Origin of the sequence: Amycolatopsis sp. lyj-346, assembly GCF_046548975.1 — a bacterium.
GTDB lineage: Bacteria > Actinomycetota > Actinomycetes > Mycobacteriales > Pseudonocardiaceae > Amycolatopsis.
Window position 1 is genome coordinate 1 of the sequence record NZ_JAJPWT010000015.1, and the last position, 57,671, is coordinate 57,671.

The following is a 57,671-nucleotide window of genomic DNA, read 5'->3' on the forward strand; positions in this document are numbered from 1 at the left end:
CTGCGCTTGCTGCGACCGCCACGGCCGGAACCCTTCCACTGATCGGTCCCAGCACGCTGACGCCGCTGGTCACTGCCCGGAGCCCCGTACGTTGATCGGCTCCGGCCACCTGACCGGTCCTGCAACTTCACTTCACGAACAACTACAACTGCTGATCTTCACGGGCGCGCCTGCTCCGCCTGTGTCCTGCACTTCCGCTCCGGGGCCGGTACTACCTGTTGGACCTCTTCACAACCTCGGTCCCGGAGTACTGCTTCCGGTCACCAGCCGGAACCTTGTTCCCTGGATTGGCTCCGTACTGCCTGACCCTTGTCTCACCTCGCGGGTAGTTACGTCCTCTCCCGCGCTTGTTTGACGTTGTCTCTCTCGGTATGAGGAGAACACTACACACACCCGCTGTTGAATGTCTACCCCGGCCGACATAGATTTCCTCGAACGGGTGAGGTCGACGGGGAGAGAAGGGCGCACGACGATGAGTGACGAGGCCGCGGTTGATCCGCTCGGCGAGCGGTACGGCCTGGCCGGGGTGCGCGACATGGCCGAGTACGCCGAAGCTCTGAGGCGGCTGCTGGAGCGCGGACGGCGGGAACAGTGCGTGGCGGTGCTCTCAGCCGAGGAGGCCTACGCGGCGGCGGAGCTGCTGGGGCAGTTCGCGCAGCTCGATCCGCTGGCCACGGTGAACCAGCTGGTGGCGTCGCTGGCCAGCCGCCTCTACAGCCGCCTCGGCGCCTGAACACCCGACGGGTTGCCTCTGACCGCACGCGAGATCCAGTATTGACGACCAGGAGGGCGCTGCCCGCTAGGCGCCGGTCGCCGGGCAAGGTCGCGCCTCCGCGCGATCGAGGTTCCGGGGCGCGGTGACTCGGTTGCGGTCCGGGTCGGCCCTTGATCACCGACCGAAGCGGTGATGCTCGGCCGGCGCCCGCGACTCTTGGTCCGGCGCGTTCACGAACGTAATTCATGTGCAGTTCGTTTTCCACGCGAATTTGAGGACATTTGTCACGATTCGACATTTGCGCGCCGATATTGATAACAGGGAACGTTGCGCAGTCGACTTGCAGGGGTAAGACGAAAACAGTTCAAGTGCTTGGCTGCGGCTGAGACGATGAGCGCATCGACCAGTTCCGACAAAACTGATATGAGCCCTGAAGGGCATGCACATGCGTACCTTCCGCCGAACCGGTGTCATTGCCTTGATGGCCGTTGCGTTTTCCGCCACCGGCGTGGCGGTGGCCACGGGGTTCGACCTGGTCGTGGTGACCGCGACGGTCGACGGCAAGGCCGGCAACTGGCAAGCCGTCCGATCCGCCACGCCGGCACCGGCGCCGGCGATCGAAGCAACGACGCCGTCTGCCACACCGTCGGCGGAGCCGGTCATCCCTGCCACGACAGTCACACCGACGAGCAGCACGGCCACCGAGGTGACATCCAGTCCCAGCGAACCGGCACCCACGACCCAACCCTGAGAACCGAGCCAGTCAATCCGAGGAGAAGTTCCATGCGTATCAACAACAAGGCCAAGTCCGTCTTCGTCGTCGCCACTGTCGGCGCATTGGTGGGAGTCGGTGGTTTCGCGGTCGCCTCGTTCGTCCAGGACAGCACCACAGGCGGGGTGTCCGGTTCCGCCGAAGCGATGACCCCCGCCACCGTGACCGGTGCGCAGACCGGCACGCTGCTGCCCGGCGAGAAGGCTTACGTCACCTTGACCCTGTCCAACCCGAACGCCAACGTGAAGATCAAGCTGGTGTCCGTGACCCCCGGTGACGTCGTGATCGACACCGTCGGGAACGTCGCTGACAAGCCCTACTGCCAAGGTCAGCTCGAACTGTCCGTGGCCGGCGCGGACCCGCTGCTGCCGACGCTGGCCGTCAGCGAGGCCAACTTCCCGTACAAGCTGACCGACGCCGTGAAAATGAAGGACGACACGGACATCCGTTGCCAGGCCATGACCTTCCACACGACCTGGACCGCCCAGTTCCAGGCCGTCCGCTAGACACGACCGGTGACAACCACGGGGCCGGCGACCACGTGGTTGTCACGCAACCGGGCACCAGGAGAACCAGGCGAGCCGTGGGCGGTACTTCGGTGACTTTCGGCGGGCCCCGAGGGGAAATTGGCCCCTAAGCCGGGGGCCGCGGCCCGCGCGAGGGTGGAAGCATGAAAATCCTCGTGACGGTGGCCAGCCGGCATGGCGCCACCAGGGAAATCGCCGAGAACATCGCCACCGCGGCCGGCGCGGCGCTGACCGACGCCGGCGTGCCGTCACAGATAGAGACCCGCGACGCGAGCCTGGTGACGTCTGTCGACGGCTTCGACGCCGTGATCCTCGGTTCCGCTGTCTACATGGGACACTGGCTCGAGGCGGCCGCGAAGCTCGCCGAGACCTTCGTGGACGAGCTCCGCGGGCTGCCGGTCGGCAGCCACGGCCGCGGCGGCTTCACCGGCATGCTCCTCGGCTCGACCAGCCAGGCGCTGGTCCAGCACGCCGGCTGTCCGGTGCTCGTCGTTCGCCCGGAGCGGACGAAGTGACCGCCCTCGACGCCCGGCCCGCAGTGCTGGGCAGCACTGAGCTGGCCCAGGTGGATGCCCTTTGGCGGGCCGCGAACTACCTCGCGGCCGGCCAGATCTACCTGATGGCCAACCCGCTGCTGCGCGAACCGCTGCGTCCCGAGCAGGTCAAGCCGAGACTGCTCGGGCACTGGGGGACCTCGCCCGGCCTCAACTTCGTCTACGCCCACCTCAACCGGGCCATCCTGACCCATGATCTGACCGCCATGTTCGTCACCGGTCCGGGCCACGGCGGCCCGGCGTTGCTGGCCAACACCTGGCTGGAAGGCAGCTACACCGAGGCGTGGCCCGAGGTCACGCGCGACGCCGAGGGCATGCGGGAGCTGTTCAAGCAGTTCTCCTTCCCCGGCGGCGTGCCCAGCCACGTCGCCCCGCAGGTCCCCGGCTCGATCCACGAAGGCGGGGAACTGGGCTATTCGCTCGCGCACGCCTTCGGGGCGGCGTTCGACAATCCGGGGCTCGTGGTCGCGTGCGTGGTCGGTGACGGCGAGGCCGAGACCGGTCCACTGGCGACGTCCTGGCACGCCAACAAGTTCCTCGACCCGGTTCGCGACGGCGCGGTGCTGCCGATCCTGCACCTCAACGGGTACAAGATCGCCAACCCGACCGTGCTGTCCCGCATCGCCCCAGCCGAACTCGACGCTCTGCTGCGCGGGTACGGCTACGCGCCGATCTACGTCGAAGGCAGTGACCCCGAGACGATGCACCAGGCGATGGCCGCGGCGCTCGACTCGGCGGTCGCCACCCTCGCCGAGCGACGTGGTGTCTGGCCGATGATCGTGCTGCGCAGCCCCAAGGGCTGGGCCGGTCCGTCCGTTGTGGACGGATTGCCGGTCGAGGGTACTTGGCGCGCCCACCAGGTCCCGCTGTCGCAGGTCCGGCAGAACCCGGACCATCTCCGCCAGCTGGACGAGTGGCTGCGCTCCTACCGCCCGGAGGAGCTGTTCGACTCGTGCGGCCGCCCGGTCGCCGACGTCATGGCGATGATCCCGGTGGGGGAGCGGCGGATGGGCGCCAGCCCGAACGCCAACGGCGGTGTGCTGCTGCGCCCGCTGAGGTTGCCGGACACCGCGGCCCATGCCGTCGCGGTCCCGAGCCCGGGGGCGACGGTGGCCGAGCCGACGCGGGTGCTGGGCCGGTTCCTGCGGGACGTGTTCACGCTCAACGCCGACCGGGCGAACTTTCGTTTGTTCGGCCCGGACGAGACGACGTCCAACCGGCTGGATGCGGTCTACGAGGTCACCGGCAAGCAGTGGCAGGCCGGGGTGGAGCCGGTCGACGAGCACCTCTCCCGCGACGGCCGCGTGCTCGAAGTGCTCTCCGAACACCTGTGCCAGGGCTGGCTCGAGGGCTACCTGCTGACCGGCCGGCACGGGCTGTTCAACTGCTACGAGGCGTTCGTGCACATCGTCGATTCGATGGTCAACCAGCACATCAAGTGGCTGCGGGTGCACCGCCAGATCCCGTGGCGGCGGCCGGTGGCGTCGTTGAACTACCTGCTGACCTCGCATGTCTGGCGGCAGGACCACAACGGCTTCTCCCACCAGGACCCGGGGTTCGTCGACCACGTCGCGAACAAGAGCAGCGAGGTCGTGCGGGTGTACTTCCCGCCGGACACCAACACGTTGCTGGAGGTCGCGGCGCACTGCCTGCGCAGCCGGGACTACGTGAACGTGGTCGTGGCGGGCAAGAACGACAGCGCGAACTGGCTCGACGCCGAGCAGGCCGCGCTGCACTGCGCCCGGGGCGTGAGCATCTGGGAGTGGGCCGGCACGTACACCGACCGGGAACCGGACGTCGTCCTCGCTTGTGCGGGTGACGCCCCGACGGTGGAGGTGCTGGCGGCAGCCCAGATCCTGCGCGCGGAACTGCCGGATCTGGCGGTGCGCGTGGTGAACGTCGTCGACCTGATGCGCCTGCAGCCGGCGGCCGAGCATCCGCACGGCCTCGGCGATCGGGAGTTCGACGCGTTGTTCACCCCGGACCGGCCGGTGATCTTCGCCTACCACGGTTACCCGTGGCTGATCCACCGCTTGGCCTACCGCCGTACGAACCACGCCGGGATGCACGTGCGCGGGTATACCGAGCACGGCACGACGACGACGCCGTTCGACATGCTGGTGCTCAACCGGATGGACCGGTTCCAGCTGGTGATCGACGTGATCGACCGCGTGCCGGGCCTGGTCGCGACGGCGGGCGTGCTGCGGCAGCGGATGACCGAGGCGCAGGGGAAGCACCGCCGATGGATCCTGGCGCACGGCGAGGACCTGCCGGAGATCCGGAACTGGAGCTGGGAGGGCTGAGGCGTTGCCGATTCGGGGCAGCCGGCTCCGTAGCAGGGCCGGCTGCGCTTCGAACATGACCTTCGGCACCGGCAAAAGGACTTTCGTCACCGCTGACCGGCGCTCTCCGGTCGTACGCTGAGTTCCGTCGGGTGGACATCCGGTCCGTTCGGCGTCCGGGAGGTCGGAGATGCTTCGGGTCTTTCTCGTCGACGACCACGAGGTCGTCCGCCGCGGCGTCGCCGATCTGCTGGACGAGGACGAGGAGCTGACCGTGATCGGCCAGGCCGGCAGTGTCTCGCAGGCACTGGCGCGCATTCCCGCGCTCAACCCCGACGTCGCCGTGCTGGACGTGCGGCTGCCCGACGGCAACGGCGTCGAACTGGCCCGTGAGCTGCGCTCCAAGCTGCCGGAGCTGAAATGCCTGATGCTCACCTCCTACACCGACGAGCAGGCGATGCTCGACGCGGTGATGGCCGGCGCCAGCGGGTTCGTCATCAAGGACATCAAGGGCATGGACCTGGTCTCGGCCGTCCGGGACGTCGGCGCGGGCAAGTCCCTGCTCGACGCGCACGCGACGGCCGCGCTGATGGCCAAGCTGCGCGAGGGCCAGACGAAGAAAGGCCCGTTGTCCGACCTCTCCGACCAGGAACGCAAGTTGCTGGAACTGATCGGGGAGGGCCTGACCAACCGGCAGATCTCCGAGCGGATGTTCCTGGCCGAGAAGACGGTCAAGAACTACGTGTCGAGGCTGCTGACCAAGCTGGGCATGGAGCGCCGCACCCAGGCCGCTGTCCTCGCCACCGAGCTGCGCCGGCACGGGAGCTAGGTGCTGAGCCGGTCCGGCTCCAGCAGGACCTCGTCCAGGGACCGGCGCGGCGTCCACGGCACCGGTGTCCCGCGGCCGAAGCGCAGCACGACCTGCGGCCACAGCCCGCCGCCCAGCAGGGTGCGCAGCTCCGCCCGTACCGCGGGAACCTCGACCGGCGGCGAGACGAACGACGCGTCGAACCCGGCGGCGGTGGCCGTCAGCAGGACCCGCTGCATCGCCTGTCCGGCCCGGATCCGGTCGGTCTGCTTGTCGTCGAAGGAGCCGACGACCACGACCAGCGGATCGGAGTCGTCGACCGGACCCCGCCGTGGCGAGCCGAAGTCCCTCAGGGGCCAGTCTCCGCCTTCCGGCACCATCCAGCCGGCGGCGTACTCGGGGACGCCGTCGCAGCTGTCCTGGGGACGAGCGGTCCAGTGCCGCCGCTCGGCCAGGAACGCGGGATCGGTCACCTGAGCGTGGTGGCTCTTGTGCACCAGGTTGCGCAGCCGGTCCAGCTGGTTCGGGTCCAGCCGGGGCAGCCAGGCCTGCTCGGCCTCGGCGGCGTGGCGCAACTCGGCAACGACCGTGTCCGGGATCACGGCCGCCTCGAACGGGATGCGGTTCGTGCGGCGCCGCGGGATCGCGTCGGCCAGCCGGACGAGCCGCCGGTCGGGCTTGCGGGCCGCGAACGGCCGGACCACCGCGAGCAGCGTCGGGTTGTCGCGCCGGGGCAGCGGCGTGGTGGCCGGGTGCGCGCCCAGCGCGTGGATCGCGGTGCGCAGGTTGAACAACGCCGCCCCGCAGGAGATCAGCAGTTCCTGCCGGTCGGCGTCGGCCACCGGCAAAGCGCGGTCCGGATCGGCGTGCAACTCGATCCCCGAGGCCGTGCAGCGGAACCGCCAGGGCTGCGTGTTGCGCGTCGACGGTGCGAGCACCGCCGCGCCGAGCACGGACTTCACCTGATCGGGATCCAGCAGGCCGATCGAGGTGATGGGTGGTGTCATGGTTCCCTCTCGGTGCCGTCGGGCGGCACTGTGGTTCCGGACAGCTTCCAGTGACGGTCTCTCGTGCCACCGGACGGTGGAAAGGGGAGAAAGTCACCAGCGGCGAGGCTGGCGTGGACAAGGTGAAGGTCGTGGGCACGGTGTCGGTGAACGAATCCGGACAGCAGCCGGACTACGGGTCCCGGCGGACGGCCGGGACGCTGTCCGGGCTGCGGCTGCGCGAGGTCCTGCGCGACCTGCAGGACCGGATCGAGCTGCTGATCGGCACCCGCGACAAGATGGACGGCCTGCTGGACGCGGTGCTGGCCGTCGCGTCCGGGCTGGAGCTGGACGCCACGCTGCGGCGCATCGTGCAGGCCGCGATCGAGCTCGGCGAGGCGAAGTACGGTGCGCTGGGCGTGCTCGCCGAGGACGGCTCCCTGTCCGAGTTCATCCACCTGGGGATCGACGACGAGACCCGCCGGCTGATCGGACACCTGCCCGAGGGGCACGGTGTGCTCGGTGTGGTCATCGAGGAAGCGAAACCGTTGCGGCTCGAGGAGATCGCGGCCCACCCGGCGTCGGCCGGCTTCCCGGCACACCACCCGCCGATGCATTCCTTCCTGGGGGTGCCGGTGCGGGTGCGTGACGAGGTGTTCGGCCGGTTGTACCTGACGGAGAAGAGGAACGGGGAGCCGTTCACCGACGACGACGAGGTGGTCGTGCAGGCACTGGCCGCTGCGGCCGGGATCGCGATCGAGAACGCACACCTCTACAAACAGGCGCAGGTGCGGCAGCAGTGGCTGGCCGCCACCAGCGAGGTGACGACCGAACTGCTGGGCGGTACCGACCCGGCCGAAGCGCTCAACACCATCGCGAGCCGGGCCCTGGAGCTGACCGGCTCCGACATCACGATGCTCGCCTTGCCGAACTTCGGCCGGCTCGACGTCGACGAAGACTGGGGCGACGAGGTCGACGACCTCACCGTCACCGTCTGCGCCGGGGCTCGGGCGGCCGAGCTGGCGGGCCTGCACATCGACCTCGAAGGCAGCCTGCCGGGCGCGGTGTACCGGGATCGGACGCCGCGCAGCGTTCCTGAACTCGCAGTCGGCGACTACCGCTTCGGACCCGCACTGGTTGTTCCGCTGCGGGCCGGTGATCGCACGAGCGGCGTGCTCATCACGGTCCGGGAGTCGGGTGCGCCGTCGTTCGGTGTCACTCCGCTGTCGGTCGTCGCCTCCTTCGCCGACCAGGCGGCGCTGGCACTGCAGCTGGCGGCGCAGCAGCGGGCCGCGCGCGAGCTGGACGTGCTCGGCGACCGCGACCGGATCGCCCGCGACCTGCACGACCACGTGATCCAGCGGCTGTTCGCGGTGGGGCTGTCGATGCAGAGCACGCAGCGGCGGACGAAGTCGCCGGAGCTGCAGAAGCGGCTCGGGGACAGCATCGAGCAGATGCACGAGATCGTGCAGGAGATCCGCACGGCCATTTTCGATCTGCACGGCGGCGCGGCGGGGGAGACCGGGCTGCGGCTGCGGCACCGGCTGCACGACGCGATCGCCGAACTCACCGACGACGCGCCGGTGCACCCGACGGTCAGCATGTCCGGAACGCTCGACACGGTGCCCGCGCAGCTGGCCGAGCACGTCGAAGCGGTGGTGCGCGAGGCGGTCAGCAACGCCGTCCGGCACGCGGAGGCCTCGACGTTGTCGGTGTCGGTCGCGGTCAGGGACGACGTGCTGCGCATCGTGGTGATCGACGACGGCAAGGGGATCCCCGCCGACGTCTCGCCGAGCGGGCTTGGCAACCTGCGCGACCGCGCGGAAGCCGCGGGCGGGCAGTTCACCCGCGAACCTGGGCCCGAGGGTGGCGTGAAGCTGGAGTGGTCGGCGCCGCTCGGCTGATCGCACAGGTGCCTCCCCGACGGGGGTAAGCGGGGCACGTCGGTGACGAAGGTCCTCGGAGTTCGGGTAGTCCGGCCGCGTCGCGGCGCCGCCTTTCCGAGGTCTCCTTGACAGGCGACGCCAGACGCGCCCGCGCCCGGTGCCCGAGGAGTGACAGCATGAGTGTGGACGTGGGTTCCAGGGCCCTGCTCGCGGACGGCGACGTGGTGCTCGTGCGCCCGTTGCACCCGGCCGACACCGCCGAGGTGCTCGGCTTGCACACCCGGCTCACCAAGCAGGACACGTACTTCCGGTTCTTCGGAGCCAGGCCGTCCGCCTTGGACAAGCTGGCGGCGGAGATCGCCGCCGATCCCCGCCCAGGGCACTACGCCGTGGGCTGCTACCTGCGCGGGGACCTCGTAGGCGTGGCGAACTACGAAGTTCTCAGCGACTCCAGCGACGCGGAAGTCGCTCTCGTCGTCGACGCGGCCGTACGCGCTCAGGGCGTTGCGACCCTGCTGATGGAACACCTCGTCTCCTACGCCCGGAAGGCGGGCCTGAAGCGCTTCGTCGCCGAGGTCCTCGCCGAGAACGCCAAGATCATCCACGTCTTCGCCGACCTCGGGCTGCGGTTCGAGGCGAGCGTCGGCGGCCCCGAGCGGGACGTCGTGATGATCCTCGAGGAGGACGCCACCTACCTGGACGCCGTGCTGAAGCGCGACTCCGTCGCCGACGCGGCCAGCCTGACCCACGTCCTCAAGCCCGCCTCGATCGCCGTGATCGGCGCGGGACGGCGGCCCGGTTCCGTCGGGCACGCCGTGCTCGCCAACCTGCTCGCTGCCGGCTACCCGGGACACGTCGAGGTGGTGAACCCGCACGCCGGTGAGATCCTCGGTGTGCCGTCCGCGGCGAGCGTCGCCGAGCTGGCCCGGACCCCCGAACTCGCCGTGATCTGCCTGCCTGCAGCGGCCGCCGCCGACGCCGTCGAGGCCTGTGGCGCGCGGGGCGTGCGCGCGGCGCTCGTGATCTCCGCCGGCCTGACCGGAACCCCGGCGGGGACGCGGGTCCGCGAAGCCGTCAGCCGCTACGGCATGCGGCTGGTCGGCCCGAACTGCCTCGGCGTCGTCTCCACCGACCCCGTCTGCCCGCTGAACCTGACTTTCCTGGCCGGTGCGGTGCAGCCCGGCAACGTCGGCGTGGTCACCCAGTCCGGCGGTGTGGGGATCGCGCTCGCGGAGTCGCTGAACGACCTCGGCCTCGGCCTGTCGAGCCTGGTCTCGACCGGCGACAAGTACGACGTCAGCGGCAACGACCTGCTCATGTGGTGGACCGCCGACCGCCGCACGGAACTGGCCGTGCTCTACCTCGAATCGTTCGGCAACCCCCGCAAGTTCAGCCGGCTGGCCCGGCAGCTGGCCCGCACCCGCCCGGTGCTCGCCGTCCGCTCGGGCAGCGGCGGGACCGCGCAGCGCGCCGCCGCGTCGCACACCGCCGCCGCCGCGACCCCGGCCGTCACCCGGGACGCGCTGTTCGAACAGGCCGGGATCATCGCCGTCGACACCGTCGTCGAGCTGGTCGACGTCATCGCCGGGCTGTCGTGGCAGCTGCTGCCGGGCGGCCCGCGCGTGGCCGTGGTCAGCAACGCCGGTGGCGCCGGGGTGCTGGCCGCGGATGCCTGCGAGCGCGAAGGCCTGGTGATGGCGGAGCTGTCCGCCGACACCCGGGAACGGCTCGCGAAGCTCCTGCCGCACGAAGCCGCGGTGCAAAACCCGGTCGACACGACCGCCGCCGTCCCCGCCGAGGTGTTCGCCGACGCGCTGCGCGCGGTGCTCGCCGACGACGGCGTCGACGCGGTGATCGCCGCGACCGTCCCCACCGCCGTCGGCGATCCCGGGACCTCGCTCGTCGCCGTGGTCCCACCCGAGTACAAGACCGTCTTCGCGGTGCGGCCCGGGCAGCGCGCCCGCGTCGCCCCCTTGGTGCCCGGCACCGGGGTGACGGCGTGCTACGACGACCCGGCCGCGGCCGCCGCCGTCCTGGCCCGGCTCGTCCGCTACGAGCGGTGGCTGAACCAGCCCGACACCGGCGGATCCCTGATCCCGTTGGAAAATCCCGACGCGCTGCGCGCGTTCGCCGCCGGACGCGAAGGCTGGCTGCCACCCGCGGCCGCCGTCGAACTGCTGCGCCTGGCCGGCATCCCGATGGTGGAGACCACCTACGTCGAGGCCGGCGACTCGATGGACGCCGCGGCCGCCGACCTGGGCTCGCCGGTCGTGCTCAAAGCCGACGCCGAGGGACTGCTGCACAAGTCCGCGGGTGGGGGCGTGGTGCTGGACGTGCGCGGCGCCGACCGCATCCGCGACGCGTTCCGCACCCTGCGGTCCCGCTTCGGCTCCGCCCTGCGCGGGGTCACCGTCCAGCCGATGGCCGAACCCGGCCGGGAGGTGCTGGTCGGCGTGCGCTCGGACCCGGTGTTCGGGCCGCTGGTGGTGTTCGGCCTCGGCGGTGTCGACGCCGACCTGATCGCCGACCACGCCGCCAGGCTGGTCCCGCTCACCGAGGCCGACGCCGACCTGCTGCTCGACAGCCTCCGTTCGGCGAAAGCGCTCTGGTCGGGCCGGCTCGACCGCGCGGCCGTGCGGGAGCTGCTGCTGAAGGTCAGCCGGCTCGCCGAACTCGTCCCCGAGCTCGCCGAGCTCGACCTCAACCCCGTGCGGGTCCGATCCGAGAGCTGCGTGGCGCTCGACGTCCGTGCCCGGTTCGAACGGCCCACGCTCACCGACCCGTTCCTGCGCCGGTTGCGGGACTGAGACACCGGAGGAATGCCGTGCGAGTGCTGACCCTGAACCCGGGCTCGTCGAGCATGAAGGTCTCGCTGGTCGCCGACGGCACCGCGGTCGGCTGGACCGCGTGGGACCTCGGCGACCACAGCGCGGTCGCCCCGACGATCCGCCGCTGGTCCGACGTGGACGCGATCGCCGTCCGCTTCGTCCACGGAGGTGCTCAGACCGCGCCCGCGCCGGTCGACGACGCGCTGCTCGCGAGCCTCGAACAACTCACCCCGCTGGCGCCGAACCACCAGCCGCAGTCGCTCGAGGTGACGCGGGTGGTCCGGCGCCTGCTGCCGGACGTCCCGGTGGTGGCCTGCTTCGACACCGCATTCTACGCCGGGATGCCTGAATCCGCCGCGCGGTACCCGCTGCCTCGGGCGTGGACCACCCAGAACCGCTTGCGCCGCTGCGGTTTCCACGGCCTCTCGTGCCAGCACGCACTGCGCCGCACCGCCGACCTGCTCGGTCGAGCGCCGGACCAACTGCAGCTGATCTGCGCTCACGTCGGCGCCGGGGTGTCGGTGACCGCGATCCGCGACGGCCACGGCGTCGACACCAGCATGGGCTTCACGCCGCTGGAAGGCGCGATGATGGCCACCCGGTCCGGCTCGGTCGATCCGGGCCTGCTGCTGCACGTCATGCAGACGGTGCCGATGAGCCCGGCCGAGATGGCTGATGCCCTGTTCCACCGCTCCGGGCTGGCCGGGATGAGCGGCACCAACGGTGACCTGCGTCAGGTGCTGACGGCCGCGGCCCGCAGGGAGCCGGACGCGGAGGTCGCCCTCGACGTCTACCGGCACCGGCTTCGTCGCGAGATCGGCGCGGCCGCGGCCAGCCTGTCGCGGCTGGATGCCGTCGTGTTCACCGGCGGCGTCGCCGAGCACCAGCCGGAGGTGATCACGGCGGTCCTCGACGGGCTGGGCGTACTCGGCCTGCGCGCCGGTGACGTGCCGCGCACGGACGTCGACCGGATCGTCACCGCGGCTGATTCGCCCGTGCCCGCCCTGATCGTCCTGCCCCGGGAGGACCTCGAACTCGCGCGCGGCGCCGAAGATGCGCTCGCTCGCCTGGCCGTGACGTGAAGCGCTCGCCAGACCGTGGCGTGCGGGCCGCCTCGAGACACCTCGGCGCGGGCTGATGACCTCGCTGGAGTTCCGCTGGGACCGGTCGTCACGGACGGTGCTCGCCGACGCGCTGGTGCGACTCGGCCCGAATCGCTGCGTCACGGAGGTCCGGACGGACGAGCTCCTGCTGACCGACCCGCCTCGCCGCGGCGAGCCGCGGCTTCTCCTCGCGGGTCCTGCCGATGCGGTCGCCCGCCGAGCGACCCCGGTACGTCGAGAAGTCGGCGCTGCCCGGCATCCCGCAGGCCGTGCTCCTGGTCGGCTTCGCCGCCCGGTGTCACCGGCCTGACCGCCCGCGAAGCCGCCCGCCAGGCACCAGGGTGTCCCGGGCCGGACGAGGATAGCCCGGACGACGTCTCCGGCGTGCGCGCGGACTTCGAGTGCCCACCTCAAGGCCGCTTCGCCGCGGGGCGACCCGTCCGTCCCGACGACGATGACCCGGCCCGTGTGCGGACGTGGCGAATTCATGGCGGCTCCTGCTTTTCTCCTCGATGTCACCGCGGTCGTGCGCCATCCACCGGAACGCCGGTAGAGGCCGAATTCCGCCGCAGCCGGGGACTTTGTGCTCCGTTGCCGGCACCCGGCGAGGGCTCACGATGACTCAGGCGGAGCGCCCGGTTCCGCGTACGGGAGGGACCGCGATGACCGCCGTGGCACCGGCACCACTGACCTACCAGCAGATCGGCACGCTCGCCCGCGCGGTGAGCCGGGCGCCCTCGGTGCACAACAGCCAGCCGTGGCAGTTGCTCGTCCGCGGCACCGAGGTGGATCTGCTGGAACGGCGCAGCGTTTCGCTGCGACGGCAGGACCCGTTCGGCCGAGACCGGATGATGTCCTGCGGCGCCGCGCTCACCAACCTCGAACTCGCCGTGCGCGTGCTCGGGCGGGACTGCCACGTCGAGTTCCGGGACGACGAAGACGCCGTGGCCACGGTGACCATCGGCCGTCCGCGTGCGGTCTCCGACCGGGACTTCGCGCTCTACCATGCCATCGGCCGCCGCCGCAGTCACCGGCACGAGTTCTCCCACAGCCGGGTGGCGGCAGCAGTGCACACGGCGCTGGCCGCCGCCGGGGAGATGACCGGTGTGCATCTGGTGGTGCCCGCGCATCTGGACAAGTTCGCCCAGCTGCTCGGCTTCGCCACCCGGGTGCTCCGCGAAGACCGTGGCTACCAGCGTGAGCTCGCGATGTGGACCGCCCACACCACAGGCCCGTCGGCGGCCGGGTACGGCATCCCCGAGGACGCGCTGAGCGCTGAAGCCCTGCCGGTCGCCGGGCTGGTGCGCACCGACACCCCGGTGCCCGACGACGCCGTGCTCACCGACCGGCTGGCCGCGGAGAACCTACTGGTCGTCTGCACCGCCGGCGACACCCGGGCCGAACACCTGGCCGCCGGGACAGCGCTGCAGCGTGTCTGGCTGACCGCGACGGCGAAAGCCCTCGTAGCGTCGGTGATCACCCAGCCCCTGCACCTGACCGGATTCCGCGCCCGGCTGGTGTCGGAGCTGGTCCTGCCGGGGGTGCCGCAGGCGATCTTCCGCTTCGGCTATCCCGAGGTCCCTGCGGCTCCCTCGCCGAGGCTGCCCCTCGGCGAGCTGTTCCCCGACGGACACCGGGGAGGAGCCCGATGACCGCTGCGCTCGAGATCAAGGGCTCCGGAAAGCCCTTCGGACGTACTCGGGCCCGCCGAAGCAGGCTGGTACGCGGTCGTGCCCCCGGCGGGGGAGCGCGTGCTGCTCTGATCGTGGGCCTTTTGTCACCTCGGTTCGTGACACGCGACCGTCGTCCCGGTCCCGGCCACGCGGTGATGCTGAAGGGGATCGTCATCCCCGAGCCCGGAGCCACCGATGAGCCGACCGCATCCGACCGTGTTCGACCAGGCCTTCGCCGCGGCCGTGCGCGCGCCGTCGCCGCACAACACCCAGCCCTGGCGGTTCGTCGTGGACGGGGACGTGATCGAGATCTGGCTGGACCGGGAGCGCGTCCTGTCCGTGGCCGACCCCCACCGGCGCGAAGCCCACCTGGCTTGTGGCGCGGCCGCGTTCAACCTGGCCATCAGCTTGCGGTCCCATGACCTCGCTGTGGTGGTGCGAATACTGCCTGACCAGGCCCAGCCTGACCTGGTGGCGGTGATCCGCCTCGACGGGAACCGGAAAGCCGCCCAGATCGAGCGCCGGCTCGCGGAGGCCGTGTTCCGGCGGCACACCAACCGCCGTCCGTTCCTGGACAAGGAAGTGCGACCGGGAGTGCGCGCCGCGCTGAAGTCCGCGGCTTTGGCGGAGGGCGGACAGGTCGAGTACCTCGACGCGTCGGGCCGGTACTCGACGGTGGCGTCCCTGGTCCGGCAGGCCGAGGTGATGCAAGAGGACGACCTGGCGTTCCAGACGGAAACCGCCTTCTGGACCCATCGCCCGCCGGAGAGCCCCGACGGGGTGCCGAAGACGGCGGCCGGACCGCCCCCGGACCACCACGGCGTGGTCACGTTGCGCGCGTCGCACGAAGACGCCGCTCTGCCGACCCGCGAGTACGAGCAGCAGCCGCTCCTCGCGGCGGTGCTCACCCGGGACCGGGGTCCGCACGCGGAAGTCCGGGCCGGCATGGCGATGCAGCGGGTGCTGCTGACCGCGACAGCCGAGGGCCTCGCGACGTCATTCCTGTCACAGCCGTTCGAGACGCCTCGGACCCGGGAATCGCTGGACCGAATCTTCACCGGGCTGGGCCAGCCACACACGCTGCTGCGCATCGGCTACGGCTACCCGACGCGGCTGACGGCCCGGCGCGCGGTCGCCGACGTGCTGACCCACCGCGCCAGGCCGGACGTGCCGGCCGGCTGAGCGACATCTCGCGCCGAGGGCGCGGCCTGCGCGCATCGCCGCCACCGCGGAGCCGGAGGGCTCGTACCACCCGGGACCGCGGCTGTGAACGAGGTCGAGATGACGGGCCGTCGCCGACTGGGTTCGGTCATGACGGCCGTCACGGCCGGCCGCGCTCGAGCCGTTCGCCCATGAGCAGCGCGACGGGCCCTCCGACGCTGGCCGATCTCGACACCGCTCGGTCCCTAATGGCTCTGGTAGCGGAAGTGGTTCTTCGGCGGCGCTTCCAGCGGTTGCAGGACGTCGGCGAGGTCGCGCCGCGGAGTCGTGAGGAGCGGGTCGGCGTTGGCCGGCGCCCAGCCGATGCGAAGCACCATCTGCGGGTGCGAACCGCCGGTCACGTTCTCGGTGACGGACTCGCGGACGTCGGCGATCTCCAGCGGCTCGGTGAACGGGCAGGAGGACAGGCCGAAAGCGGTGGCGGTCAGCAGGACCGCGCTGGTCGCCTCGCCCGGGCGCAGCCGCGACATCCGGTCGTCGGAGGCGGTGCTCAGCACCAGCAGGACGGTCTCGTCGTCCTCGGCCTTGGCGCCGGCCGGCTGGGTCAGGAGCGGGTCGGCGAACGCCCGGGCCCGCAGCGCGCCCGGAGTGTCGTCCGGCGTCGGGGAGTTGTGAGCCGGGACGCCGTCGGGGGCGAAGTGGCGCCCGCTCCATGCCTCGAGTTCGGTGCGGTAAGCGGGGTCTTCGGCGTGGCGTCGGGACGCTTCGTCGATCGCGGTCGCCAGGTGGTGGCGGGCCTTGTTCTCGGCCACCTGCAGCACGGTGCCCTCCGAAGACGCGGCCTTGGCCATCGCCTCGATGTGTCCGCCGGGCACTGTCCACGAGCTGAGACGACGCCGGTCGGTGCGCCGCCGCGGGATCGCCGCGGCCATCGCGACCTGGTCCTGCGACGGTTCGTGCTGGTGCAGGGTGATGGCCGCGAGGTGGTCGGGTTCGTCCGGGTTCGGGAACCGGTGCACGTCGGCGGCCCAGCCGAGCGCGGCCAGGCTCATCCGGAGGTGGTGCAGCGCGGCGCCGCAGCTGAGCAGCAGATCCCGGCCGTCCGGGTCGGTCTCCGCCAGCTGCCGGTCGTGGTCGGCGTACAGGTGCAGGGAGCTGTGGCCGATCCGCCAGCACCAGGGCTGGGAGTTGTGCACGGACGGGGCGCGGATCGCCATGGCCACCGCGGTCTTGACGGTGTAGTCGTCCGAGAGTCCTCGGTCCATCATCAGCCTGCTTCGCGATCGGTGTGGAGTTCTCCTGACGGCTCGACCTTCGCACTGGGGGCGCTCTCGCCGGGAGGGCCGGAATGCCTCTGGGCCGGGGACTTTCGGTGTCCGGGTACCAAGCACGCCACCGCCAGCGCGATCGACTCCCGCGGAGTCCCGCCGGTGCCCAGTGGGTGCGCTTCGGGCCACGGGTCGGCGTCTTCGGTCATCCGGTGCGCGATCTCCGGCGTGGCATCCGACAGGGTGGCCGTTCGAGCCGCGATGCGTTCCTTCGCCGCGGCTTCCGACACCTCACAGCGCACGGCCAGCACCGGGCTGCTCGCCACCTCGGCCACCTCAGCGGCGAGCCGGCGGTGCCGGGCCGCGGACCAGGACGCGTCCAAGACGGCCGTTTCGCCGAATGCCAGCAGTTTCCCGGCGCGACGGGAGAGTTCGGTGTAGGTCGAGTCCGTGTGGGCACTGTCGTAGAGGCCCTGCCGGTAGCCCTCGGCGGGCAGTCGCACCGGCGCCGGCCCGGCCAGTTCCTTGCGCAGCCGATCCGACTGCAAGAGAGTGGCGCCGAGCCAGTCGGCCAGGCCGCCGGCGATCGTGGACTTGCCCGTGCCGGGCGCGCCGCCGACGAGGATCAGCCGGACGCGGCCGAGCCGCAGGTGCCGCAGCGCGACGCCGGCGTAGGCACTGGCGAGTTCGGCGGCCTCCGCGTCACCCTGCGCGGCGCGCAGGCAGGCGACCTTGACCGGGACGAACGCCCGGTACGCGAGGTAGTGGTGCAGCAGCGCCGGGGGAGCGGGATCGCCGGCGAACTCGCGGTAGTCGGCGACGAGTTCTTCGGCCAGTTCCGGGGAACCGAGCCGTTCGAGGTCCATCGCGAGGAAGGCGACGTCGTCGAGGACGTCGACGTGCCGGAGGTGGTCGTCGAACTCCAGGCAGTCGAGCACGCGCGGGCCGTCGTCGAGGCAGAAGATGTCGTCGGCGAGCAGGTCACCGTGCCCGTCGACGACGCGCCCTTCGGCGATCCGCCGGTCGAACAGCGCCTCACGGCCGGCGAGGAAGCTGCCGGATCGTCACGGCCAGGGGCGCGCTCTGGCGGACCAGGGTGGAGAGGCGGCGGTCCTCGGGCATGCGTCGCATGACGACGAGGTGGTCGCACACCGAGCCGTCGGGCCCGGTGACGTCGGAGACGCCGAGGTAGACGTCCGGTGCCGGCCGCCGGTTGAGTTCCACCTCGCGGCGGCAGGCTCGTTCGCGGGTCTCGCGGGCGGAGAAGTCGAGGAAGCCCAGGTCGACCGGCTTCTTGAGCTTGTAGGCGAGGTCTCCGACGAGGAAGACCACGCCGATGTGGGTTTCGTGCACACCGGCCCAAGCGGGCGAGGAATCGGCCATGTACCGATCGCCGAGGACTGGCTCGCTCACCGGCGGAGGTTCCTGAAGTGCAGGACGAACACCGTGCATTCGGTGATGACCGCGGCTCCGGCGATCGCGGCGCGCCGGTCGCTCCGCTTCGCGAACCCCGCGTACAGCAGATAGGCCATGCACGATTCGACGGACAACCAGACGAGGGTGTGAAGGAGCCTGATGGTGGTGAGTGCTCCGCCGGCGCGTTTGGCGCGTGCGCGGGTTTCCGGTCGGCGGCGGCGGATCGCTTCGGGCGAGAGGTGGCCGGAGTCGGCGATCACCTCGGCTGCGACGTCGTCGCCGTACTGTGCGCACCTTGGCCGGTCCAAACGAAGTCCATCCGGTTGCGGACGTCCACCACGCCGGCAACGGCACGGGTCATACGTTCCGCCGTGGCCACGTCGGCTTCGTACTCGAGCCGGCCGGTCAGCAGGACCACGCCGTGCTCGACGCTCGCGCGGACGTTGTTGCGGTTGGCGTGCAGGGCTTCGTCGAACACGGTGTGGTCGACGTCGGACTGCACGTCGTCGTCGGTGCGCAGGAACGTCCGGAGCACGTCACGTCGCGCGAAGTCGTCGTTGGCCAGGACCATGTCGGCAGCTTCTTTGGCGACTTCGGTTCCGCTGCGGCCCATCGCGACCCCGATGTCGGCCTTGCGCAGCGCGGGGGCGTCGTTCACCCCGTCACCGGTCATCGCGACCACGTTGCCGCGCTCCTGCAGGAGGGTGACCAGCCGCAGTTTCTGCTCCGGGGAAACGCGGGCGAACACGTCCACGCCGGCGAGGGCGTCGTCCGCGGTGACGGCGATCCCGGCTCCTCGGCACGCGGCGACGGCGGCCACCGCGGCCGGGCGGGGTGGGTCGTGCATGGCCTGGAAGCCGACGAGGGTCAGCCCGTCCGGAGGGGTGCCCGCCGGAAAGGCGGCTTCGCGCGCCGGGGTGAACGTCGCGAAGGCCAGTACCCGCAGTCCGCGGCGGGCGAGGGCTTCCGCGGTCTCCCGTTGGCCCGCCGCGAGCGGTTCGGCGGTCCCGTCCTCGCGCAGCTGGTCGTGGCACAGGGCGAGAACCTTTTCGGGAGCTCCCTTGAGGTATCCGGCCAGCCGGCCGTCGGCGGTCCGGTGCACGGTGGCCATCAGGTTCCGCCCGGACTCGAAGGGCAGCACGTCGACGCGCGGCCGGGCCGACCGTTCCGCGCCGACGTCCAGCCCGGCTTCCCCCGCGGCGGTGAGGAGGGCGGTTTCGGTCGGATCGCCGGTCGCCGCGGTCGTGCCGCCGGCGGGTTGTGCCTCGTTGCAGAGGACCCCGATGAGCAGGCACTCCCGTAGCGCAGGCGGGAGCGGGTCGCCGCCGGTCCACTCGTGGGTGCGGCCGCCGGCGACCACGGTGGTGACCGTCATCCGGTTGGTGGTGAGGGTGCCGGTCTTGTCGGTGCAGACGACCGTGGTGCTGCCGAGGGTTTCCACCGACGGCAGCCGCCGGACGATCGCGCCGCGCCGGGCCATCCGGACGACGCCGATGGCCAGGACGATCGACACCGCGGCCGGCAGGCCTTCCGGGATCGCCCCGACCGCCATCGTCACCGCCGCGGTGAACATCTCCCCGGCGCGGTAGCCCCGCAGCAGGCCGATCCCGAACAGGACGCCCGCCAGCGCGACGATGCCGACGGAGAGCCGGCGGCTGAACCCGGCCAGTTTGCGGGTCAGCGGCGTGACCGGCACGCCGGTGGCGGTCATGAGCTGGTTGATCAGGCCCAGTTCGGTGGCGGCGCCGATCGCCACGACGACGGCCGTGCCCTCGCCCCGCGTCACCACGGTGCCGGCGTGCGCGGTGTTCCGCCGATCGGCGAGCGCGGTGGCCCGGGGGAGCGCGCCGGGCACCTTCGTGACGGGCGCGGCCTCACCGGTCAGCGCGGATTCGTCGATCTGCAGCTCTTGCGCCGAAAGCAGCAGGGAGTCCGCCGCGACCTTGTCCCCGGCGCGGAGGAGAACGAGATCCCCGACGGCCAGCTCTTCCGCTCGCAGCCGGACCGGAACACCGTCGCGCACCACCCGGACTTCGGTGGCCACCATGCCGGCCAGCGCGGCGAGCGCGTGCTCGGCCCGCGATTCCTGGAGCAGCCCGACGACCGCGTTGAGCAGCACCACGGCGAAGATGACGCTCGAGTCGACCAGCTGGCCGAGGCTCAAGGTCACGGCGGCGGAGGCGAGCAGGACGTAGACGAGCGGATCCTTGAACTGGCGGAAGAACCGGCCGAGCGCACTGGTGGGACGGCCGGTCGGCAGCACGTTAAGTCCGTTGTGGACGTTCCGAGCGGTGGCCTCGGCTCTGGTCAGGCCGGCTTTCCCGTCGGTCCCGAGCAGGGTGACCGCCTCGGCCGTCCCGAGCGCGTACGCCGGTGTCCGGACGACGGTGTCGATCACGAGGCACCCGGCCGGACAGGTGTCGGCACTCGCATGATCTTGTCCCATCGATGGCCGTGGCGAACGTTTCATCCCCGATTGTCCGGTGATCACGTTGCCCGGCACAGGGCCGAACTGCTCCGCGGCCGCGGACCGAAGACCTCGCACACCTCGGGCGGTGGTGGCGTCGGCGAGTCGCCCGGCCGGGATACCCGGACCGGCGTCCCCGCGGAGCACGCCCGCCCTACCCGCCGAAAACGTCCACCAGTGTTCGTCAGCGGGGACCAACCGTTGTGTCGCAGCAGCCCGGCCGGGACTCGAACTCGTCGATTCTCGTCTCGAGGGTGCGTAGCGCGACACCGAACCGTCGTCCCAGCAGTGCCGGTTCGGCGTATCCGGTCGCGAAGGCCATGAGGTCGTTCACCGCGAGCCCTGCCATCGCGGACAGGGAGGGCGCGTTTTGCGCGTTCTCGGTGCGCCGCAAAGGTGACACGCTCATCTGTGCTTTGCGCAGCTCCGAGGTGGTCGTGCTCGCCCCCCACCACAGGGTCTGGAGCTGTGGCCGCACACATCGGAAGCACGGCCCGGTACCGTCGTTCGGATACAGCGGTCCGACGGTGACGTCGAACGGATCCGCCGCGATCTCCAGCACCGGGATGTGCAACTGCACCGCCACGTCGTGAACGATCTCCCCAGCCGTACCGGGGACGAAATGCGCGCCATCGCTCCAGCAGAGGCAGACCAGCGTCGCGTCGGCCAGCACTCGTTCGACCTGCACCCGGTCAGGGCGGACGAACTCCGGCACTTCCTCGATGTCGACATGGGGGTTGATCCGCCGCAGGGCGTCGCGCGCCGCCGTCACCTTGAGCCGGCCCACGGAGGAGGCGTCGTAGAGCACCTGCCGGCCGAGATTGGACAGTTCGACCCGGTCGCCGTCGACGAGACGCAACGTGCCGAAACCGGTCAGCGCGAGGTTCAGCGCCAGCCACGATCCCCAGCCGCCCATGCCGAGCAGGCACACGCGTTGGGCGCGCAGGCGTTCCTGGTAGGCGAACCCGGGCAGCGAATCCCGTTCGTACGCGGAGAACTGGAGCAACTGACGGTCGTACCGCTCCAGTTCGACCCCGCTCAACGTGGACGCGCCGACACCGTCATCCAGCAGCCCCGCCTCGGCCAGCCGCTCGACGAGCCGACGCACCTGGTCCTCGTCTGCCCGCAGCGCCTCGGCGAGCTGCGCTGTCGTGCGCGAACCGTCAAGGAGCTGCAGCAGGTCCACGAAGGCCTGCGGCGCATCACGCACCACATAGGAGTTGCGCGCGAGCTTGCCGATGACGATGTCACCGGCAGCGGTGCGGATCACCGGGTGCGAGGGCTTGAGCCTGGGCTTCGCCAAGCCCACTGATCAGGTTCCAGTCGCGTTCGGTCAGGCGTCCTGGTGTTCCTCGGCGACCAGCGGCCAGTCGAATATGCCTTGGTCGGCGGCCACAGCGATGCGGTCGGTGAGTGGTTCCAGCACGATTTCGTCGGTCACGACGTCCTCCCCAAATGACGACTCAGGATGAACGGTACACGCATCGGCGGTCGAACTCCACGATGAGCAGCTCGGGGCCGACACCGTCGCAGCGGACGATGTTCCTCCGCCGAGATGCTGTCGAGGAGTCGCTGCACCACGTCTCGGGGACTGCCCAGAGCAGCCGCGGCCATACGTCCGGTACTCCGCGACGACCAGAGTGACACCTGCCGACCTGGCTCACCGCGCTAGTTGTATTGACCTGTGAGATTGGGGACGCGGCTGGCGGGTGGTTTGCCGTTGAGTGCGGTGTGGCCGCGGTGGTGATTGTAGGTGTTCAGCCAGCCGGGGAGGGCTTGGCGGCGTTCGGTTTCGGTGCGGTAGGGCTGGGCGTAAGCCCATTCGTCGAGCAGGGTGCGGTTGCAGGCCAGCCGCAGTCTCCCGGTCGGGGTCAGGGGTGCGTTAGCGTGACAGCAAGATCATCCGATCACGTGTCCCCACGATCGCAACCTCCAAGACAGAACAACTAGCCTCCGAAGACGTGCATGCGCTGCTACTCATCCCGGTATCTGGCACGCGCGGCGGTTCCTCGTTCATCGGAGACCGCAACGAGTTCAGGGGAAGCTGATGTTGCGCGACGCAACCGGTCACCTATTCGACGCCGGACAGGATCTCGCTGAGAAGTACCCGACGAGATCCTGTTGTCCTGACCGGACTCCTGCCTCCTGATGCCGGCCGTCAAGCGTGGGGGAGTGCTGTGATCGCCCCGTAATTGGGTCTGTACTGCCATCGTGGCTGGGGGAGTGAGGCGAGCGCGGACCGCCAGTCCGAACGGGGGAGTATACGTCCGTTGTCTGGCGGCAATGGCGGCCGTGGAGCCGATCGCCAGCCTTGGTAATGATCACACTTTAACTGTATAACGCCCTATACGGCGGGGATTTTTGGAACCGCATCCGCTAGGTCCGTTACATACCAGAAAAACCGCAGAAGAGGCTGAGGGCGACGAGCCCGAAGATCACGGTGCGGGTCAGGTCCGGCGCCTCACGTTGTCCACCCTGGACAACGTCGTCCAGGTCTTCGTGCCCGACCTCGATCATCCGGGAGCGGGCCGGCTCATGCAGCTCGGTGATGTCGTCGCGGTGCGTGCGCAGAAGCCCGCGGCGTGAGGTCGGTTTCTCCTGTTCGTGGCGGTACACGAAGATCCTCCGTCCACTTGGGACGACAACGACGTCCGCAAAGTGCTCAAGAAGCTGGGTGGCGGGTGCGGTCAGTTCGCAGCACGAGCCGTTCCCGGTACGCAGAGTGATCATCGCCGGCGAGCGGGGCTTCGGTCGCCCGGGTGGCGGACGTCACTCTCGTCGCCCAGCTGCTTTTGCCGGCTTGTAGCCGCCTTTTGGTATCTCCTGCACAGGCCCGTGCTGTCCAAGGTCGGGGTGGTGGAAGGGGGCCAGTGTGGAAGAGCGGCAAGTGCTCCGGCCCGGGAAGCCGCGCAGGCTTCGGCCGGGTTCTCGGGGCTTGCTCCAAGGGGGGCCCGACAGTAATCTCCCGTTTGCTGACCGTGATCAACTTTGGTCGGCGGACTTGAGCAAGCTCGAACTTGGGGGTTTCAATGCAGTTCCTGATGCTGGGATCTGTTGAGGTGCACGGCGAGGGTGGGGTGATCAGCCTGGGGGGTACTCGACAGAGTGCCCTGGTCGCGGCGTTGCTGCTGACGCCCCGGCGCGGTCTTTCCACCGCCGAACTGGCCACTGCCGTCTGGGGGGAAGAGGCGCTTTCGGGGCCTGCGGACGCTGTGCGCGCTTCCGTGTTGAGACTGCGCAGGTCGCTTGAATCCATCGAATTCGGCGGTGGGCGGCGGCTGCTGAAGAACGGGGGCGGGTATTCGTTGACCGTGCAGGCTGGTGAATGCGACGTCACGTCGTTCACCGAGCACGTCGACAGCGCGCGAGCGGCTGCGGGCAACGGCGATTTCGAGCGTGCGGTCGCCGAATTCCAACGGGCGATCCGGCTGTGGCGCGGTCCTGCGCTGGCGAGCGCGCGGGGTCCGTTCGCGCGGATGCACGCCGCCCGGCTCAACGAGAGCAGGCTCGAAGTGTTCAGCGAGAAAATCGAACTGGAACTCGCGCTCGGAAAGCCCGGCGCCTTGGCCGAGCTCCGGGCGCTGACCTCCGAGCACCGAACGCACGAGGGCCTGCACGCCCAGCTGATGGCGGCGCTTTACCGGTCGGGGCAGCCCGCCGCCGCGCTCGCGGTTTTCCACTCCCTGCGTTGCGAACTGGTGGAGCAGGTCGGTGTGGAGCCCGGCCCCGTGACGAGGGAACTCCAGCAGCGCATCCTGACGCACGACCCGGGGCTGCTGCACACGTCGGCACCGGTTGCCGCGCGTGGTGGCGACGCGGTCGTGAGGCCGGCGTTCTGCGCGTGCGGCCGTACCCTCTCGTGGCCTGAAGCGGCGACACGCGTGTCCTGAACCGTACAGCTGCGGCAAAGCCGGCCCGTGGGCCTGGACGACGGTGGTCTTCCAGGCCCACGGCTCAGGTTTCGGTGCCGTCGGGTGCGATGATCCGCTGGCTGTAGCCGTGTTCGGCGTTTTCCGCGGGGTGACGTTGCCGTGGCGACCGCACCAGGATGCGTTTCAGCCAGCGGTCCGTTCCGTCGTACCGGGCGGAGAACGCCACCCGGCCGTGCACCATCACGTCGTTGTCCACGATGACGACGTCTCCGGGACTGAGGGGTACCTCGAACCCGCACCGCTCGAACCCGGCCGCGAGCTCGCCGTACGCCGCGGCGAACTCCCGGTCGTCGCCGATCGGATTGGAGTACGACGGGTCGTAGCGCACGCACAGGCCGTCCGCGCGGTGCCAGACCGTCGGCATGCCGATCACGGCGGCCGGATTCTGCCACTCGCCGTAGGAGTCGTCGGGGGTGATGGCCAGCGCGGGGCGCTGCAGCCTTTCGACGTCGTGGGCGGGCAGGCCGAGTTCGCGGACGGACGCCAGCCGGGTGCCGACCCGGTCCGGGTTGCGTACGCACGCCAGGATCAGGAAGTCGGCGCGCTCGGGGTGGAACGCGTCCTCGGTGTGCCATTCCAGCGGCACCGAGCTGCTCGCGCCGACCTGGCCGGTGGCGCTTTCCGGGCTGGGCAGGATGTTGTGCACGAGCCTGCCCGCCTGCTGGTGCGCCCAGCCGAACGGCCGGCCGAGGACGCTCGCGAGCAACGCGAGTGCCACGTCGTGGCCTGCCGTTTCGGTGGCGTCGGCTTCCGACCACCGGCGCGGCGTGGGCCCGGGCTCGGGCAGGCCGCCGAGCGCCCCGCGCAGGACTCGCCAGCCGGCACCGGCGGGAAGGGCGGCGCTGTCCCGCAAGGCAGCCGCCAGCGCGTCCGGCAGCCGCCACGACGGCTCGCGCAGGACAGTGTCGCCGGTCGCCCCGCGGGCCACCCGGTCCGCGACGGCGGCCCGGAAGGCTTCGCCCGCCGACGACGGCACGCTCACCGGGTTCGGGACGCGGATCACCGGGCCGCTCCCCGGCTGCTCTCGGCGGCGAGCGTGGCGAGCGCGGCCAGGGCATGACCGTCGATCTTGCCGTTGTGGGTGGTGGGCAGCTCGGGGAGGACGAGGACGGTCGACGGCACCTGGTACCCCGGCAGGAGCTGACGCAGGTGGTCCAGCAGCTCCTCCGGCTCGACCGGTTCGGCCAGTACCGCGAACGCGGCCAGCGCCTTGCCGCCGGTCGCCGCCCGGGCGACGCCCATCGCGTGCGCGTGGACGACGGCGGGGTGCTGCTCCAGCGCGTGCGCGATCTCGGCGGGCTCGATCCGGTAGCCGTTGATCTTCAGCTGCTCGTCGTCGCGGCCGGCCGACTCGAGCTCGCCGGAGGGCAGCAGGCGCGCGAGGTCGCCGCTGCGGTACGCGCGGGTCCCGTCGGCCAGCTGAACGAACCGGTCCCGGGTCAGTTCCGGTTCGCCGCGGTAGCCCGTGGCCACCTGCGCGCCGGCGATGTGGATCTCGCCCACCGCGCCTGGCTGGACGAAGCGCCCGGCCTCGTCCAGCAGGTGGATCCGCGTGTTGTCGGTGGGGACGCCGATCGGCACGGACGTGTGCTCGGAGTCGCGGTCCGGGTCGAACAACCGTGTCATGCAGCCGACGGTCGTCTCGGTGGGGCCGTACTCGTTGAAGATCCGGCACCCGGCGCCGAAGGCACGCTGAGCCCGGTGGGCGACGTCGCCCCGGAGCAGCTCGCCCCCGGCGATCACCGCCTCGTAGCCCTCGGCCCGCAGGCCGAGCCTGCCGATCAGGTCGAGGTGGGTCGGGGTCAGCTTCAGCGCGGTGGAGCCCGACCTGGCCAGCATGTTCCGGAGCACGAGGTGATCCAGCTCGCCGGGCACGAGCGCGACGGACCCGCCGGTGAGCGCGGGCAGGAAGACGGCGGTGTTGGACAGGTCGAACGCGAGCGAGGTGAACAGCGGGAACCGGGTGCCCGGGTGGACGCCGTACACCCGGATCGCCCAGTCGGTGAAGGTGCTCAGGTTCCCGTGCGTCACCTCGACGCACTTCGGCCGTCCGGTCGACCCCGAGGTGTAGATCAGGTACGCCGGGTCCTGCGCGCCGGTTGTCACGGCCGGGGTGCCGGAGCTGTGCCGGGCCAGGACGGTTTCGAGGGCGATCGCGCCCGGCACCGTCCCGGCGTGGGCACGTTCGGCCAGGCAGGCCGACACCCCGGCGTCGGCGGCGAGTGCGGCGAGCCGTGCCGGTGGCTGGGTCGGGTCCAGGGGAAGGTAAGCCGCGCCGGCCAGCAGCACGCCCCACAGGCCCGCCAGGCCCGCGACCGTCCGCCCGGCCAGCAGGCCGACGGCCGAACCCGCCGTGACGCCCCGGTCCCGCAGCTCGCCCGCGACCGTGCTCGCCATCCCGGCCAGTTCGGCGTAGGTGACATCGCCCTCCGGACCGGTCAGCAGCACGGCCTCCGGCGTCCGCCCGGCCTGCTCGAGGAACTGGTGCACGACCGTCCCGGCCCGAGCGGGTGCCCGGTCGGTGTCGTTGGCAGGCCACTCCCGCCAGGCACGCGGGGACAGCTCCTCCTCCACGAGGTCGAGGAGCCGCTTCGCGGCCGGTTCGTCGGTGGTCTCCACGGTGATCTCGGTGTGCCGGTCGTGCGTCACGACGTCCGCTCGGTGGCCGGTCCGGCCCAGCACGCGGGCGACCCTGGCCGTGACGTCCTCGTGGCGGCCGGCGATCAGCCTCCGGTGCGCGGTCATCGCGTGGCCCGCACGGTCGTGACGACCTGGCCGTCCTGGGGCCGGACCGCGCGGGACCGGCGGAAGTCCAGCTGCACGAAGACCCGCTGGAGCCAGCGGTCGCCGCCGTCGTAGCGGGGTGCGAAGGACGTGCGGCCGTGCAGGGCCAGCCGGTTGTCCACCCAGGCGAGGTCGCCCGGCGCGAGGATCAGCGTGCGGGTCACGGCGTCGAACGCCCGTTCCAGCTCCGCGAGGGCGGCGGCCGCCGCCGGATCCGTGGCGGTGGTGTTGCCGAAGTCGACGCGGACGTCCGGGTCCTCGGCGGCCCCGGCCAGCACCCCGTGCGGGGTCTCGGCGCCGCCGCCCCGGTCGAACGACTGCGGGGCCGCGGTGACGAACCGGGGTTCGTGCAGGATCGACCGGTGCGCGGGAGCCAGCAGCGGCAGGGCGTTGCGGATGGAGGCGATGCGCAGGCCCGCGGTGTTGTCGTGGTCGTTGCGCAGGCACATCAGGCCGACGAAGTCCGGGCGGTGCGCGTGGAAGGCGTTCTCCACGTGCATGGTGAGCTGGACCGAACCCGAGTTGCCCTGGACGCGTTCCTGCCCGGGTACCGGCACGACGTCCTGGACGAGCGCGCCGGACTTCTCCTCCCGGAACGCCACCGGCTCGCCCATGGCCGCCCCGAGGAGGACGAGCGCCGTCGCCGGCACGCTCGCCGTCCGCTGCACGGAACCCCCGGCCGAGGGCGTGGGCGGCAGTTCCGCCGGGACGACGGGCAGGCCCCGGACGAGCAGCATCGCCTCGGCTCCGGGGTGCGAGGTGAAGCGGCGCAGCGTGGTGCGCAGCCGGAGCGGCAGCAGGCCGCAGAGCTCCCGGGCGTGGCCGAGCCACTCCGGGTCGTCGATCCGGCGGCTCGACCGGGTGGCGAGAGTGGTGGCCAGCCGGCTCAGTTCGTCGCGTTCTGCCTGGTCCAGGTCCAGCAGGTGGTCGCCGGTCGTCCGGACCGTGGTGTCGGCAATCATGGCTCTCCGTCCGGCGGGGGTGGGGGTGGGGTGGTTCACGGCGTGCCCACCTGCCGGGCGAGCCAGGTCAGCGTCCGGGTCGTCCAGACCGGGGAGCGCAGTTGCACGGCGCCGTCGGCGCCGGCCCGGATGGACAGCTGGCGGGCCGGGAGGTGGGTGGTGCCGATCGACACCGGGCAGGCGGCGCTCGCCAGCTCGCGATGGGGGTGGCGGGCGACGATGTCCCGCAGGTAGGTGCCGCGGCGGAGGATCTCGGCTTCCCCGTGGGCCGGGTCCTGGCCGGGTTCGACGGTGATCGGGGCGGAGGCGGCGAACAGGGCCGCCAGCCCCGGCCCGAGCGGAGGCAGGTCCGGCAGCTGCCAGGCCGTGGTCACCGGCCGGCCGGTGAGTTCCGCGAGCGCGGCCGGCCAGCGGGAGGCCGGCACGCTCTCGGCCAGGGTCAGCTCTCCGGCCGCGGCGTCTTCGGGGATCGGCAGCGTTGCGGGGCGGTGGCCGAGCTGCCGCAGCCAGAAGCCTTCGTGGGCGAGGCTGCGGGCCGCGAGCGCCTCGACGGGCGCGAGGTCGTCGTGGCGGGGTGTCACGGTGCCGGAGCGGAAGCCCTGCTCCCGGAGCCAGGGGCCGGGCACCAGGTCCTGTCCATCCACTGTGGACATCCGGGTGACGGTCAGGACGCCGTCGGTGGTGGTCAGCCGGGGCGCCCGGTCGTCGTCGAGGACGAGGGTGCCCGGTGGCCCGTCCGCGCCGGGGAGCGCGGTCGCGGCCCGGACCAGCGCGACCGCGTGCTCGGTCACCCAGCGGAGGACGCCGAAGGTGTTGTCGAACGGGCCGGTCTGGCCGGCCCGGCACTGACGGGCGGTCGGCTCCGCCGGGACCGCCCAGTCGAGCACGCCGGCGCGCGGCAGGGGAGTGGCCCGGGAGAAGTACGACCGGGCGGACCGGTCCTGGGGTGTGCCCGCGTGGCCGTCGGCGACCTTGTCCACAAGGGACGGAAAGCTCTCGACGCTCTCCCGCAGGCACCTGACGTTGAGGTCGAGGGTGGTTGCCCCGGCCGGGATGTCGAAACTCCGCTGCAGCAGCAGGTCGCCGTCGTCGATGCCAGGGGACATCACGTGCCAGCTGATCCCGTACGTCCGTTCGCCTCGCATGATCGCCCAGTGCTGGGCGTTCAGGCCGGCGTACGCGGGCAACGGGCCGTAGTGGCTGTTGACCGCGAACCTGCGCGGGATGCGCAGCTCGCCGGGGGTGAGGATGGCGGGGTTGGCCAGGCTGAACAGGTGGTCCGGCGCTTCGGCGGCCACGGCGTCCAGCCGCCGGGCGCACGGGACGTCCTGCTGGGACGCCCAGCGCAGGGTGGGCTCGTCCGCGGAGATCACGGCCGTGACCCGGTGGCCACGGCGCACCAGGACGTCGTGACAGGTCTGGAGCAGCGAGCCGGACCCGATCAGCCACGCGGTCAGCCGGTCCGTCACGTGCCACCGTCCCGGTGCAGGAGGACGTGCGCGGCGGCCGCCACCAGCGCGGCCACCGCACAGGCCGCGGCGGCCGCGACCAGCGAACCGCGGGGACCGATGCCGGCGACCAGCGCGCCACCGGCCGCCGTGCCCACCAGGTTGGCCGCGACCGTGACGGAGTCCGCGGCGGCGAACACCCGGCCGCGGTACTCGTCCGGCGTGTGCGCCTGCACGAAGACGTTGGTGAGCACATTGGACAAGGACCGGCAGGCCCCGCCCACGAGCCAGCCCAGCCCGTTGGCCAGCAGGAACGGCCAGGCGGCCGGCGCGAGCAGCGCGACGGTCAGGCCGGCCACCCCGGCGACGTACGCCACGGCTCGCAGGCGGTCGCCGCGGAGCCGGCGGGCCTGGGTCGACCCCAGCAGGGCGCCGCAGCCCCAGCAGCCGACCATGAGGCCGTACCAGAACGGGGTCGCGTGCATCACGTCGGTGATCAGGAAGATTTCGCCGAGGAAGGCCACGGTCGTCGCGCACACCACGAAGAACTGGGCGAGCAGCCTGGTGCCGAGGCGGACGTCGCGCAGGATGTGGGAAAGGCCGGCCCGCCGCTCGTCCGTCTGGGACTCGCGGTCGCGGCGGGGTACCCGGTCGGCGCGGATGGTCGCCATCAGCGCGGCCTGCACGAGCGACGTCAGCCCGTCGATCAGCAGCGCCCACTGCACCCCGGAGGTGGTCGCGAGGACGCCGCCGAGCACCACCCCGCCGAGGCTGCCGACGGTCATCGCCGTGCCGTGCCACGAATACCCGCGCATGCTGTCGTCTTCGCCGGTGATGTGCGGTACCAGCGCGGCGGTCGTCGTGCCGACCACACACCCGGACGCGCCCACCAGTGCGACCGTCACCCAGGTCAGCGCCGGGGAGAACGTGAGGAGCAGGCTCAGCAGGAGCAGGCCCTGCACGGTCATGGCGGTGATCAGCAACCGCCGGTTGGGGTAGCGGTCCGCCAGCATGCCCGCCACCGGCGCACCCAGGACGTTGCCCGCGGTGGCGGCGATGAACAGCACGGAGACCGCGTAGACGCCGACACCCTGCAGCTTGCTCGTCAGCCCGATCCAGCTCACCTGGGACCCCATCGCGGAGATCCCGGCGCCGGAGGCGAGCAGCAGCAGGGCCCGGGTCCGCCCGCGCGCGGTGAGCGTGGCCGCGGCCGTCATGCCGACCTCCGTGCCGTCGGCCACACCCGTTCGAGGTTGGCGACCAGCGCCGGATCGTCCGCGCAGTACGCCTGGTCCCGCGCGTACGCGGACATCACCTGGCGGAACGTCGCGAGCGGCTCGGTGGCCAGCCGCAGCGCGCGGCGGTTGGCCCGCACGCTCTGCATGCCCGCCAGGGTGAGGTGGGCGGCCGCGGCGTCGATCCGCTCCGCCATGTCCTCGGCGGGCACGATGTCGCCCGCCAGCCGCTGTCCGTCCGAGGTGGACACGGGGATGCGGTCGCCGAAGAAGACGACGCGCTTGGCCCGCTGCTCGCCGATGGCACGGGCCAGCCGGCCGCCGCCGCACCCCGGGACGATGCCTTCCCGGGTCGCGGGCAGGCTGAAGTACGCGTCCGCTTCGGCGATGACGTGGTCGACCACGAGCAGGAACTGGCACGCGCCGCCGATCGCGAAGCTGTCGACCGCGGCGATCCACGGCTTCTCCCGCCGGGTGCCGGTCGATCCGCGCCCGCCGAGCGGGTGGCCACGCTGGATCTTGCTGACCACGCCGAGCTCCCGCTCCAGGAAGAACTCCACCAGCGGGATCCGGCCGTCGTGCAGGCGGGTCAGGTTGATGCCCGAGCCGAACACCCGGCGGCCTGCCCAGCGCGGGTGCACCATCCGGGCGCCGCGCAGGACGCCGATGTCGATCTCGTCGTCGAGCAGTACCACGTCCACGGCGATCTCCAGCGCCTCGGTCGTCGCCGCGTCCTCCGAGTTGAGCGCCTCGAGGTTCTGGAGGGTCACGTGGCCGACGCGGCCGGCCCGGTCCACCCGGACCGGGCCGAGGTCGGCCGAGCCGGTCCGGCGCAGCTCGGCCAGCGCGGCCGTGGACCGGGGATGCGGGAGGGTCATCGCTTCCATCAGGTGCTCGCCGGTGACGGGGTCGGCGAGCAGGTGCGCGACCAGGATGCCCTGGTCGACCTCGACCCCCAGCTTGTCCCGGCGGCTCCTGGCGTGTTCCCGCGCCAACGCGGCCGCCGAAGGCACCAGCCCGGGAAACCGGTCGGCCGCGACCCGCAGCAGCTCCGCCAGCCGGAGTGAGGTGGTCAGCCCGTCGGTGATGTCGTGGTAGATGGTGGACGCGTGCCGGTCGAGCAGCTCTTCGCGCAGCTCCCGGCCACGGGCCAGCAGCGTCTCGGTGTCCGGTCGGCCGCGTTCGAGGCGGGCGAGCCGGTCGTAGTCGTCGCTCAGTGCGCGCAGCGTCGTCGCGGCGCGGTCGCCGAGCACGCTGTTCGTCGTGGTCACCGGCCTGGCTCCGGGTTCGATGGCCGGGCGGGCCCGGCTGACATCCCTGTGGGCATGACGGTCCTGTTCTCGTGTCGGGCCGGCGTTCAGCGGCCCATCGCCTCGATCAGGCTGAGCGGGCGCAGGTCCTGCCAGTGCTCGTTCACGTAGTCCAGGCAGGCCTGCCGGGTGTTCTCGCCGAACACCGTTCGCCAGCCCGTGGGCACCTCCACGTGGACCGGCCACAGCGAGTGCTGGCCCTCGTCGTTGACCAGCACCAGGTACCGGCCGTCCTCGTCTTCGAATGGGTTGGTCATCCGTGCCCCTCAGCATTCCGGTGGCTGGCGTCCGTCAATTCATAGATTTCCCGGCTGGTCTTGTCCAGTGTGGAAATGACGTGTCCGGCTATTTGTCACGGCGCTATCACGTGGTTGTCACGCGGCCCGTGCCACACTGCTCCAGCGCTGTCGAAGCAGGTCGGCGACTGTCCTGCGGTGAGGTCGAGAGGAATGACAAAAATGGGGGAAGACATTTCCGGATCGACCGAACGTGTTGTCGCCTCGATCTGGGCCGAGGTTCTTGGAATAGCGGACGTCGGCCCGGAAGAGAATTTCTTCGCGGCCGGCGGTCATTCGATGCTGGCCATCGTCGCGGCCGGCCGGATCTCCGAGCACTTCGGAGTGGACCTCCCGCTGGAGGTGCTGTTCTCGACCCCCACGACCACGGCTGTGGCGGCCGAGGTGGACGCGGCCCTGCGTGCCCGCCGGGCAAGCCCGCTGTCGCCGGCCCAGGAGCGGATCTGGCTCGCCGAACAGGTGGCCACCGGCCCCTCGGCCTATCACGTCGCCTTGGCGTTCGCCCTGCCCGATGGTGTCGACGAGGACGTGGTGTGCCAGGCCGTGGCGCACGTGCTGCGCCGCCACGACGCCTTCCGCGCCCGCTTCCTGGTCGTCGACGGTGCTCCCGCGCAGCGGTTCGACGTGGCGGCACCGGTCGTCGCCCGCCATCGCGTGGCGGATCGGGCCGCCGCCGAGGCACTGCTGGCCGAGCTGGCGGTCCGGCCGTTCGACCAGGCCACCGGGCCGCTGGTGCGGGTGGCGCTGGTGGGCCTGCCCGGCGAGCGCGAGCTCGTCCTGGTGTGCCACCACCTGGTGATCGATGGCTGGTCCTGGCGGATCGTCATCGACGAGATCTCGGCCGCCTGCGGCAACGGCACCGTGCCCGCTCCGGCGAAGTCCTATGCGGACACCGTCCGGCCGTCCGGCGTGGACGATCGGGCGGACGGCCCCCGGCCGCCGCTCGCGCTGGGCGACCAGGCCGCCCGGGCCGGCACGGCGGGCGGCGAGGTTCCGTTCGCGGTCACCGACCCGGGCGCGGTGCGGGACGTGGCCAAGCGGCTGGGAACCACGCCGTACGTGGTGCTGCTCGCGGCCTTCCAAACCGTCCTGCACCACGCCACCGGCTGGCGGGACATCGTGGTGGGCTCGCCGTTCGCCGGCCGGGCCGAGGCGGCGGTCCGGGACGTCGTCGGCACGTTCGTGACGGTCGTCCCGCTGCGGGCCGGGTTCGACGGCGACCCGGCGTTCGCCGAGGTGGTCGAGGAACTCCGGCTCGCCACCCTCCGGGCGCAGGGCCGGCCGCGGGCGGCCACCGCCGACCGGCTGCCGACCGTGTTGTTCGAATACGACACCGCCTACCCGGCGCTGCGGCTGGGTGAACTGGCCGTGCCGCCTCGGGAGATCCCGACCGGAACGTCCAAAATGGACCTGACGGTCCGCCTGGTCGACACCGGGGCCGCCCTGCGCGGCACGGCGACGTTCAAAACGGCTCTGCTCGAGCGCGAGACCGTCGAGGGGCTCGTCCGGGACTACCTGGCGGTGCTCGCCGAGGCCTGCGCGGATCCCGATCGCCCCACCACCCGGTCGGCGCCGCTGGTCGGGACCCGCCTCGTGGCCGCCGAGGCGGGCATCGCGCCCGAGCCGGGGGAGGCCGGACCGGACACCGACGACGAGCTGGCGGCCGCGCTGGCCGCGATCTGGGCCGAGGTCCTCGGCCGGCCGGCCGCCGGCATCGACGTCTCCGCGGACTTCTTCGACCTGGGCGGCCGGTCCTTGGACGTGGTGCGGATGGTCGCCCGGATCGAGCAGAAGCTCGGGGCGAAGGTGCCCGTGCTGACCGTGTTCCGCAACCCCGGTCTGGCCGGGCTGGCCCGCGTGGTGGCGTCGGAGAAGTCGTCGCGGTGAATCTCGACAGGGAGAACGGCACAGTGACGATGCGTGCGAACGGCCTCGGCGAAGCCCAGCGGGACGTCTGGCTGTTCGAGCAGGCCAACCCGGGCACGGCCGCCTACCTCATGGCCACCGGCTACTGGGTGGCCGGGAAACTCGACGTCGACCTGCTCCGGCAGGCACTGACCGAGTTCGTGGCCGCGCACGAGATGCTCCGTTCGCGGTTCACCGATGACGGCGGCGGTGAACCGCGCCGGACCGTGACCGCCGATCCGGTGCTGCCCTTCGCCCGGGCGGACTTCGACGCCGACCGCGACGCGCTCGACTGGGCCGAGGCCCTGGCCCGGCGTCCGATGGACCTGGCGGCCGAACCGCCGATCCGGATCGGCCTGGCCACGCTGCCGGGCGAGCGGGCGTTGCTCGCGGTCGTCGCCCATCACATCGCCTTCGACGGCGCGTCGCTGGGCCTGCTCCTGCGCGCGGTCGCCGGCCGGTACACCGACCTCACGACCGGCGGCGACACGCCACTGCCGGTCGTCCCCTGGCCCGACCAGGCTCCCGTGGCCGTGGACGACTACTGGGCGAGCGCGCTCCAGGACGCCCCGGGCCGGCTCGAGCTGCCGGCGGACCGTCCGCGCACGGCGTCGCCGTCCGCCGCCGGGAACACCTTCCGGTGCGTACTCCCGGACCGGCTGCGGAACGCGGTCCGCGACGGCTACGGCGAGAAAAGCCCGTTCGTCACGCTCCTCGCCTCGCTGGCCGTGACACTGTCCCGGTACACGGCACAGACCGACCTGCTCATCGGCGCGGCGGTCGGTGCGCGTGTCCGCCCGGACCTGGAGCCGGTCGTCGGCCTGCTGACCAACGTCGTGCCGATCCGGGTGGACCTCGGCGCGAACCCGGCTTTCGACGAACTGCGCGCCCAGGTCGCGGAGACCACGTGGACCGCGATCGACCACCAGCACGGGGCGCTGCGGGAGCTGGTGCGGCTGACCGGGGACGGCGCGGGCGGCCCGCCGGCGCAGGTCGTGTTCGGTGTCGAGGAGGACACGGCCGGGGACGTCCGGTTCGGTGCGGCCCGGCCGACCGAGGTGATCCTGGACCGCCGCGCCGCGAAGACCGACCTCAGCTGGCAGATCCACACCGGCGGGACCTGGTTCCTGGAGGTGCAGTACCGCGCCGATCTCTTCGACGAGACGACCGTCGCCCGGCTGGCCCGGGACTGGATCTCGCTCACCCTGGGCGCGCTCGAGCACCCCGGCCGCGCGGTCGGCGCGCTGGAGCTGGCCGACGAGGTCGGCACGGCTCCGGCCGAACTCGCGGCGGCGGTGCTGCCGGACCTGTTCGCCCGGCAGGTTGCGCGCACCCCGGACGCCATCGCCCTGGAGGCCGGGGGAATCCGCCTCCGCTACGTGGAGGTGGACCGGCGTGCCGGCCGGGTCGCCCGTCGGTTGGCCGAGCGCGGGATCGGTCCCGAAGACGTGGTGGGGGTCCTGCTCCCGCCGTCCGTCGAATCGGTGGTCACGTTCCTGGGCGTGCTCAAGGCCGGCGCCGTCTACCTGCCGCTGGACCCCGAACTGCCCGCCGACCGGCTGCGGGTTCTCGTGGCCATCGCGCGTCCGGTCCTGCTGGTCGGCCCGGAGACCGGGTTGGCCGTGCCCGTCCTCGATCCGGCCGAGGCCATGGCCCCCGACGAGCCGGCCGAGCCGGTCGAACCGGCACTCCGGCCGGACAATGCCGCCTACCTGATCTTCACGTCCGGGTCCACCGGAGAACCGAAGCCGGTCCTGGTCCGGCACACCGGTATCGCCGCCCTGCCCGCCGCGCTGCCGGTCGGGCCCGGCGGACGCATCCTGCACTGGGTCCCGCCGATGTTCGACGTCGCCGTCGCCGACATGTGCCTGGCGTTGCTCAGCGGCGCCACCCTGGTCCTGCCGCGCCGCCGGGCACTGACCGGCGCCGATCTCGCGGCCGAGCTGACCGACCACGCGATCACCCACGTCCAGCTGACCCCGCTGGTGTTCGCGACGATGCCCCGGGCGAAACCGACGACGCTGCGCGTGGTCGTCCTCGGCGGCGAGCCCTGTGACCCGCAGCTCGCCGGTTACTGGGGCGAGCACGTCCGGCTGCACAACGCCTACGGCCCGACCGAGGCCACCGTGATGGCCACGATCAGCGAACCCGTGACGGGGCACCGGGTTCCCCCGCTCGGCGACAGCGTGCCCGGGACCGGGCTCCGGGTGCTGGACCGGGCGCTGCGACCGGTCCCCGTCGGCGTGGTGGGAGAGCTGTACCTCACCGGGGCCGGGGTGGCCCGGGGATACGCCGGGGCCCCGGCGGAGACGGCCACGCGGTTCGTCGCCTGCCCGGGCGGGCGGATGTACCGCACCGGCGACCTGGTGCGCCGGACCGCCGACGGCCGGTTGACCTACGTCGGCCGGGCGGACACGCAGGTGAAGATCCGCGGTGTCCGGGTGGAGCCCGGCGAGATCGAAGCCGCGCTGGCCCGCCACCCCCGGGTCCGGCAGGCGGTGGTGCTCCCGCGAACCGACGGTGTGCGCGGCCGGTTCCTCGTCGGCTACGTCCTCCCGGACGGCGACCAGCCACTGCCCTCGCTGCTGGACCACCTGCGCAGGACGCTGCCCGCACACCTCGTGCCCACCGCGATCGTCGCCGTGGACGATTTCCCCCGCCACGCCAACGGGAAGATCGACGTCGAGGCGTTGCCCGCGCCGGACTTCACCGCCGGTGCGGGCGTCGCGCCGCGGACCGCGCGCGAGAAGACGCTGGCGGGCCTGTTCGCCGATCTGCTCGGCCTCGGCACGGTGGGCATCCACGACGACTTCTTCGAGCTCGGCGGTCATTCCCTGCTGGCGAGCCGGCTCGTGGCGCGCATCCGGACGGCCCTGACCGTGGAAACCGAGCTCCGCCAGGTCTTCGCGACGCCGACCGTGGCGGGCCTGGCCGCGGCTCTGGAGACCGCGGCGCCCGCCCGGCTGCCGGTGCGGCCGCGGCCGCGGCCGGCCCGGATCCCGCTGTCCGCGGGGCAGAACGGGCTGTGGTTCGTGCACGGCCTCACCCCGGAAGCCCGCCCGCGGAACTCGTCCGTCGCCTTCCGGATCGCCGGCGGGCTCGACGTGGGCTCACTGCGCGCCGCCCTCGCGGATGTCGTGGCCCGGCACGAGATCCTGCGGACGACCTTCCCGGCCGAGGAAGGCGTGCCCGGCCAGCGGGTCCACCCGCCCGCCCCGATCGCGCCGACCCCCGTCGACATCGACGAGTCCGGGTTGCCCGACGCCCTGCGGGAGGCGGCCGACCGGCGGTTCGACCTGGCGGCGGAACCCGCCTTCGACGCCGCTCTGTTCGCGCTCGGCCCGGATGTCCACGTGCTGCTCCTGGTGACCCACCACGTGGTGAGCGACGGCTGGTCGGCGGGAATTCTCGCGACCGACCTGAGCACCGCCTACCGCGCCCGGCTCGCCGGCCGGGCACCGGCCTGGGCGCCGCTGCCGGTTCAGTTCGCCGACTACGCGCTCTGGCAACGGGACCGGCTGGGTTCCGAAGACGACCCGGCGTCGCTGATCTCGCGGCAGCTGGCCTACTGGGAACGCGAGCTGGCCGACCTGCCCACGGAACTCGCGCTGCCGGTGGACCGCCCCCGCGGCACCTTCTCCTCCGCGACGACCTCGCAGACCTTCGCACCCGCACTGGGCCGCCGGATCGCCGCCGTGGCCCGGGAAGCGGGGGCGACCCCGTTCATGGTGTTCCGCGCGGCCCTCGCGGTGGTACTGCGCAGGTACGGGGCAGGCACGGACATCCCGATCGGGACCGTGGTCGCCGGTCGCGACGACGACGCGCTGGCCGGGCTGGTGGGGTGCTTCGTCAACACGCTCGTGCTGCGGACGGACCTGCGAGGTGCGGGGTCGTTCCGGGACCTGCTGGTCCGGGTCCGGGAACAGGACGTGGCCGCCTACGCGCACCAGGACGTGCCGTTCGAACGCCTGGTGGAACGCCTCAACCCGGTCCGCTCGGTCGGACGGCACCCGCTGTTCCAGGTCATGCTGACCATGCAGAACACCGCGCCGCCCGTGCTGGACTTCGGCGGCCCGAGGTGCGACGGGGAACCGCTCGGCCAGGGCACGACCGAACTGGACCTGTCCTTCGACCTCACCGAGGAGCCGGACGGCACGATCCGGTCGGCGGTCGAGTACGACGCGGCCCTGTTCGACCCGGCGACGATCGACCGGCTGCTGTCCGCGCTGGCGGCGACGCTGGAATCGGTGGCGGCCGACCCGGACGTCCCGGTCGGGCGGCTGGTCCGGCCGGACGAACGGACTCGCGCGCGGATCTTCGGCGACTGGAACGACACGGCCACCGAGGCGCGCCAGGCCACGATGCTCGAGGTCTTCGACGCCCAGGTCGCCCGCACTCCCGGCGCCGCCGCCGTGGTCGACGGCGCCGGCACGCTCACCTTCGCCGACCTGGACCGCGAATCCCGCCGGCTGGCCGGTGCCCTGGCGGAGGCGGGGGCCCGGCCGGGCGCACTGGTCGGGCTGGTACTGCCGCGCACGGCCGATTTCGTCGTCGCCGTGCTGGCGGTCTTCCGGACCGGTGCAGGTTATGTCGCCGTCGACCCGGCGCAGCCGTCGCGACGGACGGCGCACGTGCTCGCCGATGCCGCGGTGGCACTCGCCGTGGCCACCGCGGAAACCGGGCGTCACCTGTCCGGTGCGGACATCCCGGTGCTGGGACCGGACGCGGCAGGCTCCGCGGTGAGCGTGGTTCCGGAGCCGGGGCAGGTTGCCTACGTCACCTACACGTCCGGGTCGACCGGGCTGCCCAAGGGGGTCGTGGTCACCCAGGCCGCCTTGGTGAACTTGTTCGACGGCTATCGCGACGTCGTGCGGCTGGCGGGGAAAGAGCACGCTCGCGTGGCCCATGTGGCGTCCTGGTCCTTCGACGGCGCGTGGGACGGGTTCATGTGGCTGTTCCACGGCCACGAACTCCGCATCGTCGACGAGGAAACGCGCGCCGACCCGGACGCGTTCGCGGCGTTCGCCGCCGATCACGCTCTCGACGTCATCGACGTCACCCCGTCGTACATCGACCGGCTGCTGGAGGCCGGGCTGCTCGACGGCGAGCGACGGCCGGCCGTCGTCGTCCTCGGGGGAGAGGCGACGAGCGCGTCCCTGTGGGCCCGGCTGGGTGCCTGGTCCGGCATCACGTTCGTGAACATGTACGGCCCCACCGAGGCCACTGTGGACACCTGTGCCCACGTGCTCGCCGGCGGCGGGAAACCGCTGATCGGCAGGCCGATGGCGGGTGTTCGCTGCTACCTGCTCGACGAGGACCTCGAGCCGGTGGACATCGGTGTGCCGGGCGAGCTGTACGTCGCCGGGGCCGGGGTCGCCCTGGGGTACCACCGGCAGCCGGGCCGGACCGCCGAACGGTTCGTCGCCGATCCCTACGGTCCGCCCGGGACGCGGATGTACCGCACCGGCGACCTCGCCCGGTGGACCGACGACGGTGCCCTCGACTACGTCGGCCGGGCCGACGACCAGGTGCAGCTGCTCGGCGTCCGGGTCGAGCCGGGCGAGGTCGAGGGCGTGCTGGCCGGTCACCCGGACGTGGCCCGCGCCGCCGTGGCGGTCCGGGAATCCGCCGCCGGGACGCCGATCCTGGCCGGGTTCGTGGTCGCGGCGGCCGGCGGCGTGGACCTCGACGCCGTACGGGACCACGCGGCCGAGCGGCTGCCGGCGAACCTGGTGCCCGCCACGCTCGTGGTCCTCGACGACCTGCCGAGGTCGCGGGTCAGCGGCAAGCTGGATCGGGCCGCGCTGCCCGCCGTGGTGTCCGAGGCACCCGGCCACGGACCCCGTGACGCCCGGGTGGAGATCCTCTGCGGCCTCTACGCCGAGGTACTGGGCATCCCGTCGGTCGCCCCCGACGACGGGTTCTTCGCGCTGGGCGGGCATTCGCTGCTGGTGAGCCGGTTGCTGAGCCGGGTCCGGTCCGTGTTCGGCACGGACCTGCCGGTGCGGTCGGTGTTCGACGCACCGGCACCCGCCGCGCTCGCGCGGCGCCTCGACGACGACGGCCGCCGCCGCGTCCCGCCCCTGCGCCGGGTCGCGGTCCCCGAACGGCTCCCCCTGTCGTTCGCCCAGCGCCGGCTGTGGTTCCTCAACCACCTGGAAGGCCCCAGCGCCACCTACAACATGCCGCTGGTGCTGACCATCGACGGCCCCCTCGACCGGGCGGCGCTCACCGCCGCCCTGCGGGACGTCGTGCAGCGGCACGAGCCGTTGCGCACGATCTACCCGGCGGGTGACGGTTCGCCCGAGCAGGTGGTCGTCGACCTGGCGGCGGACTGGCAGGCCCTGGAGGTCGTCGAGGTCGACGAGGAACGGCGTGCCGAGGCCGTCGACGAGGTCGTGCGGCAGCCGTTCGACGTCATGACGACGCTGCCGTGGCATGCGCGCCTGCTCGTCACCGCGCCACAGCGGCACACGCTCGTGCTGGTCCTGCACCACATCGCCGCGGACGGCTGGTCACTCGGCCCGCTCGCCAAGGATCTCGGCCGTGCCTACACCGCCCGCCTCGCCGGTGAGAGTCCACAGTGGAGCGAGCTTGAGGTTCGGTACGCCGACTACACCCTGTGGCAGCGGGAGATCGCCGGCGACCAGGACGACCAGGACAGCGTGTGGAACCGCGAGGTCGCGTTCTGGGTGCGCACCCTGGCCGGGCTGCCCGAGCAGCTCGCCCTGCCCGCCGACCGTCCCCGGCCGGCCGTGGCCGGCAACCGGGGCGCGTTCCTGGAGTTCGACGTGCCTGCCGGCCTGCACCGGGCAGTCGCCGCGCTGGCGCGCCGGTGCGACGTCACGCTGTTCATGGTCCTGCAGGCCGCGCTCGCGGCCACCCTGACGAGGCTGGGCGCCGGCACCGACATCCCGCTGGGCAGCCCGATCGCCGGCCGGGCCGACGAGGCACTGGACGACCTCGTCGGGATGTTCGTCAACACGGTCGTGCTGCGGGTCGACACCGACGGCGATCCCTCGTTCGAGCAGCTGCTGGCCCGGGTCCGGGAGACCAGCCTGGCCGCCTACGACCACCAGAACGTGCCGTTCGAGCACCTGGTGGAGCTGGTGAACCCGGAGCGGTCGCTGTCGCGGCACCCGCTGTTCCAGGTGATGCTCGCGTTGCAGAACACCGCCGAGGAGCCGTTCGCCCTGCCGGGGCTGGAGATCGGCACCGAGCTCACCGGCGCCGGGGTCAGCCGGTTCGACCTGTTCGTCAGCGTGTCCGAGCGCCCGGAGGCCGGCGGCCTGCACTGCGCGGTCGAGTACAGCACGGACCTGTTCGACCCCGGCACCGTCCGTGCCGTCCTGGCTCGCTGGGAACGGGTCCTCGCCGCGGTCACGGCCGACCCGGGCGTGACCGTCGCCCGGCTTCCGATCACCGACGACACCGAGCGCGCGGCAATGCTCGAGGCCGGCATCGGGGCGCACATCCCGGCCGGGCACCCCACGCTCCACGGATGGTTCGAGGCGTCCGTGGCCGCGGGGAAGGACCGGATCGCCGTCACCGACGGGGTTTCGCGGCTGACCTACGACGAGCTGAACACCCGCGCCAACCGGGTCGCCCGCTGGCTCGTGGCCCGTGGCGCGGGTCCCGAGCGGTTCGTGGGCATCGCCATGCCCCGCACGTGCGACCTGCTCGCGGCCGTGCTCGGGGTGCTGAAGGCCGGTGCCGCGTACGTCCCGCTGGACCCGGCCTACCCGGCGGACCGGCTTGCGTTCATGACCGCCGACGCCCGTCCGCTGTGCGTGCTCACGGAACTGCCCGACCTGAGCGGGCTTCCCGGTACCGGCCTCACCGACGCCGAGCGGGCCGGGCCGGCGGGGTCGAACGCCGCTTACATGATCTACACGTCCGGGTCGACCGGCACGCCCAAGGGTGTCGTGGTGACCCACGAGAACGCGGCCGGCCTGCTGGCCTGGGTCACCGGAGAGCTCGGCGCCGGCGTGATGAGCCGCGTGCTCGCTTCGACGTCGCTGAGCTTCGACGTGTCGGTGTTCGAACTGTTCGGCACGCTCGCCACGGGGGGCACCGTCGACCTGGTCGCCGACCTGCTGGCACTGGTGGAACGGCCGTGGTCCGGCTCCCTGCTCTCCGGCGTCTCCGCGGCCGCCCTGCCGGTCCTGCGGCACGAGGCCGTGCGCGTGGACGCCCGGACGGTGGTGTTCGCCGGTGACGCGCTGACCCGGAGCGGCTGGGAGGAAACTCGCCGCCGCCTGCCGGGCGCCCGGGTGTGCAACATCTACGGCCCGACCGAGTCCACGGTGTACGCGACGGCGTGGTCGGGCGACGATCCGGCGGGCGCACCGCCCATCGGCGCCCCGATCGCCAACCGCCGCTGTTACGTGCTGGACCCGGACCTGCGCCCGGTCCCGGCCGGGGTGCCGGGAGAGCTGTACCTCGGTGGCACCGGGGTGGCGCGCGGCTACCACGACCGGGCCGCGCTCACCTCCCACCGGTTCGTGGCCGACCCGTACGGCCCCCCGGGGGCCCGCATGTACCGGACCGGGGACCTGGTGCGCTGGCAGGGTGGTGACCTGGAGTTCCTCGGCCGGGCAGACCACCAGGTCAAGGTGCGGGGACACCGGATCGAGCTCGGCGAGATCGAGGCGGCCCTGCTGGAGCACCCGGTGGTCACCGACGCGGTGGTCCTCGCCCGCCCGGACCCGGCGGGCGACGTCGAACTGGTCGCCTACGCCGTGGCCGGGGCGGACGAACGGGAAGCGACGCTGGACGGCGAGCGGGTCGACGACTGGCGTGACACCTATGACGCCCTCTACACCGGCGGCGGCGAGGAGTTCGGCGCCGACTTCACCGGCTGGGTGTCCACTGTGGACGGATTGCCGTTCGACCGGGCGGACATGCTGGCCTGGCGGGCGGCCACGGTGGACCGGCTGCGCGAGCTGCGGCCGCGGCGGGTCCTGGAGGTGGGTGTCGGCTCCGGCCTGCTGCTCGCGCCGCTCGCCGCCGAGTGCGACGAGTACTGGGCGACCGACTTCTCGGCCGTCGTGATCGACCGGCTCGCCCGCCAGGTCGGCGAGCGCCCGGACCTGGACGGCCGGGTGCGGCTGCGGGTCCAGGCCGCCGCCGACGTGGACGGCCTGCCGGACCGGTGGTTCGACACGATCGTGCTCAACTCCGTCGTCCAGTACTTCCCCAGCGTCGCCCACCTCACCGAAGTCCTGGTGAACCTCGCGGGCAAGCTCGCTCCGGGCGGCCGGATCGTGCTCGGGGACATCCGCGGCCGGCGCTGGGCCGCACTGCTGCACACGGAGATCGAGCTGCGCGGGCAGCGGCCCGGGACCGACCCGCACGCGATCCGGCAGGCGGCGACCCGCCGGACCACCCAGGACCGGGAACTGCTGCTGGATCCCGAGTTCTTCACGCTCTTCGCGGACCGGACGCCGGGTTTCGGCCCGGTGGACATCCGGCTCAAGGACGGCGGCTACGTCAACGAGCTCAGCCGCTACCGCTACGACGTCATCCTGCACGACGACGCCGGTGCCGCCCCGTCCGCCCACCCCGAAATGGGGTGGGACAGGGACGTCCGGACGCTGGACGAGCTGGCTGCCGTGCTGGGCGAACGTCGTCCGGCAAGCCTGCGCGTCACCGGCCTGCCCGACCCGCGGCTGGCCGGCCCGATCGCCGCGAGCGACCTGCTCGACGCGGGTGAGCCTGCCTCGGCCGTCCGGGCGCTGGACAGCCGCGCCGGGGTCGCCCACGACGACCTCACCGCGGTGGTCACGGGCGCGGGCTACCACTGCGTGCTCACCCCGTCGCCCACCGCGGGCCGGTACGACGTGCTGCTCGGCGGTCCCGGCATCACCGGTGTGTACGCCGGGGACACCGCCGGCAGCGAAGTGACCGCGTGGGCCGCCGAACCGGCCGGCGCGCCGGGGGACCGGCAGCTGAGGTCGGCCCTGCGCCGTCACCTCGGCGCCCGGCTGCCCGGGTACATGGTCCCGTCGGCCGTGGTGGTGCTGTCCGCGCTGCCGATCGGGCCGACCGGCAAGCTCGACCGGGCCCGGCTGCCCGAACCGCACCACGGTGCCGACGCGGCGGACCGCGCGCCCCGGTCGCCGACCGAGCAGATCCTCGGCGAGCTGTTCGCGGAGGTGCTCGGCGTGCCCCGGGTGGGCCTGACCGACAGCTTCTTCGACATCGGCGGGCACTCGCTGCTGGCCACCCGCCTGACCAGCCGGATCCGCTCCGTGCTCGGGGTGGAGGCGCCGATCCGGACGATCTTCCAGCACCCGTCGGTGGCCAAGCTGGCCAAGGCACTGGCCACGGCGGGCGCGGCCGAACGGCCGCCGCTGGCCGCCCGGCCGCGGCCGGCCCGGCCGCCCCTGTCGTTCGCGCAGCGGCGGCTGTGGTTCCTGCACCGCATGGAAGGGCCGAGCGCGACCTACAACCTGCCGACGTTCCTGCACCTGACCGGCGCACTGGACGTCGACGCGCTGCGCGCCGCCCTCGGCGACCTGACCGACCGGCACGAGTCGCTGCGCACGGTCTTCCCCGCCGAGGACGGCGAACCCTGGCAGCGGGTGCTCGAGGCCGCCGAGGCGCGGCCCGCCCTGCCGGTGCGTCCGCTGGCCGAGGACGGGATCGACGCCGTGATCGCCGCGGACGCCCGGCACACCTTCCGCCTGGAGTCCGAGATCCCGCTGTCGGCCGTGCTCTACCGGATCGGCCCCGAGCGGCACCTGCTTTCCCTGGTGGTGCACCACATCGCCGGGGACGGCTGGTCGCTGACCCCGCTGGCCCGCGACCTGGCCGAGGCCTACACCGTCAGGTCCGCCGGTGACCGTCCACAATGGTCCGATCTGCCGGTGCAGTACGTGGACTACACGCTCTGGCAGCGCGAGATCCTCGGCGACGAGGAGAGCGAACACAGTGCGCTGGCCCGCCAGTTCCGCTACTGGCGCACGCAGCTCGCCGGTCTGCCGGCCGAGCTGGCGCTGCCGTTCGACCGGCCCCGGCCTGCGGTGGCGAGCCATCGCGGCGAGCTGTTCCAGCAGATCGTCCCGGCCGACGTGCACCGCGGCCTGCTGGCGCTGACCCGTCGCCTGGACGCCACGCTCTTCATGGTGCTTCAGGCCGCGTTGTCCGCGTTGCTGACCCGGCTGGGTGCGGGTACCGACATCCCGCTCGGCAGCCTGATCGCCGGCCGCACCGACGAGGCCATGGACGAGCTGGTCGGGTTCTTCGTCAACACGCTCGTGCTGCGCACGGACACCTCCGGCGACCCCCGGTTCGCCGAGCTCGTGGCCCGCGTCCGGGAAACCGACCTGGCCGCCTACGCCCACCAGGACATCCCGTTCGAGCGGCTGGTGGAGGTGGTCAACCCGGAGCGGTCGCTGTCCCGGCACCCGCTGTTCCAGGTCATGCTCGTCCTGCAGAACATGACCGAGAGCCGGCTCGAAGTGCCGGGCCTGGACGTTCGCGAGCAGCCCGGCCAGCCCGGCGCGGCGAAGTTCGACCTGCTGCTGTCCATGGCCGAGACGCACGACGAAGAGGGTGAACCGGCCGGGCTGGAGATCCTCGTCGAGTACAGCACGGACCTGTTCGACCGGGCGACCGCGGAGCGGATCGTCGGCTGCTTCCGCCGGTTCCTGGCCGGCGTGGCCGCCGACCCCACCGGCCGGATCGGCGTCGTGGAGATCCTCGGCGAGGCCGACCGTGCCCTGGTCGCCGCCGCCACGCCGCACGGCACGGCCCGTCCGCTGGGCGCGGGCACGGTGGTGGAGCTGCTGGACCGGCAGGCCACGGCCACCCCGGCCGCCCCCGCCGTGATCGGCGAGGACCGGACCCTCGACTACGCGCGGCTGCACACCGAGTCGGACCGGGTGGCCGGTCTGCTCGCCGGCCGCGGGATCGGCGCCGAGGACGTGGTGGCGATCGTCCTGCCGCGCTCGGTGGACCTGGTGGTGGCGATCGTGGGCGTGCTCAAGGCCGGTGCCGCCTACCTGCCGATCGATCCCGAGCAGCCGGCCGACCGGATCGCCCGGCTGCTCGACGACGCGCGGCCGGTGCTGACCCTGGCCGAGGAACCCCTCGGCCGGCCCGCGGTGACGATGCGGGACGTCGCCGCGTTGCCCGCCCGCCGGCCGGCGGCCCCGGTGCGGCCGGAATCGCCCGCCTACCTGATCTACACGTCCGGGTCGACCGGGCGGCCCAAGGGCGTGCTCGTCGGGCACCGGGCGCTGGTCAACCGGCTGCTGTGGACACAGGACCGGCACGGCCTCGGTCCGCGGGACCGGGTGCTGCAGAAGACCTCAGCCGGGTTCGACGTGTCGGTCTGGGAGTTCCTCTGGCCGCTGGTCACGGGAGCCGCCGTGGTGGTGGCCCGCCCGGGTGGCCAGCGGGATCCCGCCTACCTGGCGGCGCTGGTCCGGTCGGCCGGGGTGACCACCGTCCACTTCGTCCCGTCGATGCTGCGCTCCTTCGTGGCGGAACCGGCCGCGGAGGGCCTGGGATCGGTGCTGCGCCGGGTCTTGTGCAGCGGCGAGGCCCTTCCGCCGGAGCTGGCCGCCACCGCCGGGAAGGTCCTGGACGCACCGCTGTACAACCTGTACGGCCCCACCGAAGCGGCGATCGACGTGACCGAGTGGCGGGTCGCCGACGAGCCACCGGGCCACACCACGCCGCTGGGCAGGCCGGCCTGGAACACCGGGCTGCACGTGCTGGACGCCGCGTTGCGGCCGGTGGCACCCGGGGTGGCCGGTGAGCTGTACCTCTCGGGCGCCCAGCTGGCCCGCGGCTACCGCGACCGGCCCGCGCTGACCGCGGAGCGGTTCGTGGCGGCGACGCACGGCGCACCGGGGGAGCGGATGTACCGCACCGGCGACCTGGCCCGGTGGCGGCCCGACGGCGTGCTCGAGTTCGTCGGGCGCGCGGACTCCCAGCTCAAGATCCGCGGGTTCCGCATCGAACCCGGCGAGGTCGAACACCACCTGCGGGCGCTGGCCGGGGTGGCCTCGGCGGCGGTGACCGGTCGGCCCGATCCGGACGGCGGGCTGCGGCTGGTCGCGTACGTGGCGCCCGAGGCCGGAGTGGTACTCGATCCGGGCGAGCTGCGCCGGACGCTCACCGGGCGGGTGCCGATGCACCTCGTGCCGTCCGTGGTCTCGGTCCTGGACCGGATCCCGCTGACCCGCAGCGGCAAGATCGACTACCGGGCTCTGCCCGCGCCCGAGGTCCGGCCGTCCGGTCGCCGTCCGGCGCGCGGCGACCGGGAACGCATCCTGTGCGGGCTGTTCGCCGAAGTGCTCGACGTGCCCGAGGTCGCGCCGGATGACGCGTTCTTCGAGCTGGGCGGTCACTCGCTCCTCGTCACCCGGCTGGTCAGCCGGATGCGCGAGGTGCTGGGGGTGGAGGTGTCGGTCCGCAGCGTCTTCGAGCACCCGACGGTCGCCGGGCTGGCCGCGGTGCTGCCGGGCTGCGGCCCGCGCCGTCCGCCGCTCGTGCCGTCCCCCCGCCCCGGCGTCGTGCCGCTGTCCTTCGCCCAGCGCCGGATCTGGTTTCTGCACCGGCTGGAAACCCAGGGCACGAACTACCACATCAAACTGGGTGTCCGGATGACCGGCGAGCCGGACGCGGCGGCACTGGAGCTCGCGGTCAACGATCTCCTCGCCCGGCACGAGGTGCTGCGCACCCGCTACCCCGAACGCGACGGGGAACCGTGCCAGGAGGTCGAACCGGCCGCGACCGCCCGGGTGCGGTTGCAGAGGCAGGAGGTGGCGGCCGACGAGCTCGACGACGTCCTGGCCGGCCTCGCCGCGATCCCCTTCGACCTGGCCGCCGAGCTCCCGCTGCGTGCCTGCCTGCTGAGCCTGACCGCGACCGACCACGTGTTCGTCCTGGTGATGCACCACATCGCCGGGGACGGCTCGTCGCTGGCCCCGCTGACCCGCGACTTCGGCGAGGCCTACAACGCCCGGTGCGCGGGCCGGTCTCCCGAGCGGGCTCCGCTGCCGGTCCAGTACGCGGACTACGCGCTGTGGCAACGGGAACTGCTGTCCGCCCGGCAGGCCGACGGCGAGGAGGTACGGACCGGGCAGCTCGGCTTCTGGCGGGACACCCTCGCGGGCTCGCCCGTCGAGCTCGCGCTTCCGTTCGACCGGCCGCGCCCGGCCCGGCCGAGCCACCGCGGCGGCACGCTGACCGTGCGCACCGACGCCGGTGAACACGAGGCGTTGCGGCGGCTGGCCGCCGAAGCGAACGTCACGCCGTTCATGGTGTTCCAGGCCGGGATCGCCGCCGTGCTGTCGCGGCTCGGTGCCGGGCCGGACATCCCGCTCGGCTCGCCGGTCGCCGGCCGGATGGACGAGGCACTCGAAGAGCTGGTCGGGTTCTTCGTCAACACCGTGGTGCTGCGCACCGATGTCCGGGGAAATCCGACGTTCCGGGAACTGCTGGCCCGGGTGCGCGTCGCCGATCTCGCCGCGTACGCCCATCAGGACACGCCCTTCGAGCACGTCGTGGAGGCGCTCAACCCGCCCCGGACGCCCGCCCGGCACCCGCTGTTCCAGGTGATGATCAACCTGCTGAGCATGACCCCGGGCACGCTGGAGCTGACCGGGCTGACCTGCCGCGTGCAGCCCTTCCGGGCCGAGACCGCCCGGTTCGACCTGCTGGTCAACATCACCGAACTGATGACCGGGCAGGGCACGCCGGAGGGGCTGGAGCTGGCCGCCGAGTACAGCGCCGATCTGTTCGACCCGGAGACCGTGGCGCGGATCCTGCGCTACACCAGGCGGCTGCTCGCCGCCGCGGCCGCCGATCCGGACCGCCGGGTCGACGCGTTCGACCTGCTCGACCCCGAGGAGGCCGCCCGGATGGTGACCGGCTGGGCCGATCCCGACGACACCGAAGCCGAGGAGTGGTTGTGACCGGACAGGACGAGCCCACGGGCCTGGTCACCATGGCCGAGCTGCTGGCGGCCCAGGCCGCCGCGACACCCGCGGCGACCGCCTTGGTGGCCGGTCCGGGCCGGGTGAGCTTCGCCGAGCTCGACGCGCGCACCGACCGGCTGGCCGGGCTGCTGGGCGCGCGGGGCGCCGGTCCGGAACGGCTCGTCGCCGTCGCGTTGCCCCGGTCCGCCGATGCCTTCGTGGCGATGTTCGCGGTGCTGCGCACCGGTGCGGTGTTCGTCCCGATCGACCCCGGCCAGCCGACCCGGCGCATCGAGGCGACGCTCGCCGAGCTGCGGCCGTCGCTGCTGGTCACCACGAGCGGCGCCGTCGACGGCCTGGAGACCGGGGACGCCGGGCTGGTCCTGGTCGACGAGCCCGGCCTCGAAGCCACTGCCCCGGTGGAGACCGGCCCCGTCCACCCGGTCCACCCCGGCCGGCTCGCCTACGTCATCTGCACGTCCGGTTCGACCGGCGTACCGAAGGGGGTCGAAGTAAGCCACGGCGCCGTGGCCGGGTTGTGGCACCACCACCGCCGCCGGCTGTTCCGCCCCGGCGCGAGCCGTCCCGGCGGTGGACCGTTGCGGCTGGGCTGGACCTCCGCGGCGACCTTCGACGCGTCCTTCTTCGGCGTCTTCGCCCTCCTCGCCGGGCACGAGCTGCACATCGTCCCGGACCACGTCCGCCACGACGCCGAGGCCTGCGTCTCCTACGTGCGCGAGGCCGGCATCGACCTCGTGCACAGCACCCCGTCGTTCGTCCGGCAGCTGGTGGACCACGGCCTCTTCGACGGCGACCACCGGCCCCGCGTGGCCGTCCTGGGCGGCGAACCCGTCCCGGATGCGCTGTGGCAGCGGCTGCGGGAGGAGCCGGGGACGTTGGTGTTCAACCACTACGGCCCGACCGAGGCCACCGTGCACGCGACCGCCGCCCGGGTCACCGACCACGAGCACCCGGTGCTCGGCCGGGCGGTGGACGGCATGCGCTGCTACGTCCTGGACGCCGCGCTGCGCCCGGTTCCGCCCGGCGTGCGCGGCGAGCTGTACCTCGCCGGGGCCGGGCTCGCCCGCGGCTACGCCGGCCGGCCGGGGCAGACGGCGTCCCGCTTCGTCGCCGACCCGTTCGGCGCTCCGGGGGAGCGGATGTACCGCACCGGCGACCTCGCCCGCCGGACCGGCGCCGGGCTGCTGGAGTTCCTCGGCCGGACCGACTTCCAGGTCAAGCTGCGCGGGTACCGGATCGAACTGGGCGACGTCGAGTCGGCCGCCGCCGCCGTGGCCGCTGTCGGCGGCGCGGTGGCCGTGGTGCGTGAGGACCGGCCGGGGGAGCAGCGGCTGGTCTGCTACTTCACCGGTGCGGCCGGCGAAGCCGCGGTGCGGGACCGGATGACGGCCGTGCTGCCGGGCTACATGGTGCCGTCGGTGTGCGTGCGGCTGGACGCGTTCCCGTTGTCCCCCAACGGGAAGATCGACCGGACGGCGTTGCCGCGGCCGGGCGGGGCGGCCCCGGCGCCGGTCCGGACCGGGCTGACCGAGCCGCAGGCACTGCTGTGCGGGATCTTCGCCGAGACCTTGGACCTGCCCCGGGTCGGTCCGGACGACGACTTCTTCGCACTGGGCGGGCACTCGTTGACCGCCGTGCGGCTGGTGAGCCGGATCCGATCCGCCTTCGGGGTGGAGATCCCGGTCCAGCAGGTGTTCCGTACGTCCACTGTGACCGGTCTGGCGGCCGCGCTGCTGCACGGCGGCCGGCCCCGGCCACCGGTCCGGCCCGCGGCCCGCCCGGACCGCGTCCCGTTGTCGCCGGCCCAGCGGCGGCTGTGGTTCCTGCGCCGCCTCGAAGGCGCCGGTACCGCGTACACGATGCCGTATGCCCTGCGCCTGACCGGCGAACTGGACGTGGCCGCGCTGCGGGCCGCGTTCGCCGACGTCGCCGGCAGGCACGAGTCGCTGCGCACGGTCTTCCCGGACGTCGACGGCGAGCCGTACCAGCTCGTCCTTTCCGCACCGCCGTGGTTCCGGGTGTCGACGGCCGCCGAAGCGGACCTCGACGCCGCCGTCGCCGCGGTGACCGCCTACGAGTTCGACCTCACCACCGACGCCCCGCTCCGGGTGGAACTGGTGCGCGTCGCGCCCGGTGACCACGTCCTGGTCATGCTGCTGCACCACATCGCGGGCGACGGGTGGTCGATGCCGAAGCTGTGGCGGGACCTCGCGACGGCGTATGCCGCCCGTCGCGACGGGCTGGCTCCGCAGTGGGCCTCCCTGCCCGTGCAGTACGCGGACTACACGCTCTGGCAACGCGCCCTGGTGGGCGACGAGTCCGATGTGGACAGTCTGGCGGGTGGCCAGCTGGCGTTCTGGCGCACCGCACTGGCCGGCCTGCCCGACCGGCTCGACCTGCCCACCGACCGGCCACGGCCCGCGGTGCCCAGCGGCCGCGGCCGGGCGACCGGCGTCGTGCTGGACGAAAAGCTGCACCGGCGGCTCACCGAGCTGGCGGCCGCGCACCGGGTCACGCTGTTCATGGTGCTCCAGGCCGCCGTGGCCGTGCTGCTGTCGCGGCACGGCGCCGGCACGGACATCCCGATCGGCAGCCCGGTCGCCGGCCGGACCGACCAGGCGCTGGAGGACCTCGTCGGGTTCTTCGTCAACACCGTGGTGCTGCGCACGAACACCGCAGGCGACCCGGCCTTCACCGACCTGCTCGCCCGGGTCCGGGCGGTGGACCTGGCCGCGTACGGCAACCAGGACGTGCCGTTCGACAGCGTGGTGGAGGCGGTCAACCCGGACCGGTCCCGCGGGGTTCAGCCCCTGTTCCAGGTCTTCCTGACCGTCCAGGCCCGGTCGGACGCGGACGTCCCCCTGCCCGGGCTCGCCGTGGCCGAACACCCGCAGCCCTGGCGGGTGTCCCGGTTCGACCTGAGTTTCGTGTTCACCACCGACGGCGACGAGCTGGCCTGCGCGGTGGAGTACAGCGCGGACCTGTTCGACCCGGAGACGGCCGACGCGCTGGTGACGCGGCTGCTGCACCTGCTCGAATCCGCCGTCGCCGATCCCACCCGCCCGGTGAGCCGGCTCGATCTGCTCGGCGAGGAAGGCACCCGGCGCGTCCTCGACGGCTGGAACACCACCGGGGAACCCCTGCGAGACGCGGGTGACAGCATCCAGGCCCGGTTCGCCGAACAGGTCCGGCGGACTCCGGACGCGATCGCGCTGCGCTCGGCGGGCGTGGACGTCACCTACGCCGAACTGGACCGGCGGGCGAACCGGCTCGCGCACCGGCTGATCGCGCTCGGGGTCGGCCCGGAGGACGCGGTGGCCGTGCTCAAGGACCGGTCGGCGGGCCTGGTCGTGGCCATCCTCGGGATCCTCAAGGCCGGGGGGACGTACGTGCCCTTGCACACCGCGTACTCGCCCGCCTGGTTCGCCCAGGTGCTCGGCCGGACCGGAAGCCGGGTGCTGCTCACCGACACCGGGATCTGCCCGGCGGACCTCGACTTCGGCGGAGCGATCCTGCACGTCGACGACACCGCAGCCGTGGCCGGGCCCGCCCCGGCCGAAGACCCGGACGTGGCCGGGCACCCGGACCAGCTGGCCTACGTCATGTACACGTCCGGGTCGACCGGGGAACCCAAGGGCGTCTCGATCACCCACCGCAACGTGCTGGAACTGGCCTACGACCGGTGCTGGCACGGCGACGGGACCCGCGGGTGCAGCGCCGAACGGGTGCTGCTGCACGCACCGAGCGCGTTCGACCCGTCGACGTTCGAACTGTGGGCGCCCCTGCTCAACGGCCACCGGATCGTCATCGCGCCACCCGGCGACGTCGACCCCCGCGCGTTCGCCGAGGTGATGACGAGCGAGCGGGTCACCGGGGTGCTCTTCACCGCGGGCCTGTTCCGCCTGATGGCCGAGGAGGCGCCGGAAGCGTTCGCCGGGGTGCGGGAGGTGTGGACCGGCGGGGACGTGGTGTCGCCGGCAGCCGTGCAGCGGGTCCGGGCCGCGGCTCCGGACACGACCGTCACGGCGATCTACGGCCCGACCGAGATCACCCTGTGCTGCACGGGAATCCCGCTGGACGACTCGGTCATGGGGCGGACCGTGCCGATCGGCCGTCCCATGGACGGCGTGCGCGCGTACGTCCTCGATCGCGACCTGCAGCCGGCTCCTCCCGGCGTCACGGGTGAGCTGTACATCCAGGGCGCCGGGGTCGGCCGGGGCTATCTCGGCCGGCCGGACCTGACCGCGGAGCGGTTCGTGGCGGACCCGTACACCGGCGGGCGCATGTACCGCACGGGTGATCTGGCCCGGTGGCGTGCGGACGGCGTGCTGGAGTTCGTCGGCCGGCCGGACGGGCAGGTGAAGATCCGGGGTTTCCGGGTCGAGGTCGGCGAGGTGGAGGCCGCGCTCGTGCGGCACCCGGCGCTGGCCCAGGCGACGGTGCAGGTGCGCGCCGACGGCCGGGGCGACCGGTCGCTGACGGCCTACGTGGTGCCCGCGCCGGAACCCGGCCGCGACAAGGACGACGAGGCGCGGCAGACCGCGGAGTGGCTCGCCGTCTACGACCGGCACTACGACCAGCCGCGGAACGCCCCGTTCGGCGCGGACTTCGGCGGCTGGAACAGCACCTACGACGGCGCACCGATCCCGCTCGAGCACATGGTCGAGTGGCGTGACGACACCGTTCGCCGGATCCGCGACCTCGAGCCCCGGCGGGTGCTGGAGATCGGCGTCGGTTCCGGCCTGCTGCTCGCGCAGCTGGCGTTCGAGTGCACGACGTACTGGGGCACCGACTTCTCCGCGCCGTCCATCGCGACCCTTCAGGCGCAGGTCGACCGGTTCCCCGAACTGGCCGGCCGGGTGGAGCTGCAGGTGCGGTCCGCCGAGGACTTCACCGGCCTGCCCACCGGCTTCTTCGACACGATCGTGCTCAATTCCGTCGTCCAGTACTTCCCCGGCGCCGCGTACCTGGACGACGTGCTGCGCGGGTGCCTGGCCCTGCTGCGCCCGGGCGGAGTGGTCTTCGTGGGCGACGTCCGCAACCTGGGGCTGCAGCGGACGTTCGCCACGGGGGTGGCGCTCGCGGCCGAACCGGATGCCGGACCCCCGGCCCTGCGGCAGCGCGTCGACCGGATCGTCCGCCTGGAGAAGGAGCTTCTCGTCGACTCGGCGTTCTTCGCCGCGTACGCGGCCGACTGTGGCGTCGAAATCAACGTGAAGCGCGGCCGCCACCACAACGAGCTGACGAGGTACCGCTACGACGTCGCGGTGCGCAAGGGCGGCACCGGGCAGCCGCTCCCGCACCGGACGGTCCGCTGGGGACAGGACGTCGCCACGCTCGCCGACCTTCGCGCGGCACTCGACGGCGGCCTGCGGGTCACCGGCATCCCCGACGCGCGGCTGGCGACCGAACGCGGCGTGCCTGCCGCGGCGGATCCGGTCGAGCCGTCGGCGTTGTACGACCTGGCGGACGCGGCCGGCTACCGGCTCCGGCTCGCCTGGGCGGTTTCGGGCGAACCCGGGGTGCTCGACGCGTTCTTCGGCCCACCCGGCCATCCGGCGCCCCCGGTCCACAGCGGCGGAAAGCAGGCCCGCGACCGCACCAACGAGCCGGCGGCCCGGCCGGGCACGGCGGACCTCGTCGGCGAACTGCGTGCCCACCTGGCCGGGCAGTTGCCGGAGTACATGGTGCCGCGGGACTTCGTCGTCCTCGACCGGCTTCCGCTCACCCCCAACGCGAAGGTCGACCGGGACGCGCTCCCCGCGCCCGAGCCGGCCGTACGGGCGGGTGGCCGCCGTCCGTCGACCGAACACGAGCACGTGCTGGCCGGGTTGTTCGCCGAGACGCTCGGCGTGCCCGAGGTGGGCCTGGACGACAGCTTCTTCGCCCTCGGCGGCCACTCGCTGCTCGCCACCCGGCTGGTCAGCCGGGTCCGCGCGCTGCTGGGAACCGACCTGGACATCGGCGCGGTGTTCGACCGCCCGACCGTGGCCGGCCTGGCCACCCTCCTCCGCCAGGGCGGCACCGGCCGCCCGGCACTGAGCCGGGCGACCGGGCCGGTGCCGATGTCGTTCGGGCAGCACCGGATGTGGTTCGCCGAGCACGTCGGTGCCGACAGCGACCCGTACCTGATCCCGCTGGCCATGCGGATCCGGGGCGCACTCGACCGGGACGCGCTGGAACTGGCCCTGGCGGACGTCGTCGGCAGGCACGCGCCGTTGCGCACCGTGTTCCCCGACGACGGCCTGGGCGAGCCGTACCCGCTGACCCGCGCGGCGCCCGGGCGCGTGCCGCTCCCCGTCACCGAGGTGACCGAACCCGGCCTCGACGACGTCCTGACGCGCCTGGTCCGGCGGCGGCTGGACATCCTCCGGCGTCCGCCGTACGCCGCGCACCTGCTCGCGATCGCCCCCGGCGACCACGTCTTCGTGCTCGTCCTGCACCACGTGGCGATGGACGGCTGGTCGATGCGCCCGCTCGCGGACGACCTGGCCACGGCCTACGCGGCCCGCACCGCGGGCAAACCACCGCACTGGGCCGCGTTGCCGGTCGAGTACGGCGACTACGCGGCGTGGCAGCGTGCCCTGCTCGGGTCCGAAACGGACCCGGAGAGCGTGGCGGCGCGGCAGCTGGCGTTCTGGCGTGCCGAACTCGACGGCCTGCCGGACCGGCTCCGGCTGGCCATCGAGCGCCCCGGCGGCGTTCCCGGCCGGGCCGCGGGGACCGAGCAGTTCCTGCTCGACCCGGAGCTGCACGCCGCGCTCGAGGCGCTGGCCCGCCGTCGGCAGGTGAGCCTGTTCATGGTGCTGCAGACCGGTTTCGCGCTGGTGCTGGCCGCCGCGGGCGCCGGCGACGACATCCCGGTCGGCACCTCCGTCGCCGGCCGCACCGACCAGTCGCTCGACGACCTGGTGGGCTTCTTCGTCAACACGCTGGTGCTGCGCACCAGGCTGGCCGTCGAGGAGCCCGTGGCCGACGTGCTCGACCGCGTCCGGCGCACCGCCCTCGCCGCGTACGCCCACCAGGACATCCCGTTCGAGCGGCTGGTCGAGGTGGTCAACCCGGTCCGCACCGCCGGGTTCCACCCCCTGTTCCAGTTCATGCTGACCCTGCTGAACACCGAGGACGGCGACATCCGCCTCGGCGACCTGGACGTGCGACCGCAGCCGCTGCCCGAGCCGTCCGGCGGGAAGTTCACCCTTTCCCTGATGCTCGCCGAGGGACCGGACGGAATCGACGGCCGGCTGAGCTACGACGCGGGGCTGTTCGAGCGCGGCGCGATCCGCCGGCTCACCGACGACTACCGGAGGATCTTGAAGACCATGGCCGACCACCCCGAGCAGCCGATCGGCGAGCTGATCGCCGGTCCGCAGCCGGACGCGGGCACCGACACCGTCGCGGGCCTGTTCGCCCACCACGCCGAACGCACCCCGGACGCGACCGCGCTGGTCGCCGGCGAGCGGGTGCTGACCTACCGGGAGCTGGACCGGCTCGCCGACCGCCTTGCCTGCCACCTGCGCGAGCGTGGGGTGGGCGCCGGAACGCCGGTCGCGGTCCACCTCGACCGGTCGGCCGAACTGGTCGTCGCCGAGCTGGCGGTGCTCAAGACCGGCGCGAGCTGCGTGCCCCTCGACGTCCGCTACCCCGAGGCCAGGACCGGGCAGATCCTGCGGCTGTCCGGAGCGAAGGTGGTGCTCACCACCGCGCTGGACGAGCTGCCGGACGAGGGCCGCACCGTCGTCAAGCTGGACGCCGCGTTCCTCGAGTCGCTGCCCGAACCGACCACCTCCGGGGTGCGGGCCGAACCCGGTCAGGTGGCGTTCGTGATGTTCACGTCCGGCTCCACCGGAGAACCGAAGGGCGTGGCCGTCACGCACGGCAACGTGCTCGCGTTCGTCGGCGACAAGCGGTTCGCCGACGAAGCCCACCGCCGTGTCCTCGTGCACTCTTCGCACGCCTTCGACGCCGCCACCTACGAACTGTGGGTGCCGTTGCTCAACGGCGGCCAGGTGTGCCTCGCGCCGCCCGGACCGCTGCACCCCGCCGTGCTCGCCTCGACGGTCACCGAGCACGGGATCACCGCGGCCTGGCTGACCGCCGGCCTGTTCCGGCTCTACGCCGAGGAAGTGCCGTCGTGCTTCGGCGGCCTGCGGCAGCTGTGGGTCGGCGGGGACGTCGTGTCGCCCACCGCGGTGGCCAAGGTGCGCGCCGCCTGCCCGGACGTCGAAATCGTGAACGCCTACGGACCCACGGAAGCGACCACGTTCGCCACGAGCGGGCCGGTGCCTCCGGTGACCGACGGCACCACCACGGTCCCGATCGGCACGCCGATGGACGGGATGGGGTGCCACGTGCTCGGCCCGGACCTGAACCCGGTACCGGCCGGGACGGTGGGC

The 57,671-nt window shown here is 72.6% G+C and carries 30 protein-coding genes and 3 pseudogenes (1 of these 33 running past the window's edge); 16 read left to right on the forward strand and 17 right to left on the reverse strand.

The window, feature by feature from the left end; genetic code table 11:
- Positions 1-472: 472 nt before the first annotated feature.
- The 7 genes and pseudogenes from ACLJQE_RS33685 (at position 473) to ACLJQE_RS33715 (ending at position 5,679) form a co-directional block, all read left to right on the forward strand.
- Positions 473-733, forward strand: coding sequence for a hypothetical protein (locus tag ACLJQE_RS33685; protein WP_410643580.1), 261 nt, complete (start codon positions 473-475; stop codon positions 731-733).
- Positions 734-1,160: 427 nt separating this feature from the next.
- Positions 1,161-1,466, forward strand: coding sequence for a hypothetical protein (locus ACLJQE_RS33690; RefSeq protein WP_410643581.1), 306 nt, complete (start codon positions 1,161-1,163; stop codon positions 1,464-1,466).
- Between the two features lie 32 nt (positions 1,467-1,498).
- Positions 1,499-1,993 (forward strand): hypothetical protein, encoded by a 495-nt coding sequence (locus ACLJQE_RS33695; RefSeq protein ID WP_410643582.1) that lies wholly within the window; start codon positions 1,499-1,501, stop codon positions 1,991-1,993.
- A 164-nt stretch (positions 1,994-2,157) separates the two neighbouring features.
- A pseudogene (locus ACLJQE_RS33700) lies at positions 2,158-2,355 on the forward strand (flavodoxin domain-containing protein); the annotation flags it as partial.
- Between the two features lie 57 nt (positions 2,356-2,412).
- Positions 2,413-2,529, forward strand: a pseudogene (locus ACLJQE_RS33705) (universal stress protein); the annotation flags it as partial.
- On the forward strand, positions 2,526-4,871 hold the full coding sequence (locus tag ACLJQE_RS33710) for a phosphoketolase (RefSeq protein WP_410643583.1): 2,346 nt from the start codon (positions 2,526-2,528) through the stop codon (positions 4,869-4,871). The pseudogene ACLJQE_RS33705 and the gene ACLJQE_RS33710, both read left to right, overlap by 4 nt.
- A gap of 169 nt (positions 4,872-5,040) precedes the next feature.
- Entirely contained in the window at positions 5,041-5,679 is a 639-nt protein-coding gene (locus ACLJQE_RS33715; protein WP_410643584.1) for a response regulator, read from the forward strand.
- Here the strand turns inward: ACLJQE_RS33715 and ACLJQE_RS33720 are convergent.
- Positions 5,676-6,665 carry an Acg family FMN-binding oxidoreductase gene (locus ACLJQE_RS33720; protein WP_410643585.1) on the reverse strand — a complete coding sequence of 330 codons (990 nt, stop codon included), beginning with the start codon at positions 6,663-6,665 and terminating at the stop codon, positions 5,676-5,678. The two genes, ACLJQE_RS33715 and ACLJQE_RS33720, sit on opposite strands and share 4 nt — an antisense overlap.
- A gap of 131 nt (positions 6,666-6,796) precedes the next feature.
- Between ACLJQE_RS33720 and ACLJQE_RS33725 the strand changes: the two genes are divergently transcribed.
- From ACLJQE_RS33725 to ACLJQE_RS33735, 3 genes are all read left to right on the forward strand, one after another.
- Positions 6,797-8,548, forward strand: a complete 1,752-nt coding sequence (locus ACLJQE_RS33725; protein WP_410643742.1) for a GAF domain-containing protein — start codon at positions 6,797-6,799, stop codon at positions 8,546-8,548.
- 158 nt (positions 8,549-8,706) lie between these two features.
- Positions 8,707-11,337, forward strand: coding sequence for a GNAT family N-acetyltransferase (locus ACLJQE_RS33730; RefSeq protein WP_410643586.1), 2,631 nt, complete (start codon positions 8,707-8,709; stop codon positions 11,335-11,337).
- Between the two features lie 17 nt (positions 11,338-11,354).
- Positions 11,355-12,440: an acetate/propionate family kinase gene (locus tag ACLJQE_RS33735; protein ID WP_410643587.1), complete on the forward strand. Its 1,086-nt coding sequence runs from the start codon at positions 11,355-11,357 to the stop codon at positions 12,438-12,440.
- An 88-nt stretch (positions 12,441-12,528) separates the two neighbouring features.
- Here ACLJQE_RS33735 and ACLJQE_RS33740 read toward each other — a convergent pair whose 3' ends face one another.
- The gene (locus ACLJQE_RS33740) at positions 12,529-12,720 is read right to left on the reverse strand and encodes a hypothetical protein (RefSeq protein WP_410643588.1); all 192 of its coding nucleotides are present in this window, start codon (positions 12,718-12,720) and stop codon (positions 12,529-12,531) included.
- A gap of 403 nt (positions 12,721-13,123) precedes the next feature.
- Here ACLJQE_RS33740 and ACLJQE_RS33745 point away from each other — a divergent pair, with 403 nt between their 5' ends.
- Both ACLJQE_RS33745 and ACLJQE_RS33750 read left to right on the forward strand, forming a co-directional pair.
- Positions 13,124-14,113: an Acg family FMN-binding oxidoreductase gene (locus ACLJQE_RS33745; RefSeq protein WP_410643589.1), complete on the forward strand. Its 990-nt coding sequence runs from the start codon at positions 13,124-13,126 to the stop codon at positions 14,111-14,113.
- A gap of 216 nt (positions 14,114-14,329) precedes the next feature.
- Complete coding sequence (locus ACLJQE_RS33750) at positions 14,330-15,316, forward strand: Acg family FMN-binding oxidoreductase (protein WP_410643590.1); 987 nt, start codon at positions 14,330-14,332, stop codon at positions 15,314-15,316.
- Between the two features lie 224 nt (positions 15,317-15,540).
- Here ACLJQE_RS33750 and ACLJQE_RS33755 read toward each other — a convergent pair whose 3' ends face one another.
- The 8 genes and pseudogenes from ACLJQE_RS33755 to ACLJQE_RS33790 form a co-directional block, all read right to left on the reverse strand.
- Positions 15,541-16,560, reverse strand: a complete 1,020-nt coding sequence (locus tag ACLJQE_RS33755) for an Acg family FMN-binding oxidoreductase (RefSeq protein WP_410643591.1) — start codon at positions 16,558-16,560, stop codon at positions 15,541-15,543.
- 2 nt (positions 16,561-16,562) lie between these two features.
- Positions 16,563-17,501, reverse strand: coding sequence for an AAA family ATPase (locus tag ACLJQE_RS33760; protein WP_410643592.1), 939 nt, complete (start codon positions 17,499-17,501; stop codon positions 16,563-16,565).
- 97 nt (positions 17,502-17,598) lie between these two features.
- On the reverse strand, positions 17,599-17,976 hold the full coding sequence (locus tag ACLJQE_RS33765; RefSeq protein ID WP_410643593.1) for a hypothetical protein: 378 nt from the start codon (positions 17,974-17,976) through the stop codon (positions 17,599-17,601).
- A complete protein-coding gene (locus tag ACLJQE_RS33770) occupies positions 17,973-18,239 on the reverse strand; it encodes a hypothetical protein (RefSeq protein WP_410643594.1) in 267 nt (88 codons plus the stop codon). The genes ACLJQE_RS33765 and ACLJQE_RS33770 overlap by 4 nt, the downstream gene beginning before the upstream one ends.
- Positions 18,236-20,377, reverse strand: coding sequence for an HAD-IC family P-type ATPase (locus tag ACLJQE_RS33775; protein ID WP_410643595.1), 2,142 nt, complete (start codon positions 20,375-20,377; stop codon positions 18,236-18,238). The genes ACLJQE_RS33770 and ACLJQE_RS33775 overlap by 4 nt, the downstream gene beginning before the upstream one ends.
- A 253-nt stretch (positions 20,378-20,630) precedes the next feature.
- Positions 20,631-21,749 (reverse strand): ThiF family adenylyltransferase, encoded by a 1,119-nt coding sequence (locus ACLJQE_RS33780; RefSeq protein ID WP_410643596.1) that lies wholly within the window; start codon positions 21,747-21,749, stop codon positions 20,631-20,633.
- A gap of 365 nt (positions 21,750-22,114) precedes the next feature.
- A pseudogene (locus tag ACLJQE_RS33785) lies at positions 22,115-22,288 on the reverse strand (integrase core domain-containing protein); the annotation flags it as partial.
- 543 nt (positions 22,289-22,831) lie between these two features.
- Positions 22,832-23,176 carry a hypothetical protein gene (locus ACLJQE_RS33790; protein ID WP_410643597.1) on the reverse strand — a complete coding sequence of 115 codons (345 nt, stop codon included), beginning with the start codon at positions 23,174-23,176 and terminating at the stop codon, positions 22,832-22,834.
- A gap of 299 nt (positions 23,177-23,475) precedes the next feature.
- On the opposite strand from ACLJQE_RS33790, the gene ACLJQE_RS33795 reads away from it, so the two are divergent.
- Positions 23,476-24,336, forward strand: a complete 861-nt coding sequence (locus ACLJQE_RS33795) for an AfsR/SARP family transcriptional regulator (protein ID WP_410643598.1) — start codon at positions 23,476-23,478, stop codon at positions 24,334-24,336.
- A gap of 64 nt (positions 24,337-24,400) precedes the next feature.
- On the opposite strand, the gene ACLJQE_RS33800 is transcribed toward ACLJQE_RS33795, so the two are convergent.
- The 7 genes from ACLJQE_RS33800 to ACLJQE_RS33830 form a co-directional block, all read right to left on the reverse strand.
- Positions 24,401-25,381 (reverse strand): TauD/TfdA family dioxygenase, encoded by a 981-nt coding sequence (locus ACLJQE_RS33800; RefSeq protein WP_410643599.1) that lies wholly within the window; start codon positions 25,379-25,381, stop codon positions 24,401-24,403.
- Positions 25,378-27,123 (reverse strand): amino acid adenylation domain-containing protein, encoded by a 1,746-nt coding sequence (locus ACLJQE_RS33805; protein ID WP_410643600.1) that lies wholly within the window; start codon positions 27,121-27,123, stop codon positions 25,378-25,380. Before ACLJQE_RS33805 ends, ACLJQE_RS33800 begins: the two co-directional genes overlap by 4 nt.
- Positions 27,120-28,124 (reverse strand): TauD/TfdA family dioxygenase, encoded by a 1,005-nt coding sequence (locus ACLJQE_RS33810; RefSeq protein WP_410643601.1) that lies wholly within the window; start codon positions 28,122-28,124, stop codon positions 27,120-27,122. Before ACLJQE_RS33810 ends, ACLJQE_RS33805 begins: the two co-directional genes overlap by 4 nt.
- Before the next feature lie 35 nt (positions 28,125-28,159).
- Positions 28,160-29,593: a formyltransferase family protein gene (locus tag ACLJQE_RS33815; RefSeq protein WP_410643602.1), complete on the reverse strand. Its 1,434-nt coding sequence runs from the start codon at positions 29,591-29,593 to the stop codon at positions 28,160-28,162.
- On the reverse strand, positions 29,590-30,789 hold the full coding sequence (locus ACLJQE_RS33820; protein WP_410643603.1) for an MFS transporter: 1,200 nt from the start codon (positions 30,787-30,789) through the stop codon (positions 29,590-29,592). Before ACLJQE_RS33820 ends, ACLJQE_RS33815 begins: the two co-directional genes overlap by 4 nt.
- On the reverse strand, positions 30,786-32,078 hold the full coding sequence (locus ACLJQE_RS33825; RefSeq protein ID WP_410643604.1) for an enoyl-CoA hydratase/isomerase family protein: 1,293 nt from the start codon (positions 32,076-32,078) through the stop codon (positions 30,786-30,788). Before ACLJQE_RS33825 ends, ACLJQE_RS33820 begins: the two co-directional genes overlap by 4 nt.
- A gap of 86 nt (positions 32,079-32,164) precedes the next feature.
- Positions 32,165-32,374, reverse strand: a complete 210-nt coding sequence (locus ACLJQE_RS33830; protein WP_410643605.1) for an MbtH family protein — start codon at positions 32,372-32,374, stop codon at positions 32,165-32,167.
- Positions 32,375-32,575: 201 nt separating this feature from the next.
- On the opposite strand from ACLJQE_RS33830, the gene ACLJQE_RS33835 reads away from it, so the two are divergent.
- The 3 genes in view from ACLJQE_RS33835 to ACLJQE_RS33845 are tightly spaced (at most 29 nt apart) and all read left to right on the forward strand, a layout consistent with a single transcriptional unit that may run on beyond the window.
- Positions 32,576-34,300, forward strand: coding sequence for a condensation domain-containing protein (locus ACLJQE_RS33835; protein WP_410643606.1), 1,725 nt, complete (start codon positions 32,576-32,578; stop codon positions 34,298-34,300).
- A gap of 29 nt (positions 34,301-34,329) precedes the next feature.
- The gene (locus tag ACLJQE_RS33840) at positions 34,330-49,251 is read left to right on the forward strand and encodes an amino acid adenylation domain-containing protein (RefSeq protein ID WP_410643743.1); all 14,922 of its coding nucleotides are present in this window, start codon (positions 34,330-34,332) and stop codon (positions 49,249-49,251) included.
- Positions 49,248-57,671: the 5' portion of an amino acid adenylation domain-containing protein gene (locus tag ACLJQE_RS33845; RefSeq protein ID WP_410643607.1), read on the forward strand. 1,449 nt of this gene lie beyond the right edge of the window; only the first 8,424 of its 9,873 coding nucleotides appear in the window; the start codon lies at positions 49,248-49,250; its stop codon lies off the right edge, out of view. Before ACLJQE_RS33840 ends, ACLJQE_RS33845 begins: the two co-directional genes overlap by 4 nt.

What these genes read in the sequence shown, in the direction of transcription:
- ACLJQE_RS33685 (WP_410643580.1), top strand. Translation starts at nt 473, where the DNA reads ATGAGTGACGAGGCCGCGGTTGATCCGCTCGGCGAGCGGTACGGCCTG.
- ACLJQE_RS33690 (WP_410643581.1), top strand. Translation starts at nt 1,161, where the DNA reads ATGCGTACCTTCCGCCGAACCGGTGTCATTGCCTTGATGGCCGTTGCG.
- ACLJQE_RS33695 (WP_410643582.1), top strand. Translation starts at nt 1,499, where the DNA reads ATGCGTATCAACAACAAGGCCAAGTCCGTCTTCGTCGTCGCCACTGTC.
- ACLJQE_RS33715 (WP_410643584.1), top strand. Translation starts at nt 5,041, where the DNA reads ATGCTTCGGGTCTTTCTCGTCGACGACCACGAGGTCGTCCGCCGCGGC.
- ACLJQE_RS33720 (WP_410643585.1), bottom strand. Translation starts at nt 6,665, where the DNA reads ATGACACCACCCATCACCTCGATCGGCCTGCTGGATCCCGATCAGGTG.
- ACLJQE_RS33730 (WP_410643586.1), top strand. Translation starts at nt 8,707, where the DNA reads ATGAGTGTGGACGTGGGTTCCAGGGCCCTGCTCGCGGACGGCGACGTG.
- ACLJQE_RS33740 (WP_410643588.1), bottom strand. Translation starts at nt 12,720, where the DNA reads ATGCCGGGCAGCGCCGACTTCTCGACGTACCGGGGTCGCTCGGCGGGC.
- ACLJQE_RS33745 (WP_410643589.1), top strand. Translation starts at nt 13,124, where the DNA reads ATGACCGCCGTGGCACCGGCACCACTGACCTACCAGCAGATCGGCACG.
- ACLJQE_RS33750 (WP_410643590.1), top strand. Translation starts at nt 14,330, where the DNA reads ATGAGCCGACCGCATCCGACCGTGTTCGACCAGGCCTTCGCCGCGGCC.
- ACLJQE_RS33755 (WP_410643591.1), bottom strand. Translation starts at nt 16,560, where the DNA reads ATGGACCGAGGACTCTCGGACGACTACACCGTCAAGACCGCGGTGGCC.
- ACLJQE_RS33790 (WP_410643597.1), bottom strand. Translation starts at nt 23,176, where the DNA reads ATGATCACTCTGCGTACCGGGAACGGCTCGTGCTGCGAACTGACCGCA.
- ACLJQE_RS33795 (WP_410643598.1), top strand. Translation starts at nt 23,476, where the DNA reads ATGCAGTTCCTGATGCTGGGATCTGTTGAGGTGCACGGCGAGGGTGGG.
- ACLJQE_RS33805 (WP_410643600.1), bottom strand. Translation starts at nt 27,123, where the DNA reads ATGACCGCGCACCGGAGGCTGATCGCCGGCCGCCACGAGGACGTCACG.
- ACLJQE_RS33810 (WP_410643601.1), bottom strand. Translation starts at nt 28,124, where the DNA reads ATGATTGCCGACACCACGGTCCGGACGACCGGCGACCACCTGCTGGAC.
- ACLJQE_RS33820 (WP_410643603.1), bottom strand. Translation starts at nt 30,789, where the DNA reads ATGACGGCCGCGGCCACGCTCACCGCGCGCGGGCGGACCCGGGCCCTG.
- ACLJQE_RS33830 (WP_410643605.1), bottom strand. Translation starts at nt 32,374, where the DNA reads ATGACCAACCCATTCGAAGACGAGGACGGCCGGTACCTGGTGCTGGTC.
- ACLJQE_RS33835 (WP_410643606.1), top strand. Translation starts at nt 32,576, where the DNA reads ATGGGGGAAGACATTTCCGGATCGACCGAACGTGTTGTCGCCTCGATC.
- ACLJQE_RS33840 (WP_410643743.1), top strand. Translation starts at nt 34,330, where the DNA reads ATGCGTGCGAACGGCCTCGGCGAAGCCCAGCGGGACGTCTGGCTGTTC.